The 54,133-nt window shown below is 68.1% G+C and carries 57 protein-coding genes, 1 tRNA gene and 1 pseudogene (2 of these 59 cut by a window edge); 34 read left to right on the top strand and 25 right to left on the bottom strand.

Annotated elements, in window-relative coordinates; all coding sequences use genetic code 11:
* From tolQ to ACUDCK_RS03635, 8 genes are all read left to right on the top strand, one after another.
* Positions 1-530: the 3' portion of a protein TolQ gene (tolQ, locus tag ACUDCK_RS03670; RefSeq protein WP_054503525.1), read on the top strand. 151 nt of this gene lie to the left of the window's left edge; 530 of the gene's 681 nt are visible here — the last part of the coding sequence; its start codon lies off the left edge, out of view; its stop codon occupies positions 528-530.
* The gene (locus tag ACUDCK_RS03665) at positions 530-988 is read left to right on the top strand and encodes an ExbD/TolR family protein (RefSeq protein WP_054503524.1); all 459 of its coding nucleotides are present in this window, start codon (positions 530-532) and stop codon (positions 986-988) included. The genes tolQ and ACUDCK_RS03665 overlap by 1 nt, the downstream gene beginning before the upstream one ends.
* A 39-nt stretch (positions 989-1,027) precedes the next feature.
* Positions 1,028-2,134, top strand: coding sequence for a cell envelope integrity protein TolA (tolA, locus tag ACUDCK_RS03660; protein WP_175168069.1), 1,107 nt, complete (start codon positions 1,028-1,030; stop codon positions 2,132-2,134).
* A 16-nt stretch (positions 2,135-2,150) separates the two neighbouring features.
* Positions 2,151-3,473 (top strand): Tol-Pal system beta propeller repeat protein TolB, encoded by a 1,323-nt coding sequence (tolB, locus tag ACUDCK_RS03655; protein WP_054503522.1) that lies wholly within the window; start codon positions 2,151-2,153, stop codon positions 3,471-3,473.
* Positions 3,474-3,504: 31 nt separating this feature from the next.
* Complete coding sequence (pal, locus tag ACUDCK_RS03650) at positions 3,505-4,005, top strand: peptidoglycan-associated lipoprotein Pal (RefSeq protein WP_006388738.1); 501 nt, start codon at positions 3,505-3,507, stop codon at positions 4,003-4,005.
* Positions 4,006-4,090: 85 nt separating this feature from the next.
* Complete coding sequence (gene ybgF / locus ACUDCK_RS03645) at positions 4,091-4,783, top strand: tol-pal system protein YbgF (RefSeq protein WP_049071329.1); 693 nt, start codon at positions 4,091-4,093, stop codon at positions 4,781-4,783.
* On the top strand, positions 4,783-5,826 hold the full coding sequence (locus ACUDCK_RS03640) for a FecCD family ABC transporter permease (RefSeq protein ID WP_064526147.1): 1,044 nt from the start codon (positions 4,783-4,785) through the stop codon (positions 5,824-5,826). Before ybgF ends, ACUDCK_RS03640 begins: the two co-directional genes overlap by 1 nt.
* Entirely contained in the window at positions 5,823-6,626 is an 804-nt protein-coding gene (locus ACUDCK_RS03635; RefSeq protein ID WP_063583243.1) for an ABC transporter ATP-binding protein, read from the top strand. Before ACUDCK_RS03640 ends, ACUDCK_RS03635 begins: the two co-directional genes overlap by 4 nt.
* Positions 6,627-6,680: 54 nt before the next feature.
* Here the strand turns inward: ACUDCK_RS03635 and ACUDCK_RS03630 are convergent, their stop codons facing one another.
* Entirely contained in the window at positions 6,681-7,178 is a 498-nt protein-coding gene (locus tag ACUDCK_RS03630) for a YbaK/EbsC family protein (protein WP_049071322.1), read from the bottom strand.
* 141 nt (positions 7,179-7,319) lie between these two features.
* Between ACUDCK_RS03630 and ACUDCK_RS03625 the strand changes: the two genes are divergently transcribed.
* On the top strand, positions 7,320-8,129 hold the full coding sequence (locus ACUDCK_RS03625) for an alpha/beta fold hydrolase (protein WP_054503519.1): 810 nt from the start codon (positions 7,320-7,322) through the stop codon (positions 8,127-8,129).
* An 11-nt stretch (positions 8,130-8,140) separates the two neighbouring features.
* On the opposite strand, the gene ACUDCK_RS03620 is transcribed toward ACUDCK_RS03625, so the two are convergent.
* A complete protein-coding gene (locus ACUDCK_RS03620) occupies positions 8,141-8,611 on the bottom strand; it encodes an Lrp/AsnC family transcriptional regulator (protein ID WP_006388732.1) in 471 nt (156 codons plus the stop codon).
* A gap of 246 nt (positions 8,612-8,857) precedes the next feature.
* Here ACUDCK_RS03620 and ACUDCK_RS03615 point away from each other — a divergent pair, with 246 nt between their 5' ends.
* Positions 8,858-9,814 (top strand): DMT family transporter, encoded by a 957-nt coding sequence (locus tag ACUDCK_RS03615; protein WP_244976954.1) that lies wholly within the window; start codon positions 8,858-8,860, stop codon positions 9,812-9,814.
* Between the two features lie 73 nt (positions 9,815-9,887).
* Here the strand turns inward: ACUDCK_RS03615 and fusA are convergent, their stop codons facing one another.
* The 4 genes from fusA to ACUDCK_RS03595 form a co-directional block, all read right to left on the bottom strand.
* Complete coding sequence (gene fusA / locus ACUDCK_RS03610; RefSeq protein WP_116791542.1) at positions 9,888-11,999, bottom strand: elongation factor G; 2,112 nt, start codon at positions 11,997-11,999, stop codon at positions 9,888-9,890.
* 280 nt (positions 12,000-12,279) lie between these two features.
* Positions 12,280-12,744, bottom strand: a complete 465-nt coding sequence (locus ACUDCK_RS03605) for a universal stress protein (protein WP_006388728.1) — start codon at positions 12,742-12,744, stop codon at positions 12,280-12,282.
* 87 nt (positions 12,745-12,831) lie between these two features.
* Positions 12,832-13,176: a TIGR01244 family sulfur transferase gene (locus tag ACUDCK_RS03600; protein ID WP_025137488.1), complete on the bottom strand. Its 345-nt coding sequence runs from the start codon at positions 13,174-13,176 to the stop codon at positions 12,832-12,834.
* A gap of 46 nt (positions 13,177-13,222) precedes the next feature.
* On the bottom strand, positions 13,223-14,620 hold the full coding sequence (locus tag ACUDCK_RS03595) for an aminotransferase-like domain-containing protein (protein ID WP_144657102.1): 1,398 nt from the start codon (positions 14,618-14,620) through the stop codon (positions 13,223-13,225).
* Positions 14,621-14,850: 230 nt separating this feature from the next.
* Between ACUDCK_RS03595 and ACUDCK_RS03590 the strand changes: the two genes are divergently transcribed.
* Positions 14,851-15,495, top strand: coding sequence for a LysE family translocator (locus ACUDCK_RS03590; protein WP_054503515.1), 645 nt, complete (start codon positions 14,851-14,853; stop codon positions 15,493-15,495).
* A 10-nt stretch (positions 15,496-15,505) separates the two neighbouring features.
* On the opposite strand, the gene ACUDCK_RS03585 is transcribed toward ACUDCK_RS03590, so the two are convergent.
* Both ACUDCK_RS03585 and ACUDCK_RS03580 read right to left on the bottom strand, forming a co-directional pair.
* A complete protein-coding gene (locus tag ACUDCK_RS03585) occupies positions 15,506-16,198 on the bottom strand; it encodes an LrgB family protein (protein WP_175143903.1) in 693 nt (230 codons plus the stop codon).
* Positions 16,188-16,592 carry a CidA/LrgA family protein gene (locus ACUDCK_RS03580; protein WP_175143904.1) on the bottom strand — a complete coding sequence of 135 codons (405 nt, stop codon included), beginning with the start codon at positions 16,590-16,592 and terminating at the stop codon, positions 16,188-16,190. Before ACUDCK_RS03580 ends, ACUDCK_RS03585 begins: the two co-directional genes overlap by 11 nt.
* A gap of 95 nt (positions 16,593-16,687) precedes the next feature.
* Here ACUDCK_RS03580 and ACUDCK_RS03575 point away from each other — a divergent pair, with 95 nt between their 5' ends.
* From ACUDCK_RS03575 to ACUDCK_RS03535, 9 genes are all read left to right on the top strand, one after another.
* On the top strand, positions 16,688-17,575 hold the full coding sequence (locus ACUDCK_RS03575; protein WP_054503512.1) for a LysR family transcriptional regulator: 888 nt from the start codon (positions 16,688-16,690) through the stop codon (positions 17,573-17,575).
* Between the two features lie 71 nt (positions 17,576-17,646).
* Complete coding sequence (locus tag ACUDCK_RS03570; protein ID WP_064526156.1) at positions 17,647-18,534, top strand: alpha/beta hydrolase; 888 nt, start codon at positions 17,647-17,649, stop codon at positions 18,532-18,534.
* Positions 18,535-18,805: 271 nt separating this feature from the next.
* Positions 18,806-19,717, top strand: coding sequence for a dihydrodipicolinate synthase family protein (locus ACUDCK_RS03565; protein WP_064526157.1), 912 nt, complete (start codon positions 18,806-18,808; stop codon positions 19,715-19,717).
* Between the two features lie 76 nt (positions 19,718-19,793).
* Positions 19,794-20,549: an ABC transporter ATP-binding protein gene (locus ACUDCK_RS03560; RefSeq protein ID WP_054503509.1), complete on the top strand. Its 756-nt coding sequence runs from the start codon at positions 19,794-19,796 to the stop codon at positions 20,547-20,549.
* Entirely contained in the window at positions 20,542-21,261 is a 720-nt protein-coding gene (locus tag ACUDCK_RS03555) for an ABC transporter ATP-binding protein (protein WP_175168068.1), read from the top strand. Before ACUDCK_RS03560 ends, ACUDCK_RS03555 begins: the two co-directional genes overlap by 8 nt.
* Before the next feature lie 86 nt (positions 21,262-21,347).
* A complete protein-coding gene (locus tag ACUDCK_RS03550; protein WP_175168067.1) occupies positions 21,348-22,553 on the top strand; it encodes an ABC transporter substrate-binding protein in 1,206 nt (401 codons plus the stop codon).
* A 112-nt stretch (positions 22,554-22,665) separates the two neighbouring features.
* A complete protein-coding gene (locus ACUDCK_RS03545) occupies positions 22,666-23,568 on the top strand; it encodes a branched-chain amino acid ABC transporter permease (RefSeq protein WP_006388713.1) in 903 nt (300 codons plus the stop codon).
* Between the two features lies 1 nt (position 23,569).
* The gene (locus tag ACUDCK_RS03540) at positions 23,570-24,535 is read left to right on the top strand and encodes a branched-chain amino acid ABC transporter permease (RefSeq protein WP_054506155.1); all 966 of its coding nucleotides are present in this window, start codon (positions 23,570-23,572) and stop codon (positions 24,533-24,535) included.
* Complete coding sequence (locus tag ACUDCK_RS03535; RefSeq protein WP_064526163.1) at positions 24,535-25,185, top strand: GntR family transcriptional regulator; 651 nt, start codon at positions 24,535-24,537, stop codon at positions 25,183-25,185. The genes ACUDCK_RS03540 and ACUDCK_RS03535 overlap by 1 nt, the downstream gene beginning before the upstream one ends.
* Here ACUDCK_RS03535 and ACUDCK_RS03530 read toward each other — a convergent pair.
* Positions 25,160-25,651 carry a multidrug/biocide efflux PACE transporter gene (locus ACUDCK_RS03530; protein ID WP_175168066.1) on the bottom strand — a complete coding sequence of 164 codons (492 nt, stop codon included), beginning with the start codon at positions 25,649-25,651 and terminating at the stop codon, positions 25,160-25,162. The genes ACUDCK_RS03535 and ACUDCK_RS03530 overlap by 26 nt on opposite strands.
* Before the next feature lie 105 nt (positions 25,652-25,756).
* Here ACUDCK_RS03530 and ACUDCK_RS03525 point away from each other — a divergent pair, with 105 nt between their 5' ends.
* Positions 25,757-26,620 carry a LysR family transcriptional regulator gene (locus tag ACUDCK_RS03525; protein ID WP_064526166.1) on the top strand — a complete coding sequence of 288 codons (864 nt, stop codon included), beginning with the start codon at positions 25,757-25,759 and terminating at the stop codon, positions 26,618-26,620.
* Positions 26,621-26,656: 36 nt separating this feature from the next.
* Here the strand turns inward: ACUDCK_RS03525 and ACUDCK_RS03520 are convergent, their stop codons facing one another.
* Positions 26,657-27,475: a ChbG/HpnK family deacetylase gene (locus ACUDCK_RS03520; protein ID WP_054503551.1), complete on the bottom strand. Its 819-nt coding sequence runs from the start codon at positions 27,473-27,475 to the stop codon at positions 26,657-26,659.
* A gap of 36 nt (positions 27,476-27,511) precedes the next feature.
* Between ACUDCK_RS03520 and ACUDCK_RS03515 the strand changes: the two genes are divergently transcribed.
* On the top strand, positions 27,512-27,907 hold the full coding sequence (locus ACUDCK_RS03515; protein WP_081273537.1) for a GtrA family protein: 396 nt from the start codon (positions 27,512-27,514) through the stop codon (positions 27,905-27,907).
* On the opposite strand, the gene ACUDCK_RS03510 is transcribed toward ACUDCK_RS03515, so the two are convergent.
* Positions 27,864-29,453 carry a glycosyltransferase family 39 protein gene (locus tag ACUDCK_RS03510; protein ID WP_175168065.1) on the bottom strand — a complete coding sequence of 530 codons (1,590 nt, stop codon included), beginning with the start codon at positions 29,451-29,453 and terminating at the stop codon, positions 27,864-27,866. The genes ACUDCK_RS03515 and ACUDCK_RS03510 overlap by 44 nt on opposite strands.
* Positions 29,453-30,445: a glycosyltransferase family 2 protein gene (locus ACUDCK_RS03505; protein WP_064526266.1), complete on the bottom strand. Its 993-nt coding sequence runs from the start codon at positions 30,443-30,445 to the stop codon at positions 29,453-29,455. The genes ACUDCK_RS03510 and ACUDCK_RS03505 overlap by 1 nt, the downstream gene beginning before the upstream one ends.
* Positions 30,446-30,760: 315 nt before the next feature.
* Here ACUDCK_RS03505 and ACUDCK_RS03500 point away from each other — a divergent pair, with 315 nt between their 5' ends.
* The 5 genes and pseudogenes from ACUDCK_RS03500 (at position 30,761) to ACUDCK_RS03480 (ending at position 34,803) form a co-directional block, all read left to right on the top strand.
* Complete coding sequence (locus tag ACUDCK_RS03500) at positions 30,761-31,258, top strand: GNAT family N-acetyltransferase (RefSeq protein WP_175168064.1); 498 nt, start codon at positions 30,761-30,763, stop codon at positions 31,256-31,258.
* Positions 31,259-31,324: 66 nt separating this feature from the next.
* The gene (gene gltS, locus ACUDCK_RS03495; protein WP_054503502.1) at positions 31,325-32,533 is read left to right on the top strand and encodes a sodium/glutamate symporter; all 1,209 of its coding nucleotides are present in this window, start codon (positions 31,325-31,327) and stop codon (positions 32,531-32,533) included.
* Positions 32,530-34,030: pseudogene (locus ACUDCK_RS03490) on the top strand (TAXI family TRAP transporter solute-binding subunit). The gene gltS and the pseudogene ACUDCK_RS03490 overlap by 4 nt, the downstream one beginning before the upstream one ends.
* Positions 34,031-34,072: 42 nt before the next feature.
* Positions 34,073-34,336 carry a hypothetical protein gene (locus ACUDCK_RS03485; RefSeq protein ID WP_006388697.1) on the top strand — a complete coding sequence of 88 codons (264 nt, stop codon included), beginning with the start codon at positions 34,073-34,075 and terminating at the stop codon, positions 34,334-34,336.
* Complete coding sequence (locus ACUDCK_RS03480) at positions 34,336-34,803, top strand: YaiI/YqxD family protein (RefSeq protein ID WP_175168063.1); 468 nt, start codon at positions 34,336-34,338, stop codon at positions 34,801-34,803. The genes ACUDCK_RS03485 and ACUDCK_RS03480 overlap by 1 nt, the downstream gene beginning before the upstream one ends.
* Positions 34,804-34,831: 28 nt before the next feature.
* On the opposite strand, the gene ACUDCK_RS03475 is transcribed toward ACUDCK_RS03480, so the two are convergent.
* The 7 genes from ACUDCK_RS03475 to ACUDCK_RS03445 all read right to left on the bottom strand — a co-directional run bounded on the left by ACUDCK_RS03475 (position 34,832) and on the right by ACUDCK_RS03445 (position 42,040).
* Positions 34,832-34,999 (bottom strand): hypothetical protein, encoded by a 168-nt coding sequence (locus ACUDCK_RS03475; protein WP_006388695.1) that lies wholly within the window; start codon positions 34,997-34,999, stop codon positions 34,832-34,834.
* 400 nt (positions 35,000-35,399) lie between these two features.
* Positions 35,400-35,474 (bottom strand) — tRNA-Val (locus tag ACUDCK_RS03470).
* Positions 35,475-35,535: 61 nt separating this feature from the next.
* Positions 35,536-36,258 (bottom strand): DNA polymerase III subunit epsilon, encoded by a 723-nt coding sequence (dnaQ, locus tag ACUDCK_RS03465; protein ID WP_064526175.1) that lies wholly within the window; start codon positions 36,256-36,258, stop codon positions 35,536-35,538.
* 4 nt (positions 36,259-36,262) lie between these two features.
* Entirely contained in the window at positions 36,263-39,379 is a 3,117-nt protein-coding gene (locus ACUDCK_RS03460; RefSeq protein ID WP_175168062.1) for an efflux RND transporter permease subunit, read from the bottom strand.
* 30 nt (positions 39,380-39,409) lie between these two features.
* On the bottom strand, positions 39,410-40,498 hold the full coding sequence (locus ACUDCK_RS03455; RefSeq protein WP_175168061.1) for an efflux RND transporter periplasmic adaptor subunit: 1,089 nt from the start codon (positions 40,496-40,498) through the stop codon (positions 39,410-39,412).
* Between the two features lie 251 nt (positions 40,499-40,749).
* Positions 40,750-41,211 (bottom strand): ribonuclease HI, encoded by a 462-nt coding sequence (gene rnhA, locus ACUDCK_RS03450; RefSeq protein ID WP_049071280.1) that lies wholly within the window; start codon positions 41,209-41,211, stop codon positions 40,750-40,752.
* Positions 41,212-41,260: 49 nt separating this feature from the next.
* Entirely contained in the window at positions 41,261-42,040 is a 780-nt protein-coding gene (locus ACUDCK_RS03445; RefSeq protein ID WP_064526180.1) for a class I SAM-dependent methyltransferase, read from the bottom strand.
* 21 nt (positions 42,041-42,061) lie between these two features.
* Here ACUDCK_RS03445 and gloB point away from each other — a divergent pair, with 21 nt between their 5' ends.
* The 3 genes from gloB (at position 42,062) to fabI (ending at position 45,218) form a co-directional block, all read left to right on the top strand.
* Positions 42,062-42,883 carry a hydroxyacylglutathione hydrolase gene (gloB, locus tag ACUDCK_RS03440; protein ID WP_054503494.1) on the top strand — a complete coding sequence of 274 codons (822 nt, stop codon included), beginning with the start codon at positions 42,062-42,064 and terminating at the stop codon, positions 42,881-42,883.
* Between the two features lie 7 nt (positions 42,884-42,890).
* Positions 42,891-44,309, top strand: a complete 1,419-nt coding sequence (locus ACUDCK_RS03435; protein ID WP_175168060.1) for a transglycosylase SLT domain-containing protein — start codon at positions 42,891-42,893, stop codon at positions 44,307-44,309.
* A gap of 123 nt (positions 44,310-44,432) precedes the next feature.
* A complete protein-coding gene (gene fabI / locus ACUDCK_RS03430; protein WP_006388687.1) occupies positions 44,433-45,218 on the top strand; it encodes an enoyl-ACP reductase FabI in 786 nt (261 codons plus the stop codon).
* A 77-nt stretch (positions 45,219-45,295) separates the two neighbouring features.
* Here fabI and ACUDCK_RS03425 read toward each other — a convergent pair whose 3' ends face one another.
* Positions 45,296-45,694: an OsmC family protein gene (locus ACUDCK_RS03425; RefSeq protein ID WP_049071273.1), complete on the bottom strand. Its 399-nt coding sequence runs from the start codon at positions 45,692-45,694 to the stop codon at positions 45,296-45,298.
* Positions 45,695-45,873: 179 nt separating this feature from the next.
* Between ACUDCK_RS03425 and ACUDCK_RS03420 the strand changes: the two genes are divergently transcribed.
* Complete coding sequence (locus tag ACUDCK_RS03420) at positions 45,874-46,551, top strand: tellurite resistance TerB family protein (RefSeq protein ID WP_054503492.1); 678 nt, start codon at positions 45,874-45,876, stop codon at positions 46,549-46,551.
* 84 nt (positions 46,552-46,635) lie between these two features.
* Here ACUDCK_RS03420 and ACUDCK_RS03415 read toward each other — a convergent pair whose 3' ends face one another.
* The 3 genes from ACUDCK_RS03415 to ACUDCK_RS03405 form a co-directional block, all read right to left on the bottom strand.
* Complete coding sequence (locus ACUDCK_RS03415; protein ID WP_175168059.1) at positions 46,636-47,622, bottom strand: tripartite tricarboxylate transporter substrate binding protein; 987 nt, start codon at positions 47,620-47,622, stop codon at positions 46,636-46,638.
* Between the two features lie 28 nt (positions 47,623-47,650).
* A complete protein-coding gene (nadC, locus tag ACUDCK_RS03410) occupies positions 47,651-48,529 on the bottom strand; it encodes a carboxylating nicotinate-nucleotide diphosphorylase (protein ID WP_175168058.1) in 879 nt (292 codons plus the stop codon).
* An 84-nt stretch (positions 48,530-48,613) separates the two neighbouring features.
* Positions 48,614-49,549, bottom strand: coding sequence for an NUDIX hydrolase (locus ACUDCK_RS03405; protein ID WP_054503489.1), 936 nt, complete (start codon positions 49,547-49,549; stop codon positions 48,614-48,616).
* A 199-nt stretch (positions 49,550-49,748) separates the two neighbouring features.
* Between ACUDCK_RS03405 and ACUDCK_RS03400 the strand changes: the two genes are divergently transcribed.
* A complete protein-coding gene (locus ACUDCK_RS03400) occupies positions 49,749-49,985 on the top strand; it encodes a hypothetical protein (RefSeq protein WP_175168057.1) in 237 nt (78 codons plus the stop codon).
* Between the two features lie 31 nt (positions 49,986-50,016).
* Here the strand turns inward: ACUDCK_RS03400 and ACUDCK_RS03395 are convergent, their stop codons facing one another.
* Complete coding sequence (locus tag ACUDCK_RS03395) at positions 50,017-50,352, bottom strand: STAS domain-containing protein (RefSeq protein ID WP_054503487.1); 336 nt, start codon at positions 50,350-50,352, stop codon at positions 50,017-50,019.
* A 198-nt stretch (positions 50,353-50,550) separates the two neighbouring features.
* On the opposite strand from ACUDCK_RS03395, the gene ACUDCK_RS03390 reads away from it, so the two are divergent.
* Positions 50,551-50,982: an ATP-binding protein gene (locus ACUDCK_RS03390; protein WP_054503486.1), complete on the top strand. Its 432-nt coding sequence runs from the start codon at positions 50,551-50,553 to the stop codon at positions 50,980-50,982.
* 133 nt (positions 50,983-51,115) lie between these two features.
* Entirely contained in the window at positions 51,116-52,282 is a 1,167-nt protein-coding gene (alr, locus tag ACUDCK_RS03385; protein WP_175168056.1) for an alanine racemase, read from the top strand.
* 60 nt (positions 52,283-52,342) lie between these two features.
* On the opposite strand, the gene ACUDCK_RS03380 is transcribed toward alr, so the two are convergent.
* Positions 52,343-54,133: the 3' portion of an MFS transporter gene (locus ACUDCK_RS03380; protein ID WP_175168055.1), read on the bottom strand. Its footprint extends 678 nt past the window's final position; the window shows 1,791 of its 2,469 coding nt (coding positions 679-2,469); its start codon lies off the right edge, out of view; it ends in the stop codon at positions 52,343-52,345.

Raw genomic sequence — 54,133 nt, 5'->3', positions numbered from 1 at the left:
AGACCCGCCGCTTCGAGGATGACTTCTGGTCCGGTGGCGACCTGTCGATGCTGCAGCAGGCCGTGGCCTCGCGCCGCGACGAACAAGGCGCCCTGGCCCGCATCTTCGACGCCGGCATGACCGAATTCCTCAAGGCCCGCCGCGGCAACGCCAGCACCGACGCCACCGCCCTGCTCGACGGCCCGCGCCGCGCCATGCGCGCCGCCTACCAGCGCGAAATGGACGCCCTGGAGTCGCACCTGAACTTCCTGGCCTCGGCCGGTTCGGTCTCGCCCTACATCGGCCTGCTGGGCACGGTCTGGGGCATCATGCACGCCTTCATCGGCCTGTCGAACATGCAGCAGGCCACGCTGGCGTCGGTGGCTCCCGGCATCGCCGAAGCGCTGATCGCCACCGCCATCGGCCTGTTCGCCGCCATCCCCGCGGTGGTCGCCTACAACCGTTTCACCAACGACATCGACCGCATCTCGATCCGCTTCGACAGCTTCGTCGATGAATTCCTGAACATTCTGCAACGGCAGGTGCGCTAATGCCCTCGGTAAGCTCGCGCGGCAGATCCGGCCGCCGCATGAAGGCCGACATCAATGTGGTGCCGTACATCGACGTGATGCTGGTGCTGCTGGTCATCTTCATGGTGACCGCGCCGCTGATCACGCCGGGCCTGATCCAGTTGCCCTCGGTGGGCGCGGCGTCCGATGTCCCGGTCAAGCCGCTTGAAGTCCAGATTTCGGAAGACGGCAAGATCGCGCTGCGCATGCGCGAGCCTGGCGCCACGCTGCAGGACATCGCCCGCCCCGAACTGGTGGCGCAGGTGCGCTCGCGCATCACCGCGGAAACGCCGGTGGTGATCGCGGCCGACGGCAAGGTGCCGTACGAGACGGTCGTGAAGGTCATGGACGAACTGCGTACCAATGGCATCACCCGCCTGGGCCTGCTGGTGGACCAATCCGCCGGCGGCAACCAGCCCGCTACCGCGAAGAAACGCTAACGCGACGTCCTCCGCCGGCGCCGCCGGCTTGCAACGCTCATGACGCCACCCATCATTCGACACCACAGCGGCCCCCCGGCCACGCCGCCCAACAACGACAACCGGATCGCCCTGGTCCTGGCGTTGCTGGTGCACGCGCTGCTGCTGGCCGTGTTGATCTTCAACCTGAACTGGCGCACCGAAAACCCGGGGCCGGTGGAAGTGCAGTTGTGGGCCGACGGCAATTCGCCCGTCTCGCCCCCGCCGCAGCCACAGCCCGAACCGCCCAAGCCCCAGCCCAAGCCGCAACCCCAGCCGGAACCGGAAAAGACGCCGGAGCCGCCGCCCCCCCCTCCGCCGCCCAAGCCGGAACCGCAAGCCCAGCCCAAGCCTGACGAGGTGGATCCGGAAATCGCGCTGCAGGAAGCCAAGAAAAAGAAGGAGCAGGAAGAGCGGGCACGGCAGGCCGCCGAGGCCGCCAAGGAAAAGGCGCGCTTGGAGGAAGAGCGCAAGCAGGCCGAGCTGAAGGAAAAGAAGCGCCTGGAACAGGAACGCCAGGCCGCCGAGAAGGCCGCTGCGGACAAGGCCGCTGCCGAAAAGGCCGCTGCCGAGAAGGCTGCCGCCGAAAAGAAGGCCAAGGACGACGCCGCCAAGAAGGCGGCCGAGAAAGCCGCCGCCGAAAAGGCCGCAGCGGAGAAGGCCGCTGCCGAGAAAGCCGCGGCTGACAAGGCCGCCGCCGAAAAGGCCGCCGCCGAGAAGAAGGCCAAGGAAGAAGCCGCCAAGAAGGCCGCTGCCGACAAGGCCCTGAAGGACGCGTTCCGCAACGACGCCCTGGGCGCGGCCGGCATTCCCGGCGGCACCGCCGACCGCAACCAGGCCGGTGGCGGGCGCGATAGCGGCTACGGCGCCAAGGTGCGCGCCTGCGTGCAGCCCGGCGTGGCCTACCCGCCGCCGCCGCGCAGCGGATCGGACAATCCGACGGCCCAATACCGGGTACAGTTAGGTTCTGACGGGAAGGTTAACGGGGTCACGCTGACCAGTTCCTCCGGCAACCCGGGCTTCGACCGCGCGGTCGAGACCGGCATCCGCCGTTGCAACCCCTTCCCCAAGCCTTCGACCGGCCGCTACGAGCCCATCATTGACGTTGTGTACAGAATGTATGATTGACAGGAGATTGCTGATTATGACTCCCGCCCATAGCCGACGAGCTTCCCCCCTCGTTCTCTGGCGATCGTATGGATTCGGCCTGTTGCTGCTGGCGCTTGCCTGCCTGATGGCCATCAGGCCCGCCCAGGCGCAGTTGCGTGTCGATATCTCCGGCACCGGCGCCACCCAATATCCCGTCGCCATCGCCGATTTCGCGGTGGATGATGCCCACGGCCGCGCCCTGGCCGAAGTGATCCGCGCCGACCTGACCCGCACCGGCCAGTTCCGCCTCATCAACGCGGCCGGTTCGGGCCTGAACGTCGATTCGCCCATCGCCCATGACGACTGGCGCGCCAAGGGCGCCGACTTCATCGCCTATGGCAGCATCGTGCGCGGCAGCGACGGCCGCTACGACGTCCGCTACCGCCTGGCCGACACGGTCAAGAAAGGCCAGTTGGATGGCGTCGCGTTCTCCGGCACCGAGCAGGAACTGCGCCGCGTCGCCCACCAGATCGCCGACCGCATCTATGAAAAGATCACCGGCGTGCGCGGCGTGTTCTCGACCCGCATCGCCTACGTGCTCAAGCAAGGCGCCACCTATGAACTGCAGGTGGCGGACGCCGATGGCCAGAATCCGCAGGTCGCCCTGCGTTCGCGCGAGCCGATCATCTCGCCGTCCTGGTCGCCCGATGGCTCCAAGCTGGCGTACGTGAGCTTCGAATCCGGCAAGCCGGTGGTGTACGTGCACACGCTGGCCACCAGCGCCCGCGTGCCGGTCGCCAACTTCAAGGGCAACAACAGCGCCCCCGGCTGGTCGCCCGACGGCACCCAGCTTGCCGTGGCCCTGACGCGTGACGGTCTGTCGCAAATTTACATCGTTAGCGCGGCCGGCGGCTCGAATATGAAGCGAGTTACGCGTTCTCCCGGGATTGACACCGAGCCGAGCTTTACGCCGGACGGCCGTTCCATTATCTTTACCAGTGACCGCAGCGGCGGGCCGCAGATTTACCAAACCGGCCTGGACGGTGGCGATGCTCGCCGCCTCACGTTTAATGGTGGTTACAACATCTCACCCCGAATTTCCCCCGATGGATCGACGCTGCTGTACGTTGCCAGACGCGACGGCGCGTTCCGTATCGCATCGTTGAACCTGTCCTCCGGCTCGGAGAACTTGTTGACCGATGGTCGTGACGATCAGTCGCCAAGCTTCGCGCCGAACGGCATGCAAGTCCTCTACGCCGCGATCCAAAACGGACGTAGCGTGCTTGCAGGTGTTTCGAGCGATGGTCGCGTACGGCAGACGCTTTCGGTACTGAACGGGGAAATACGTGAACCGACTTGGGGCCCATTTACCCGATAACACGTGTGACTCTCTTTGCAAAGGAACTATCATGAAGTCGCGCATTGCCAAAAGCCTAACCATCGCCGCTCTGGCCGCCACCCTGGCAGCTTGCAGCTCCGTCCCTCTCGACGATAAAGCGGGTCAGGGCGGAGGCGCTGGCCAAGGATCCTCGGCCTCCGGCCAGATCCTTGATCCCTTCAACCCCCAAAGCATCCTGGCGCAACAGCGCTCGGTATACTTTGACTTCGACAGCTACACGGTGTCCGACCAGTACCGCGGCTTGGTGGAAACCCACGCCCGCTACCTGGCCTCGCACCAGCAGCAGAAAATCAAGATCGAAGGCAACACCGACGAACGCGGCGGCGCCGAATACAACCTGGCCCTGGGCCAGCGCCGTGCCGACGCCGTGCGTCGCATGATGACCCTGCTGGGCGTCAGCGACAACCAGATCGAAACCATCAGCTTCGGCAAAGAAAAGCCGAAGGCGACTGGCTCGTCGGAAGCCGACTTTGCGGAAAACCGCCGCGCCGATATCGTTTATCAGCGCTAAGCTTTCCGTATAGTTAAGTGCCCCACCACGCGTCGGGACGGTCAACCGGCCGTCCCGACGTTTGCTTTTATCCCCGGGAATTTTCATGCGCGATAACGTTCTGTCCCTGCGTCCCTTGATGGCGGCCACTGGCCTGGTGCTGGCCGCCCTGACGGCGCCCGCCCACGCTTTCTCCGATGATGAGGCCCGCAAGGCCATCCTGGATTTGCGCCAGCAGGTGCAGCAACAGAACGAGCAGAGCCAACGGGCCAAACTGCAATTGGCCGACCAGATCCAGGCGCTGCAGCAGGAAATCGCCCAATTGCGCGACCAGCTCGAACTGGTGTCGCGCCAGCAGCCCAGCGCCAATAAGCCGGGCGGCGCGCCAGGCGGCGCCAACCCGCCGGGCGCCACGGCCGGCGACCCGCAGGAGCAGGCCGCCTACGACGGCGCCATCGACCTGTTCCGCAAGGGCCAGTACAAGGAGGCGTCCGAATCGCTGGCCGCCTTCACCGCGCTCTACCCCGCCAGCCAGCTCGCGCCCAGCGCCCAGTTCTACCTGGGCAGCAGCCGCTACGCGCTGAAGGATTTCAAGGGCGCCATCGAGCAATTGAACGCCATGGTGCAGAAGGCCCCCGACAACGCCCGCGCCCCCGACGCCCTGCTGGTGATCGCCGGCAGCCAGATCGAGATGAACAACCGCGCCGGCGCCAAGACCACGCTGCAGCGCATCGTCCGCGACTACCCGACCACGCCGGCCGCCAACACGGCCAAGAGCCGCCTGCAACTGCTGCAGTAATGGCGCAAGCCGCTTCAGCGGTCGCCGCCTACCGGCATATCCTGCGCCGCCGCGCGGGGCTCATCGCCCTGCTGCTGGCGGCGATTTGCATTGGGCTGCTGCTCGACTTCACGCTCGGCCCCTCGGGCCTGGGCTGGGGCGAACTGTGGCGCACACTGAGCGCGCCGGCGTCGGCCGATCCGACGCTGCGCGTGATCGTCTGGGATATCCGGCTACCTTACGCCCTCATGGCCGCGCTGGTCGGCATGGCGCTGGGCCTGGCGGGCGCCGAAATGCAGACCATCCTGAACAATCCCCTGGCGAGCCCATTCACGCTGGGCGTGTCGTCGGCGGCCGCCTTCGGCGCGTCGCTGGCCATCGTGCTGCACCTGGGCGTGCCCGGCATCCCCGACGGCTGGCTGATCGCCGGCAATGCCTTCCTGTTCGCCATGCTGGCGGCCCTGCTGCTGGACGGCGTGGCACGCCGGGGCGGCATCAACACCTCGGGCGTGGTGTTGTTCGGCATCGCCATGGTGTTCACCTTCAACGCGCTGGTGTCGCTGGTGCAGTTCACCGCCAGCGCCGAGGCGCTGCAGAGCCTGGTGTTCTGGACCATGGGCAGCCTGGCGCGCTCGAGCTGGACCACGGTCACCGCCCTGGGACTGGCGTTCGCGCTGGCGCTGCCGCTGGCCATGCGCCAGTCCTGGAAACTGACCGCGCTGCGGCTGGGCGAGGAACGCGCCGCCAGTTTCGGCGTGGACGTGCGCCGCGTGCGCGTGACGGCGCTGGCGCGCGTCAGCCTGCTGTCGGCGCTGGCGGTGGCGTTCGTCGGCACCATCGGGTTCATCGGCCTGATCGCGCCCCATATCGCCCGCCGGCTGGTGGGCGAGGATCACCGCTTTTTCCTGCCGGGCAGCGCGCTGGTGGGCGGCGTCATCCTGTCGCTGGCCTCGGTGGCGTCCAAGAACCTCGCGCCCGGCGTCATCGTGCCGGTCGGGATCGTAACCTCGCTGATCGGCATTCCATTCTTCGTCGCGGTGGTGCTGCGCCGGAGGCTGCCATGACGGGCGCCACGCGTGCGCCGGCGCTGGCGATCGACGGCATCAGCGCCGGCTATGGCGGCACGGACGTGCTGCACGACCTGTCCTTGCCGCGCCTGGGTGCTGGCGAGGTCACGGCCCTGCTGGGCCCCAATGGCAGCGGCAAATCGACGCTGCTCAAGGCGCTGGCGGGACTGGTGAAGGTGCGCGCCGGACGGGCGCGACTAAACGACCTGGAGCTGGCGCGGATGGATTTCGCCACCCGCGCGCGCCATCTGGTCTATCTGCCGCAAAGCCTGCCGGCCGCCGTGCACCTGCGCGTGTTCGAATCGGTGCTGGTGGCGGCCCGCGCCAGTGAGGCCGAGGGCCCGCCCACGGACCTGCACGGGATCGACCGGCTGCTGGAAAGGTTGGGCATCGGCCATCTGGCGCTGTCCTACCTGGACGCGCTGTCCGGCGGCCAGAAGCAGCTGGTGGGGCTGGCGCAGGCGCTGGTGCGGCGGCCGCGCGTGCTGCTGCTGGACGAACCGCTGTCGGCGCTGGACCTGAATTACCAGTTCCATGTGATGCGGCTGCTGAAACAGGAAACCGCCGACCACGGCCTGATCACGGTGATCGTGCTGCATGACCTGAACGTGGCGCTGCAACACGCCGACCGGGCGGTGATGATCCATGGCGGCAGGCTGGTCGCCGCGGGCGCGCCGGCCGACGTCATCACGCCGGCCTCGCTGGCCGCCGTGTATGGCGTGCGGGGCCGGGTCGAGGCCTGCTCGCGGGGACGGCTGCAGGTGCTGATCGACGATCTGGAGGCCAATCCTCACTGACCCCGCGGCGGCGTTCGTCTGCCCGCGCCATGGCGCGGGGCTTTCCAGGCTGCGCTAGGCGCGCTGCGCCACGTCGGCGACCGGCGCGCCGGTCATGGCGGCCAATTGCCGCGGCGTCAGGTTGAAGACCGCGTGCGGGTGCCCCGCCGCCGCCCACAGGCTGTCGTACTGGAACAGGTCCTGGTCGAGCAGCATCACGGGCTTGACCGCGTGACCGATCGGGCAGACGCCGCCGATGGCGTAACCGGTCATCTCGCGCACGAACTTGGCGTCCGCCTTGGCCAGCGCGCCGACCTGCTCCGCGACCTTGGACTCATCGACGCGGTTGATACCGCTGGCGATGACCAGCACCGGCGCGTCGTCGGCGGCCCGGCGGAAGATGATCGACTTGGCGATCTGTGCCACCTCGCACCCCAGCCCTGCCGCCGCCTCGGCCGAGGTCTTGCCCGTCTGCGGTAGCACCACCACCGGCTTGTCATGGCCCATCTCGGCCAGCAGGCGGGCGACGCGTTGGGCGGACTCGGGAAGATCGGCGGGGGTGGCGAGGGACATCTGGCGAACTCCGTTCAAGACAAAAAGATCGGGAATCGAGTTTATCAGCCCGGCGAATGCCCCCGCCGCGGGCGCGGGCGTGCCGCTGCCGAGGGAGTGAAACGGCTAGAATGCGCGGCTGGCCTTCCCGACCCCGACCCGATGCGTTCCGAACCCGTCCTGCCCCTGCAAAGCGCCGATATCGGCGGCTATGCCATGTCCTACACCGAATACGGCGAAGGGGCGCCCCTGGTGCTGGTGCACGGCTCGCTGTCGGACTGTCGCTACTGGAAATCGCAGATGGCGCCGCTGGGCCGTTCGTTCCGGGTGCTGGCGGTGTGCCTGCGCCGCTATTGGCCCGAAAGCTGGGATGGCGAAGGCGACGGTTTCTCGGTGGCGCAGCACGGCGCCGACGTGCTGGCGTTCATCGACAAGGTGGCGGGCGGTCCCGCCCATCTGGTGGGCCATTCGCGCGGCGGCCGCGTGGCCCTGGAAGCCGCGCTGGCCCGCCCCGACGCACTGCGCAGCCTGACGCTGGCCGACCCCGGCCTGCCGCTGCCTGGCGGCGACGACGCCCGGGGCGGTTTTCGCCAGCGGGCGCTCGAACTGATCCGCGACGGCGCCGTGGAAGAAGGCCTGGCGCTGTTCGTGGACACGGTGACCGGGCCGGACACCTGGCAACGCATGGTGCCCTGGTTCAAGGAAATGGTGCGCGACAACGCCGGCACGCTGTTCGGCCAGGCCCGCGAGACGCCGGCCTCGCTGAGTCCGCAGGAGATTGCCTCGCTGACGCTGCCGACGCTGCTCATCGGCGGCGCGTTGAGCCCCGATCCCTACCCCGCCGTGCTCGACGCGCTGGAGAGCTGGCTGCCGCAATCGCGGCGGGTGGACATTGCCGGCTCGTCGCATGGCATGAACCTGGGCAACCCGCGCGCCTTCAACGGCGCCATCGAATCGTTCCTGCGCGGCTGAGCGGCGCGCCGTCAGGGCTCGACCGACGGCGTGTGCTTGAGGCGCTTGAGCACGAAGGTCGAGCGGCTGTGCCGCACGCCGGGCAGCTTGTAGAGCCGCTTGCGCAGGAACTCTTCATAACCCTCGGTGCCGGCCACCGCGACCTTGATCAGGTAGTCGTATTCGCCCGTCACCAGGAACGCTTCCACCACTTGCGGCAGGCGGGTGATCGCCTCGCCGAAGCGCGCCAGCGTGTCATCGTCGTGGTGCTCGAGCGTGACCTCGATCATGACCGTGTCGGGCAGGCCCAGCGCCTTCTGGTTCAACAGGGCAGCATAGCCCTCGATCACGCCCGCGTCCTCCAGCGCCTTGACCCGGTTCCAGCAGGGCGTGGGCGACAGGCCGACCTGCTCGGCCAGCTTCAGGTTGGTGAGGCGGCCGTCGGTGCGCAGCGCGCGCAGGATCTTGCGGTCGGTTTCGTCGATTTTGGGTGGCGTGGACACGGGGCGGAAAATCCGTAGAAGAGACTATCCCTGCAAAAGCTGATTCTAGAGGATATATATTCCCTCAATACCGCTAAATTGGCGGGAATCAGGAAACCTATTTTCCCGACCCGGTCGTAGACTCTCCATCAAGACGGGCATTACCCCGCCCGTCGGATCCAGCGCCCGCGCCGTGGCACAACCCGGCGCCGACGCCGGTGTAGTCCACCGCAGTGTGCCGCGCGCCGATCCGCGCGGCGGGAAATCATGTCTCACGCAGCAGCAGTCCCCGCAAGAACCGGCCTGGGCCTGTCCGGCACCGCCATGCTCCTGGCCGCGCCGGCGCTCTTCGCCTCCAACATGGTGGCCGCCCGCTGGGCCCACGACGCCGCCCTTCCCCCCGTGTTCCTGGCTTTCGGCCGCTGGCTGATCGCCTTCCTGATCCTGTTGCCGCTGGCCGCGCCGGCCTTGCTGCGGCATCGCCAGGCGCTGTGGCGCGGCCTGCCCACGCTGCTGCCGCTGGCGGTGCTGGGCATGGGCGTGGCGGTGGCGCCGCAGTACATCGGCGCCCAAAGCACCAGCGCCACCAATATCGCGCTGATCTTCTCGTGCAGCCCGATCCTGGTGGCGCTGCTGGAAGCGGTCATCTGGCGCAAGCCTCTCTCGCCCCTGCGCGCCGCCGGGCTGGCGCTGGCGCTGGGCGGCGTGCTGGTGGTGCTGACGCGCGGCGACGCCTGGGCGCTGGCGCGGCTGGCGTTCGGCCAGGGCGACCTGTGGGTGCTGCTGGCCGCCACCGGCTGGGCGCTCTATACGGTGCTGCAGAAGCGCCTGGCGCAGCCGGCTGTGCCGGATGGCGCGCGGCTGGCGGCGATGATGCTGGGCGGCGCGATCGCGCTGGCGCCGTTCGCCGGCATCGAGGCCGCCACCAGCGCCATCCCGCCCTGGAGCGATCCACGGCTGGCGGCGGTCCTGCTGTTCCTGGCGGTCGTGCCGAGCCTGGGCGCGTATTACGTCTACGGCCGGCTGATCAGCCGCGCCGGCCCCGCCACCGCGGGCCTGTCGATGTTTTTGGTGCCGGTGTATGCCGCGCTGCTGGCCTGGCCACTGCTGGGCGAGGCGCCGCAACTGTTCCATGCCTATGGCTTCGTGATGATCCTGCTCGGCGTGAAGCTGGCGTCCTCGCGCATGCGGACGGCGACGGCCGGCGCCGCCGCGCCGGCCTGACGTGCCAGCCTGAAGCGCGAGAAAGAAAAAAGGGCCACCGCGCGGGTGGCCCTTGTTACGAGCGATTCCGGATTCAGCGGCCCGTGCCCTGGGCCGCGATCACTTCCTGCGCCACCTGGCGCGGCGCTTCGGCGTAGTGCTTGAACTCCATCGTGTAGGTGGCGCGGCCCTGCGTCAGCGAGCGCAGCGAGGTGGAGTAGCCGAACATCTCGGCCAGCGGCACCTCGGCCCGCACCACCTTGCCGCCGCCCCCGGCGATGTCTTCCATGCCCTGGACCATGCCACGACGGGACGACAGGTCGCCCATGACGTTGCCGGTGAAGTCCTCGGGCGTTTCCACCTCGACCTGCATCATAGGCTCCAGCAGCACCGGGTCGGCGCGCCGCATGCCTTCCTTGAAGGCCATCGAACCGGCCATCTTGAAGGCGTTCTCGTTCGAGTCCACGTCGTGGTACGAACCGAAGAACAGCGTCACCTTCACATCGACCACCGGATAGCCCGCCAGCACGCCGGCGTTGAGCGCCTCGCGGATGCCCTTGTCCACCGCCGGGATGAACTCGCGCGGCACCACGCCGCCCTTGATGGCATCGACGAACTCGTAGCCCTTGCCAGGCTCCTGCGGCTCGAGCTTGAGCACCACGTGGCCGTACTGGCCGCGGCCGCCCGACTGCTTGACGAACTTGCCTTCGACTTCGTCACAGGTCTTGCGGATGGTCTCGCGATAGGCCACCTGCGGCTTGCCCACCGTGGCCTCGACGCCGAACTCGCGCTTCATGCGGTCGACCAGGATCTCCAGGTGCAGCTCGCCCATGCCGGAAATGATGGTCTGGCCGGACTCCTCGTCGGTGCGCACGCGGAATGAGGGATCTTCCTGCGCCAGCCGGCCCAGGGCGATGCCCATCTTTTCCTGGTCGGCCTTGGTCTTGGGCTCGACCGCCTGCGAGATGACCGGCTCGGGGAACACCATGCGTTCGAGCACGATGACGTGCGCCGGATCGGTCAGCGTATCGCCCGTGGTGACGTCCTTGACGCCTACCGCGGCGGCGATGTCGCCGGCATAGACCTCGGTGATCTCGCGCCGCTCGTTGGCGTGCATCTGCAGGATGCGGCCCAGGCGTTCCTTCTTTTCCTTGACCGGGTTGTAGACCGAGTCGCCGGACTTGACCACGCCGGAGTAGACGCGGAAGAACACCAACTGGCCGACGAACGGGTCGGTCATGATCTTGAAGGCCAGCGCCGAGAACGGCTCCTTGTCGGTGGGATGGCGTTCGATTTCGTGGTCGCGCTCGTCGTGGCCCTTGATGGCGGGCACGTCGACCGGCGACGGCAGGTAGTCGATGACGGCATCCAGCATGGCCTGCACGCCCTTGTTCTTGAAGGCGCTGCCGCACAGCATCGGCACGATCTCGTTGGCGACCGTGCGCTGGCGCAGGCCCTGCTTGATCTCGGCCTCGGTCAGCGCCTCGCCGCCCAGGTATTTCTCCAGCAGCGTTTCATTGGCCTCGGCGGCCTTCTCGACCATCTTGTCGTGCCATTCCTGCGCCTGCGCCTGCAGCGCCGGTGGAATGTCACGGTACTCGAAACGCACGCCCTGGCTGGCGTCGTCCCAGATGATGGCCTTCATCTTGACAAGGTCGATGACGCCCTCGAAGCCGTCCTCGGCGCCCACCGGCAGTTGCACCGGCACGGCGTCGCCCTTGAGACGTTCGCTGATCTGGCGCTGCACGCGCAGGAAGTCCGCGCCGACGCGGTCCATCTTGTTGACGAAGGCCAGCCGCGGCACGCGGTACTTGTTGGCCTGGCGCCAGACGGTCTCGGATTGCGGCTGCACGCCGCCGACCGCGTCATAGACCATGACCGCGCCATCCAGCACGCGCATGGAGCGCTCGACCTCGATGGTGAAGTCGACGTGGCCCGGCGTGTCGATGATGTTGATGCGGTGTTCGGGATAATTGCCGCCCATGCCCTTCCAGAAGGCGGTGGTGGCGGCGGACGTGATGGTGATGCCGCGTTCCTGTTCCTGCTCCATCCAGTCCATCACGGCGGCGCCGTTGTGCACTTCGCCGATCTTGTGGGTGATACCGGTATAGAAGAGGATGCGCTCGGTGGTCGTCGTCTTGCCCGCGTCGATGTGGGCGCTGATGCCGATGTTCCGGTATAGCTCGATAGGCGTCTTGCGAGTCATGGCCTCGTTCCTTGCAGTAATCACCAGGAGTAGGCGGCAGGTCCGACCGGATACTGCCGCGGCGGGCGCCATGCCGCGTTGAGAGGTGTGCTCGGGTGTTGCGAAACCGCGCCCGCACTTATCCGTAAATATTACGCGCCGCGGGCCGGTTTACAAGCTTTAGCCATATGGGTCATAGGGAATGGCGCGGACAAGAAAAAGCCCCTCGCCAGGAGGGGCCGGGCCCGGCATCGGCGCCGGGAGGCCTGACAGCGGCCTGACACGGGCAACGAGGCCGGATCTACTTCTTTTCTTCCTTGACGCGGTACACCAGCACGGCGGTGCTGGCCAGCGACAGCACCTTGGCGGTGACGCTGCCCAGCAGCAGGCGCGACAGGCCGCTGCGGCCGTGGCTGCCGATGAAGATCAGGTCGCAACCGGCGTCGGCGGCTGCCTGGACGATGCCGTCGGCCACGTTGAAGTTGGACACGGCGCGCGCCTCGGACTTCACGCCGGCGGTGTCGGCGCGGTCGGTGATCTGCTTGAGGTACTTGTCGGCCTGTTCGGCCGAGGCCTTTTCGTAGTCTTCGTCGGTGATGGCGTAGGCCGCGGCCATGCCGTCGAAACCGATGGTGGCGGCGAACGGCTGCGTCACGTAGAGGGCGACGACGTCAGCGCCCACCGAGCGCGCGAAGGAAATGCCGGCGTTGGCGGCTTGGGCCGACAGCGGCGAGCCGTCGGTGGGAATCAGGATCTTCTTGAACATCTTGCCTGCTCCTGTTTGAGAGGAAGCTCCATGCTACCGGAAACCCGCCAGGTTCACATCAAGCGAACCCGGGGTCCTTGATGCGCGTCAACCCAGTTGCTGGGCGGCGGCGAACAGGTTGGTGCAGCGGGTGCCGGTGCGGCAGTACGCCAGCACCGGGCCCGGCAGGGTGCGCAGCAATTCGGCGAAGCGGACCACATCGGCGGCGGTCATGGCGCTGCCGACGACCGGCTGGTATTCGATTTTCAGGCCGGCGGCGGCGGCGGCCTTGGACACGTCGGCGGCGGTCGGCTGGTCGGGGCCGCCCTCGAAGTCGGGACGGTTGATGATGACGCTCTTGTAGCCGGCGGCGGCCACGTCGGCCATGTCGTCGGGGCCCAGTTGCGGGGCGACGGCGAAATTCTCGGTGAGGGGTTTGATGGGTGCGGACATGGCGATTCCTTGATGGGGGTGACTGCGTATTATTGTAGGAGCCGTTTCAGGCGAAAAGCTTTTCCAGCATATTCCACACGCCCCGGTCATCGACCATCGGCACCGAGAACCGCAACATGGTCGACGGCCCCTGGGATGGCGAGAACAGCGTGCCGGGCGCCAGCAGCATGCCCTGGTCGGCGGCGGCGCGAGCCAGCACCTCGCTGTCGCGCCCGCAATCGGCCCACACGAACATGCCTGCCTGCGGCTCGTGCCGGATCGTCAGGCCGAGCTTCTGCAGGCCCTTCAGGCAGCGCTGGCGGGCCTCGTCCACCCGCAGCCGCACGCGCTCGATATGGCGCCGGTACTGTCCTTCCATCAGCACCCGGTGCACCACCCGTTCGCCCAGCTCGGGCGAAGTCAGCCCGGCCAGCATCTTCAGGTCGGCCAGCTTCTGCAGGATGTCGGGATTGGCGGCCAGATAGCCCACGCGCAGGCTGGCCGCCAGCATCTTGGAATAGCCGCTGACCAGGATCACGCGATTGAGCCGGTCCAGCACCGCCAGCTTCATGGCGCCGCCCGGATGCAACTCGCCGTAGGTGTCGTCTTCCACCACCATGAAATCGTGACGCTCGGCGATGCGCAGGATGTCGTAGGCGGCGCCCGCCGACAAAGTGTGGCCGGTGGGGTTGTGGACCGCGCTGTTGATGATGAACAGCTTCGGCTTGTGCTGCGCCGCCAGTTGCTCCAGCAAGGCGGTGTCGGGACCGTCGGGACCGCGCGGCACGCCGATCAGCCGGGCGCCGAAGGCGGCCAGGCGGCCAAAGATGACGAACCAGGCCGGATCCTCGACCAGCACGGTGTCGCCGGGCTGCACCAACAGGCGGGCGATCAGGTCCAGGGCATGGGTGACGCCATTGGTGGTGAGCAGATTGCGTTCGGGATGAGCGGGCACGCCGTCGCTCTGCAGCGAGGCGGCGATCTGCTGGCGCAGCGGCGAAAACCCCTGCGGATGGCCGTAGGAAACGAGATGGCCGCGCACCGAGCGGCCCACCGCACGCACCGCGCCCGCCACCATTTCGGGATCGAGCCAGTCGGCCGGCAGCAAGCCGGCGCCGCCCGGCATGCCTGGCCCGCCGCCCTCGCGGAACATGCTACGCAGCAGCCAGGCGATATCGACCCGCGCCGGCGGCGTGAAATTCTGCGTGGAAGCGGGCACGGCGACCGGGGCCAGCGGCCCGCTGCGCGCGCGCACGAAAAAGCCGGCGCCGCGCCGCGATTGGACCAGACCGCGCGCCACCAGCCGGTCGTAGGCTTCCACCACCGTGAAACGGCTGACGCCGGACTGCTCGGCCATCTTGCGGATGGACGGCAGGCGCGTCCCCGGCCGCAAGCCTTGCTCGTCGATGCGCCGGGCCAGGCCGTCGGCCAATTGCGCCACCAGCGTGGCGTCGGCCTGGCGCACCGGCTGCCAGGGCATGGAAGGCGAAGTAACTGTCATGGGGATTTCACCAGGCCAGCGGTTGAAGTGACATGTATAAGTGTACCGGTACTGTACCGATAACTATGCGTAGAGTGACAGCAATGGCATCAGCCCGCAAGCCCCGCGGACCGCTCCGCCGCATCGCCATGGCAAGGCTGCGGCCAGGGCTGCCACGGGGACCGGCCGCAGCCCTGTTTCATTGGAGTCAAGAAATGACGTTGTTCCCCGCCAGCCTGGCCGACGTGCCGCTCGCTTCCCTGTCCTTGCTGGGTCCCCTGGCAATGTTCGCCCTGGTCAGTTCGATCACGCCGGGGCCGAACAACGTCATGCTGGCCGCGTCCGGCCTGAACTTCGGCTTTCGCCGCAGCATGCCGCACCTGCTGGGCGTGAACCTCGGCTTCACGCTGATGATTTTCCTGGTGGGCGTGGGGCTGGGATCAGTGTTCCAACAGGTGCCGCAGCTTTACACGGTGCTCAAATACGTGGGCGCAGCCTACCTGCTGTACCTGGCCTGGAAGATCGCCAACTCGGGCGGCATGGAGGATGGCGCCGTCAGCGGCAAGCCGATGACCTTCCTGCAGGCCGCCGCCTTCCAGTGGGTCAACCCCAAGGCCTGGGTGATGGCCGTCGGCGTGATCGCCACCTATACGCCGCAGGCCGGCTTCTTCGCCAACCTGGTCATCGCCACGGTGGTGTGCGGCATCGTCAACCTGCCGAGCATCGGCATCTGGGTCACCTTCGGCACCGCACTGCGGCGCGTGCTGCACAAGCCGTGGGCGATCCGCGCCTTCAACGTCAGCATGGCGCTGCTGCTGGTGGCCTCGCTGTATCCGGTGGCGCTGGAAGCCTTCCACTGACGCGGCCGGATCAGGCCCGCAGCGCCACCACCACGGCGGGCGTGACCAGCACGTTGAACAGCCCTGCCATCACCATCACCAGGCCGGCCACCGCGCCCTCTTCCGCCGCCAGTTCACGCGCCTTGGCCGTGCCGGCGCCGTGGGCGCCCATGCCGAACAGGGCGCCCCGAGCCAGGGCTGAACGCAGGGGCAGCCAGCGGCGCATGAGCTGGCCGATGGCCGCGCCGAAGACGCCGGTGACGATGACGAACACCGCGGTCAGGTCGGGTGCGCCGCCGACGTGCGACGACACCGCCACCGCGAACGGCGTGGCCACCGAGCGCGGCAACAGGCTCAGCCGCAGATCCGGCGGCAGGTCCAGCAGGCTGCCCAGCAACCAGGCGCTGAGTCCGGCGATGGCGCTGCCGACCACCACCCCCGCCGCCAGCACCGGCCAGTAGCGGCGGATAAGCGCGCGCTGCTCGTACAGCGGCAGCGCGAAGGCAACGATCACCGGCCCCAGCATCAGCATCAGCCAGTGCGAGCCCGACATGTAGTCGCGATAGCCGGTATGCAGGAGCAAAGCCAGCATCAGCAACAGGGCCGGCGCCACCACCAGCGTCGACGTCCACCAGTACGCATAGCGGCGATAGAACAGGCGCGCGCAGGCATAGGCCAACACGGTGGCCAGCGGCCAGAACAGCAGATTGAATTCAGCCCGCATGGCGGTTCATCCATCGGTAGCCGAGGTCGATCGTCAGCGCTGTGCCCGCCATGACCAGCGCTGTGCCCAGCAGGATCACGGCCAACAGCTTGGCGCCCAGCACGCCCAGGAATTCGCGGTGGTCCAGCAACGACATCACCGCGGGCACGAAGAACAGCAGCATCTCGCCCAGCAACCAGCTCGCGCCCCGGTGCACGTTGCGAACGCGCAGCAGGCCCGAAGCCAGCAACGCCAGCACCAGCGCCATGCCGATGACGCCGCCCGGCACCGGCAGGCCGGCGGCATTGGCCAGCATCTGGCCCAACAGGGAAAACAGGGTGATGAGGACGATCTGCAGCAAGCGGCTGCGGCGCAGCAGGCTGCGCAGGAGAACGGGATAGCGTGGGCGAGACATGGGTGAAATTCCTTGGGATGGAAACGTTTTACGCCTGGCCAGGGCATAGATAAAATGAATTTGATGAATTCAACCCATTCCAATCAGGCATAGTTATGGATCTGCGCCCCTTGCGCGCCTTGGTGGAGGTGGTCCGCCAGGGCGGTTTTTCCCAGGCGGCCAAGGTCGTGTTCGCCACCCAGCCCACGGTCAGCAAGGCCGTGCGGCAACTGGAGGATGAAATCGGCATGCCCTTGCTCGACCGCCAGGCGCAGCCGCCGCGGCTGACCGAGGCAGGCGAGATCGTCTACCGGCGCGCGGTCAAGATGTTGGCCGAACGCGACGATCTCTACGCCGAGCTGGACGAGCTGCGCGGCCTGAAACGCGGCGTGTTGCGGCTGGGCCTGCCGCCACTGGGCAGCAACGCGCTGTTCGCGCCGATGTTCGCGCGCTTTCGCAGCCGCTATCCGCAGATCGAGATCAGCCTGCTGGAACATGGCGGCCATCGGCTCGAGGAAATGGTGATGGCCGGCGAAATCGAGCTGGCCGCGTCGCTGCGCCCGGAATCCGGCGAACTCGATTGGCAGCCGGTGGCGCGCGAGCCGTTGATCGCGCTGTTGCCCGCCGACCATGCTGGTGCGCGCGCCGCCGCTATCGACCTGGAACAACTGCGCGACTCGCCCTTCATCCTGTTCGAGACCGGCTTCGCGCTGAACCGCGTCATCCTCGATGCCTGCCAGCGGGCCGGCTTCACCCCGGCGATTGCCGCCCGCAGCGGCCAGACCGACTTCATCGCGGCGCTGGTCATGGCCGGCCTGGGGGTCGCCTTCCTGCCGCGCCTGAAGGCCAACGAGGAGCGGCATGCGGGCGTGGCGCGGGTGCCGGTGCGCGATCCCGGCACGGACTGGGAAATGGGCCTGGTGTGGCGACGCGGCGGCTATCTTTCGCACGCCGCCCAGGCCTGGCTGGCACTGGCGCGCGAGATGCATCCGGATACCGCTTGACGCGAGCCGTCAACAACCGCCGTTGTATGCTGGCGGCGGAACCGTGCCCGTCGGCGCGGGTCATATCCTCCATGCCCGCCCTGCCCCGCCTCACCCTGCGCCGCCTGATCGGCGCCGCCGTGCTCGCCGCCGCCAGCGTGGTCGGCTGCTCGCAGCTCGACTCCTGGCAGCGCCAGACCATCTTCTCGCCGCAATCCGAGCCGCAGACCTGGTGGCGCGAGCCGGCCAAGGGCACGCAGGTCTACGACCTGGCGCTGGCCAACGGCGACAAGGTTCGGGCCTGGTACTGGCAAAGCCCGCAGGCCGACGCGCCCACCGTGCTGTATCTGCATGGCGCGCGCTGGAACCTGAACGGCAGCGCCTTCCGCATCGACGGCTGGACCCGCAAGGGCTATTCGATCCTGGCCATCGACTACCGCGGTTTCGGCGCGTCGACGCCGCGCCTGCCGTCCGAGGCCAGCGCGCTGGAAGATGCCATGGCCGGCTTGAAGGAATTGGCCCGCCTGCAACCGGACCCGGCGCGCCGCTTCGTCTATGGCCACAGCCTGGGCGGCGCCATTGCGATCAACCTGGCGGCGCGCCCGGAGCAACCGGACTTCGCCGGGCTGATCGTCGAATCCAGTTTCACCAGCATCAGCGCGATGCTGTCCACCATGAAGTGGGGCCGCGTGCCCGGCGCCAGCCTGCTGGTCACGCAACCGTTCGACTCGGTGCAGACGCTGGCGCAGCTCCACACGCCGATGCTGTTCATGCATGGCACCGCCGATCGCGTAGTGCCGCACACCATGAGCGACGAGCTTTACGCCGCCGCCCGGGGAGTGGCGCCCGAACTGAAGCGGCTGGTCAAGATCGAGGGCGCGACGCATTCGGGCGCGTTCCGCAGCGGCGAGCAATACGACGACGCCGTGAAGACCTTCATGCGCGACGCCAGCCGCGCCTATCAACGCAAGGCCGGCTGACCCTCGCGCCGCGCCACCACGGGCCGAGCCATCCGTCGCGCCCGCGGGATCGGGCGTGCACGCCCGATCCCGCGGGCGCGCGCGGCATTCCGCTGGCTCCCTTCCCGCCCATTCCCCTGCGCCTTCGGGCGCCCACACCGTCCTCCCCGGGGAAACCCGCTCTCGGGAAACTCCCATATCAAAATATCTTCTAAATATATTTAACGGATATTAGACTTTCTCCCACCCGCCGCCCTTCCTTCGCGGCGCCGGCCATCCGAGGAGAATCCAGTTGAGTAACGTGCGTTGGCAGGGCGTCTTTCCTGCCGTAACCAGTAAGTTCCATGCCGACGAAACCCTCGACTTCGAAGCGATGCGCAAGCACTTCGGCTTCCTGATCGACAACGGCGTGCATGGCCTCGTCACCTGCGGTTCGCTCGGCGAAGCCAGCACCCTGACGCTGGAGGAAAAGCTGGCGGTGACGCGTTGCGCCGTGGAAGTCAGCGGCGGCCGCATCCCCGTGCTGGCCAACGTGTCGGAAACCAGCACCCGCGAGGCGCTGCGCTTCATCAAGGCGGCGGTGGACCTGGGCGTGGACGGCTTCATGCTGATGCCGTCGCTCATCTACGTGGCCGATGCGCGCGAGGCGATGCAGAGCATCCGCACCATGGCCGAGGCCGCCGCCAAGCCCTGCATGATCTACAACAACCCGGTCGCCTACCGCGTCGACCTCAAGCCCGAGCACATGGCCGAGCTGGCCGATTGCCAATGGCTGGTGGCGATCAAGGAAAGCAGCGACGACATCCGCCGCGTGACCGACCTGCGCAACAAGCTGGGCGACCGCTATCAACTGTTCATCGGCGTCGACGACCTGTCGTTCGAAGCCCTGGCGCTGGGCGCCGACGGCCTGCTGGCCGGCCTGGTGACCGCCTTCCCGCGCGAGACAGTGGCGCTGTACGACCTGATGAAGGCCGGCAAGTGGCAGGAAGCGCTGGCGCTGTACCAGTGGTTCACGCCGCTGCTGCACCTGGATGTTTCGACCAAGCTGGTGCAGAACATCAAGCTGGCCGAGACCCTGGCCGGCGTCGGCAACGAGCACGTGCGTCGTCCGCGCCTGCCGCTGGTGGGCGCCGAGCGCGAGCGCTGCGCCGGCATCATCGAAGCGGCGCTGGCCAAGCGGCCGCGGCAATACCAGTCGAAGTAAACGACCCAGCCCGAAGCAGGACCGGCGCGCCCGCAGGGCTGGGGCGCGCCATCCTCCCGCCAGCCTCTCGGACACCATGCACAGCGACATCATCCTTCAGACCCGGGGCCTCACCAAGGAATTCCGCGGCTTCGTGGCGGTCAACGACGTCAACCTGAGCGTCAGGCGCGGCGCGATCCATGCGCTGATCGGTCCCAACGGGGCCGGCAAGACCACGGTCTTCAATCTGCTCACCAAGTTCCACATCCCGACCCGCGGCCAGATCGTCTACGACGGCGTCGACATCACCGGCGAACGGCCGGCGCAGACGGCGCGGCGCGGCATCGTGCGCTCGTTCCAGATCTCGGCGGTGTTTGCGCAGTTGTCGGTGCGCGAGAACGTGCGCGTGGCCTTGCAGCGCAAGCTGGGCGTGGACTACTGCTTCTGGCGTTCGGAGCGCTCGCTGGAGCGGCTGCATGCGCGGGTCGAGGAGCTGCTCGACCAGGTCGGCCTGCGCGGGCAACTGGACGTGGCCGCCGGTGACCTGCCCTACGGCCGCAAGCGCACGCTGGAGATCGCCACCACGCTGGCGCTGGAGCCGGAACTGCTGTTGCTGGATGAGCCGACGCAAGGCATGGGCCACGAGGACGTGGACCGCGTCAAGCACCTGATCAAGCAGGTCTCGGCCGGCCGCAGCATCCTGATGGTGGAACACAACATGAAGGTGGTGGCCGACATCTGCGACACCATCACCGTCCTGCAACGCGGCGAGATCCTGGCCGAGGGTCCGTACGCCGAGGTGTCCGCGAACCCCGCGGTGCGCGAAGCGTACATGGGAGCGGAAGATGAATGACAAGACCCCGGCGCGGTCCATGCTGGAGATCCGCGATCTGCACGCCTGGTATGGCGAATCGCACATCCTGCACGGCATCGACCTGGACGTGAAGGCGGGCGAGTGCATCACGCTGCTGGGCCGCAATGGCGCGGGCCGCAGCTCGACCCTGAAGTCGGTGCTGGGCCTGGTGGGCCGGCGCAGCGGCTCCATCAAGGTGCAGGGCCAGGAAACCATCGGCCTGCCGCCGCACAAGATCGCGCGCCGGGGCATCGGCTATTGCCCCGAAGAGCGCGGCATCTACGCCTCGCTGACCGCCGAGGAGAACCTCATGCTGCTGCCCTCGGTGGGGCCGGACGGCATGTCGGTGGAAGAGATCTACGCGATGTTCCCCAACCTGAAGGAACGCGCCCACAGCCCCGGAACGCGGCTGTCGGGCGGCGAGCAGCAGATGCTGGCGATGGCGCGCATCCTGCGCACCGGCGCCCGCCTGCTGCTGCTCGATGAAATCACCGAAGGCCTGGCGCCCGTCATCGTGCAGGCGCTGGGCCGGGTGATCCGGCAATTGCAGGAGCGCGGCTACACCACCGTGCTGGTCGAGCAGAACTTCCGCTTCGCCCGGCACCTGGCGGACCGCCATTACGTCATCGAACATGGCCAGGTGGCCGCCGTGATCGAGCGGGCCGAGGTCGAGCGGTCGCAGGACCGGCTCAACACCCTGCTCGGCATCTGAAGGCCGTCGCGCGCAGTTCCCCGTCATTGCAGTTCCCGTGTTGCTTCCGACCGCAGTCCCCCCATTCCCCTACGGAGCGTAGTCAGATGAAATTGAATCGAATTGCAGCGGCGCTGTGCGCCATCGGCTTGGCGGGCGCCGCCCACGCCGAGACCGGCATCAGCGACGGCATCGTCAAGGTCGGCGTGCTGACCGACCTGTCCGGCGTCTATTCCGACCTGGCCGGCAACGGCTCGGTGATCGCGGCGCGCATGGCGGCCGAGGAGATGGGCAACAAGGTGCTGGGCAAGCCGGTCGAGGTGGTGGCCGCCGACCATCAGAACAAGCCCGACGTCGCCGCCAACCTGGCGCGCGAATGGTTCGACCAGGGCAAGGTCGACATGATCACCGACTTCCCCACCGCGTCGACCGCGCTGGCCGTGATGGAGATCGCGCGCCAGAAGAACCGCGTGACCATGCCGTCCGCGGGCCTGTCGACGGCGATCCTGGGCGAGAAGTGCTCGCCGCTGAACGCGCAATGGACCACCAACACCTACGCGCTGGCGGCCGGCACGGCGCGCGCGCTGGTCAAGGAAGGCAAGAAGAGCTGGTACTTCATCACCGCCGACTACACCTTCGGCCATTCGCTGGAGAAGGACGCCACCGAAGTCATCCAGGAGAACGGCGGCAGCGTCGTCGGCGTGTCGCGCCACCCCTTCCCCGGCAACGATTTCTCGTCGTTCCTGCTGAAGGCGCAGGCCTCCAAGGCCGACGTGATCGCCCTGGCCAACGCCGGCAACGACACCGTCAACGCGGTCAAGCAGGCCAACGAATTCGGCATCACCAAGAAGCAGATCGTGGCGCCGCTGCTCACCTACATTTCGGACGTGCACAGCATGGGCCTGGCCAAGGCACAGGGCATGTACCTGACCGAGGCGTTCTACTGGGACTACGACGACGCCTCGCGCGCCTGGGCCAGGAAGTTCTTCGAGAAGGCCAAGAAGATGCCGACGGCCTCGCAGGCGGGCGTCTACTCGGCCACGCTGTCCTACCTGAAGGCGATCGAGGCGGCCGGCACCGACGAGGCGCCGGCGGTCATGGCCAAGCTGCGCGAGATGACCATCAACGACGCCGTGATCCGCAACGGCAAGCTGCGCGCGGATGGCGCGCTGGTGCACGACATGCTGCTGTTGCAGGTGAAGGCGCCGGCCGAGTCCAAGGCGCCTTGGGACTACTACCACGTGAAGTCGGTGCTCAAGGGCGACGAGGTCTTTCCCAAGCCGCAGGCCGCCTGCGCGCTGAACAAGTCCTGACGCCCGCTGGCGCCGGGCGGCTTGCGCCCGGCGCCGGTTCGATCCGCCCGCGGCGCGCGGCAACGCGCGCCTCCCGCAAACCGACGCGTCCCGTGTCCGATCGCCGCCCACTATGTTCGACATCTCGCTTCCCGCCCTGCTCGCCCAACTGCTGGTGGGGCTGATCAACGGCTGCTTCTACGCCATCCTCAGCATGGGGCTGGCCATCATCTTCGGCCTGCTCAACATCGTCAATTTCACCCACGGCGCCCAGTTCATGATGGCGGCGTTCCTGGCGTGGATCGGCTTCACCCAGTTGCCGCAACTGCTGGGCCCGGGCGCGCAGATCAACTTCTGGGCGGCCCTGGTGCTGGCGCCGCTGATTGTCGGCGCGGTCGGGGTGGTTATCGAGAAGACGCTGCTCAAGCGGCTCTACCACCTGGACCACCTGTACGGCCTGCTGCTGACCTTCGGCATCGCGCTGATGATGGAAGGCGGGTTCCGCTACTTCTACGGCATCTCCGGCGTGGGCTACGAGCCGCCCGAGATCCTGCAGGGCGGCTTCGACCTGGGCTTCATGTTCCTGCCGGCGTACCGCGCCTTCGTGGTGGTGGCGTCGCTGCTGCTGTGCCTGCTGACCTGGTACCTGTTCGAGCGCACCCGGCTGGGCGCGCTGCTGCGCGCCGGCACCGAGAACGCCCGGCTGCTGCAGGCCTTCGGCGTCAACGTGCCGGTGATGATCACGCTGACCTACGGCTTCGGCGTGGCGCTGGCCGGCGTGGCGGGCGTGCTGGCCGCGCCCGTCATGCAGATCAACCCGCTGATGGGCTCCAACCTGCTCAATATCGTGTTCGCGGTGGTGGTGATCGGCGGCCTCGGCTCGATCATGGGCGCCATCGTCACCGGCCTGGCGCTGGGCCTGCTGGAGGGCCTGGCCAAGGTGTTCTACCCCGAAGCGTCCACCGTGGTCGTGTTCATCGTGATGGCGGTGGTGCTGCTGACGCGCCCCGCGGGCCTGTTCGGCAAGGAGAAATAAGGTGTCGCGCTTCCCTCTTTCCATCCGCATCCTCGCGCTGCTGCTGGTGCCGGCGCTGCTGGTCCCGTGGTTCCCGCAAGTGGTCTATCCGGTGTTCGTGATGAAGGTGCTGTGCTTCGCGCTGTTCGCGCTGGCCTTCAACCTGCTGACCGGCTTCACCGGCCTGGTGTCGTTCGGCCATGCCGCCTTCTTCGGCTGGGCCGGCTATGCCGCCGGCGAAATGATGATCCTGTACGGCGCGGCCGGCCTGCCGCCCGAGCTGGCAATGCTGTGCGGCGTGGCCATGGCCGCCGCCATCGGCTATGCCATCGGCTGGCTGGCGATCCGCCGCACCGGCATCTACTTCGCCATGATCACGCTGGCGCTGTCGCAGGTGGCCTACTTCATGGCGGTGCAGGTCCGCTGGACGCGCGGCGAGGACGGCATGCAGGGCATTCCGCGCGGCAAGTTCCTGGGCCTGGTGGACCTGAGCGCCGACACCAACATGTATTACTTCACGCTGGGCGTGTTCGTGCTGGGGTTCCTGTTCGTCTACCGGGTCATCCATTCGCCCTTCGGACAGGTGCTCAAGACCATCCGCGACAACGCGCCGCGGGCCATTTCGCTGGGGTACGATACGGATCGGTGCAAGCTGCTGGCGTTCGTGCTGTCGGCTTCGGTGGCCGGCCTGGCCGGTTCGCTCAAGGCGCTGGTGCTGCAACTGGTGGCGCTCAACGACGTGTCGCTGGCCACCTCCACCGAAGTCCTGCTGATGACGCTGCTGGGCGGGATCGGCACCGTGTGGGGCCCCGTGGTGGGCGCCACGCTGGTCGTCAGCCTGCAGAACTACCTGGCCACCCTGGGCGATGTCGTCACCATCGTCATCGGGTTGATTTTCGTGTTGTGCGTGTCGTTCTTCCGGCGCGGGTTCGTCGGCGAATGGCTGGCCTACACGCAGTGGCGCAAAACGAAGGAAAACAACCGTTGATGGCAGGAGCAGAACCCAAAAGGCGCGCGGCAGACGTCGCCTACGACCAGATCGAAAGCATGATCGCCACCCTGCAATTGCAGCCGGGCAGCGCGGTCGTTGAAGCGGATCTGATCGAAAAGACCGGCCTGGGCCGCACCCCGCTGCGCGAAGCGTTGCTGCGCATGGTGGCGGCCGGCCTGATCCGCCAGGAACCGCGGCGCGGCCTGCGGGTCTCGATGATCCAGCTTGCCGACCACATGGACCTGATCCAGACCCGCCGGGCGCTGGAGCAGTTGATCGCCGCCAGCGCGGCGCGCCGCGCCACGCCGGCGCAACGCGCCCAGATTGTCGAATGCGCGACGCAGATGGTGCGCGCGGCCGAGGGCGGCAACCTTGACGACTACATGCAGGCCGACCAGTTGCTCGACCACGTCTGCCACAGCGCCTGCCGCAACGTCTCGGCCGTGAATGCGGTGGAACCGCTGATCATCCAGTGCCGGCGCTTCTGGTACGCCTACCAGCACGAAGGCGACATCGCCGAGGGCGCGCGCCGCCACATGGCCATGGCCGCCGGCATCGCCACGGGCGACGAAGCGGCGGCCATCCAGGGCGCGGATTCGCTGATGGACTACCTGGAGATGTTTACGCGCAAGGTGATTGACGCGTAGCGCTCGCGACCGGGGCGGCGGCGTCCTTGGCGCCGCGCGCCAGCCAGGCCATGACGCGCGGGCGGGCGCGGTCGTAGCCCAGGTTGTAGAAGAAGGCGTACGGCAGGTAGAACAGCACCAGCGCGATGTCCAGCACGAAGGCCTGCCACAGGCTGATGTTCAGCCACCAGGCGGCCAGCGGGATCACGATCAGGATCAGCCCGAGCTCGAAGCCGAACGCGTGGATCACGCGCACGCGCAGGTTGCGGGTGATGCCCAGGCGATTTTCGAGGCGGTCGAAGCCGGCGTTGTAGATCATGTTCCAGACCAGCGCGATCCAGGCGATCACGGCGGTCAGCACGCCCATTTCGAACAGCGACTTGCCCATGGCCCAGGCGGCCACCGGCGCGCACAGGCCGATGGCGAGAATCTCGAACAGGAAAGCGTGGATGAAGCGCTCTTTGATGGTTTTCTTGGCTTGCGTCATGACCCACCTCTGAGGTCGTTTGTTTCAGTGACCGGGGGATTTTCGACGATATTTCCGGTACGATAAAGATAGAATCCATCGGAAATTCCGATACAACACCCATCCATGCGCCATTCCCTGGAATCCCTGGCCACCTTCGCCCAGGTGGCCGCCGAGGGCACCTTTTCAGCGGCGGCCCGCAAGCTGGGCAAGAGCCAATCCACCGTCAGCGAGACCATCGCCAACCTCGAGGTCGACCTGAACGTGACCCTGTTCGACCGCAGCCAGCGGCAGCCGGCGCTGACCGAGGCCGGCCAGGTGCTGCTGGGCCAGGCCTTGCAGGTGCTGGCGGCCAACGACCGCCTGAACCGTAGCGCCAGCCAACTGTCCGCCGGACTGGAGCCGCGCCTGACCGTGGTGCTGTCGGATACGTTTCAGTCCGAAACCTTTGAGAACATGCTCAGCCAGATCGACCAGCGCTATCCGGCGCTGCGCTTCGAGTGCCTGATCGCGGAATACGAGGACGTGGTGGCGCTGGTGCAGCAGGGCCGCGCCCACCTGGGGCTGATGGCGGCGCAGGAAAGCTATCCGCCCGACATGGCCCACGCGACGCTGCGCGAAGCGTCGGAGATCGTGCTGTGCGTCGGCCGCGGCCATCCGCTGGCGACGCTGTCGGGGGTCACCCGGGACCACCTGAAGACCGAGCGCGAGCTGCGCCTGAGCACCTATGAGCTGGACGACAAGGACCCCGCGCCGTCGCAGTCGACCTGGTCGGCGCCGGGCTACCTGATGCTGCTGGAAATGGCCACGCTGGGATTTGGCTGGACCGAGTTGCCGCGCTGGATGCTGCAGCGCTTCGGCCGCGGGCAACTGGTGGAACTGGCGGTGCCGGGCTGGCCGCGCCAGATCCGGGTGGACGCGGTGTGGTCGACCCGCCGACCGCTGGGACCGGCCGGCGCCTGGCTGCTGCAGAGCCTGACGCGGGCCTGATGTCGGCAAGCGTGGACGCCCTGGCGCACGACGCGCCTAGCGCGCGGTGTGCGGCAGGCGCGAAATGCGCACGCCGTTGGCGGCCAGCCAGTCGCCCAGCTTGGGGCAGGCCAGCACATCGTATTCGGCGCGGCGCTGGCGCGCCATGGCGCTGCCGCCCTGGCTGTCCTTGGCCGGATGGCACATCAGCAGATCGCAGTCGCGGGCATTGAACAGCCAGTTCTGCAGCAGGTCGGCATAGCGCCGCTTGCCCCCCTCGAAACCGTAGACACCCAGCAGCCGGCGGTTGGTGCGCAGGCCTTCACGGTTGGCGCGGCGGCCCAGTTCGGCCGCGCCCAGCGCGCCGATGATGCGCGCCTTGAGCGATTCCTTCAGCGGAATGCCGCAAAGCATGCCGGGCGCCGTCTGGCGCAACCACGGCATGCGGGCGCCGTAGCGCTGCTTGAGCATGACCAGCAGGCGTTCGCGGATCACGGGCAACTGGTGCACGTGCTGATGGCCGTCGACGTAGTCGGGAGCGCGGCCGAAGGCTGCCTCAAAGGCGTCGAACTGACGCGCCAGGTGCTGGTCGACCCAGGCCGCATCCAGGCGCCGCAGATAGGCACGCAGGATCAACTTCGACAGCGGCGGCAGGTCGGCATCGAAACCATTGCCCAAGGGCTCGGTGAAGTTCACGTGCAAGCCGAGATCGGCGTCCTGCGCCGCCAGCCGCGCCGCATTGGCGCGGAAGGTCGGTCCCAGCGACAGGCAACTGACCGCGCTCAGCCGGCCCATGCCGGCGAGCGCGATCATGCCTTCATCAATATCGGCATTCATGCCAAAATCGTCACCGCAAATCACTATGCGTTTGGTCAAGTCCTCACCCCGCTTTTTTTCATCGACACGCCCCACATGCGCGCCCTGCTTCAGCAAGTCATTCTGTTCGTCTTCGTCGGATGCGCAGCGGCCGCCACCCACTGGGGCGTCGCGGTCGCCTGCGTCGAAGGCCTGGGCGCGGCCCCGCTCCTGGCCAACCTGATCGGCTGGCTGGTGGCGTTCGTGGTGTCCTTCAGCGGACACTATCGGCTCACGTTCAGACATTCGAAGACACCCTGGACCATAGCAGTACGTCGTTTCTTCTTCATTTCAGCCGCAGGCTTCATCATCAATGAATCCGCTTACGCCTGGTTGCTGCGGGTAACGGCCATCCGCTACGACATCCTGCTGGCGCTCATCCTGATCGGCCTGGCGGTGGCCACCTTCATCACGAGCCGGCTTTGGGCGTTCCGCCACAAGCCCGCTGCTTGAACGCGGCGTCCGAGACCACCTGCCAGATCACGTATTTCACGCTGTTCGCCGCCGGTTCGAGGCCGGCCAGGGCGCGGTAGCTGCCCGCGTCCGACTTGGTGCCCCAGACCCAGTAGCGGGCGCCATCGGGCGCCGCGCACAGGCGGGCGTGGAATTCGTCGGCGCTGATCAGCACCTGCTTGCCCACCTGGGGCTCGAACTTGGCGGCGTCATAGAGTTCCTTGCGCCAGTTGTCGCGCACCGGCACTTCCGGATTGAGCCAGTCGTCCACCACCCAGGTCGGGTTGGGCGCCTTGGCGTACAGCGCCAGGTCGAACGGATAGGTGTGCAACGACACGAAGGTATCGGCAGGCTGAGCCAGCGAACGGATCTGCGCGGCCAGCGGGCCGGCGCTGCCACGGGCGGAGTGGGCCGCGATGCCGATGGCCAGCACACAGATGCCGGCGCCGACGGCCACGCAGATGCGCACCAGGCGCGGCGTCAGGACGTCGCTCTTCTGGCGCGCCGCGGCGACGATCACTTCCGCCAGCAGGAAGGCCAGCGGCGGCAACGCCGGCAGCACGTAGCCGACCAGCTTGGAGTTGGGCAGCGAGAAGAAGCCTACCACCACCACGAACCAGATCAGCGCCAGGCGCCGCAGGTCGCGCTGGGGGCCCTCCGCCCAGAACGCCTTGCGCAGGATGCCGCCGCCCCACAGGGACCACGGCAGGCTCAGGCCGACCACCACGGGCAGGTAGAACCAGAACGGCTGGGCGTTGTTGAAACCGGAGGCAGCGAAGCGCTGGAAATGCTGGTAGACGAAGAAGTAGTCGTAGAACCCGGGATAGCGGATCTGCATTAGCGCGAACCACGGCACCGCGACCACCGCAAACACCAGCAACGCGGGCGGCCAGACCAGCGCCCCCAGGCCACGCCAGCGGCGACTCCAGACCAGCCATACGAACAGGATTGCGCCCGGCAGCACCAGGCCGATCAGGCCTTTGGCCAGGACTGCCAGGCCGGCCAGCGCGGCGGCGGCCAGCGACATCCAGCGATAGGCCTCGCCGCGCTCGACACGCAGCACGGTGTCGGCCGCGGCCAGCACGCACAGGGTGATCATGCCGGCGACCAGCATGTCCAGGTTGGCGAATTGCGAACCGCCGTAGAAGAACGGCACGGTGGCCAGCACCAGCGCGGTCAGCGTCGCGCTGGCGGCGTCGCGGTAACGGCGCACGAAGGCGTACAGCCCGGCAATGGCGGCCCAAGAGGCCAGCAGCGACGGCAGGCGCGCGGCCCAGGGGTGCACGCCGAACACCGTGAAGGACAACTCGGTCAGCCAGTAGTACAGCGGCGGCTTGTGAAAATAAGGCATGCCGTCGAGCAGCGGCACCATGTGCGAACCGCTGCGCAGCATGTCCCAGGCGACGCCGGCGTAGCGGCCCTCGTCGGGCAGCGTCAGGGGCCGCACCCAGGCCAGGAAGGCCAGCCAGAAACCGATGGCGAGCAGGAACCTGCCCGACGGCGGGATCCAATCGGAACGCGCCGGCTGTTGCATCGCGGCGGCCATCAGTGCGCGACCTTGTCGGCGCGGGCGGCCTGCCCCTGGCGGCGGCGCACGACGAACAGCGGGCGCCCCTTGACCTCGTCGAAGATGCGGGCGACGTATTCGCCCACCACGCCCAGCGAGATCAGATTGACGCCGGCGAAGAACAGCACGGCCGTCACGATGGTGGTCCAGCCGGACACCGGGTTGCCGGACACGAGGAAATCGATCACCAGGTACGCCGCGTAGGCCATCGCCAGCACGGCGAACAGCACGCCGACGAGGCTGACCAGGCGCAGCGGCCAGGTGGTGAAGGCGGTCAGGCCGTCCAGCGCCAGCCGCGCCAGGCGCATGCTGCCGAAGCGGCTGTCGCCGTGCATGCGTTCGTCGGGGGTGTAAGGCAGCGCCTCGCCCTTGAAACCGACCCAGGCGTACAGCCCCTTCATGAAGCGGGTGCGCTCGGGCAGCGCGTTCAGCGCGTCCACCACGTTGCGGCTCATCAGGCGGAAGTCGCCGGCGTGGGCCGGCACGTCCACGCCGCGGGCGCCGCTCAGCAGCTTGTAGAACCAGCGGGCGCCGGTGCGCTTGACCCAGGACTCGTCGCTGCGGGTTTCGCGCACGGCGTAGACCATCTCGGCGCCGGCGGCCCAGCGGGCCAGCATCTGCTCGATCAGGGCGGGCGGATGCTGCATGTCCGCATCCAGGCAGATCACGACGTCGCCGGTGGCGCTTTCGAGCCCGGCGCTGAGCGCGGCTTCCTTGCCGAAATTGCGCGACAGTTGCACGTAGCGGAAGCCATCGTACTGGGACCATTCGGCCATCAGCGCCTCGGTGCCATCGGTGCTGCCGTCGTCGGCGACGATGATCTCCCAGCCGGAGCACAACGCCGACAGCCGGCTGCGCAGCAGCGGCAGCAGCACGCGCAGGTTCTCGCATTCATTCAGGCACGGAATGACGCAGGTGACGCAGGCGTCGTACGGCACATTGGCGGCCGCCGTCCCCCAGACCGCTTCCATGGGAAACGCTTTGGTCAGGACTTGCTGCCCCTGGGGCTCGGACCGGAATTGGATATGCATGATGCTCTGAAATTGGAATGCGGGACGTTATGCCGGGCAGTATGCGCAAGCCATCGTCGAATTTTCATCAAATGCCCTGGCTATAAGACTGGTCGCATTCCGGCGATTCTAGGCAGCGTGGCCGGCAGAGATATAAAGTCGCGTAAATCTCTGTCCCCGATTTGTTAAGAGACGTGAAGCGACGCCTTCCGGGCGTCGGTAAAATGCGGGAAGTTCTTGTTTTCACAGGGTGTTATGCAATATCGAGTCCGCCCCATGCTGGCCGGCGACGTGGACGCCATCCTCGAAGTCCAGGCCGGCGCCTATCCGGGGTTCCTCCTGGAAAGCGCTGATTTCTTCCTGAACCGGCTGGCGCTGGCCCCGGCGCACTGCTGGGTGGCGCAAGCCGCCACGCCGCGGGACGGGCTGCTGGGCTATCTGGTTTCGTATCCGTGGGACGCCGGTCTGCCGCCGACCCTGGACGCGCCGCTGACCACGCTGCCGGAGCCCGCCGACCACTGGTTCCTGCACGACTGCGCCGTGGCGCCCTCGGCGCAGGGCCTGGGCGTGGGCCAGGCCCTGCTGCGCACCGCGGCCGGGCACGCCACGCAGGCGGGCCTGCGACGCGCCAGCCTGGTGTCGCTGGGCTCGGCCGTGGGTTATTGGCTGCGTCATGGCTATGCGCCGGTCGCCGGCGGCGGCCGCGATCTGGCCGTCAAGCTCGAGGGCTATGGCCCGCAGGCCAGTTACATGGCGCGCGCCTTTCCGCTCTGACCTCCCCCGGGGGGCCACGCGCGCCCGCCTCTCTCGTCCGTTGCCCCGCGAGGCACGAAGGTTTCCATGATTTCACTCTCGCCCGTCCAATCCCTGCTGGCCTGCTGCCTGGTGCTGGCCATCGGCCGCGTCCTGACCACCCGCATCGGCGTGCTGGCGCGCTACAGCATCCCGGACCCGATCGTCGGCGGTCTGCTGTTCGCGATCGGCGCCTATGCGCTGTCGACCTGGGGCGGCCACGCCGTGTCCCTGGAAACCAGCATCAAACCGACCCTGTTGCTGCTGTTCTTCGGCTGCATCGGCCTGACGGCGAACCTGAAGCTGCTGGCCAAGGGCGGCCCGCGGCTGATCGCCTTCCTGCTGGCGTTGATCCCCTTCCTGGTGCTGCAGAACGCGGTCGGGCTGGGCATGGCCTGGCTGCTGGACATGCATCCGCTGATGGGGCTGCTGGGCGGCACCATCACACTGGTCGGCGGCCACGGCACAGGCGCGGCCTACGCCACCCGTTTTGCCGACGTCAACAATATCCAGGACGTCATGGCGCTGGCCATGACGGCGGCGACCATCGGCCTGGTGCTGGGCGGCGTGGTCGGCGGCCCCGTGGCGGAATGGCTGATGCGCCGCCACAAGCTGGCCGGCAGCCTGGATCGCCGCGCGACGGCGGGCCACGAGGCGCCCGACCTGACCGGGACGCAACCGCCATCGACGGCGGCCTCGTTCATCACCTCGATGACCGCCGCCTTCGTCTGCCTGGTGGCGGGCGGCTACCTGGCCACGCTGGTGGAGGGCGCGCCGGTCAGCCTGCCCAATTTCCTCTGGTGCCTGGCGACCGGCGTGCTGATCCGCAACGGCGGCGAGCGGCTGGGCCTGAAGCTGGATGACCGCGCCACCGAGATCATCGGCACCATCACGCTGTCGCTGTTCCTGGCCATGACGATGATGACGCTGGACCTGGGCAGCGTGGCGCGGCTGGCCGGGCCGCTTGCGCTGATCCTGGCGGTGCAGACGCTGTTCTGCGCGCTGTATTCGGCCTGGGTGGTGTTCCGCCTGCTCAGGAGCGACTACGAGGCCGCCATCATGTCGGCCGCGTTCTGCGGCTTTTCGCTGGGCGCCACCGCCACCGCCATCGCCAACATGCAGGCGCTGACGCGGCGCCACGGCCCCGCGCCGCAGGCCTTCATCGTGGTGCCGGTGACGGGCGCGTTCCTGGTGGACATCCTCAACGTGATCGTCCTGACCTCGTTGATTTCCCTGCCGTTCGTGGGAGGGATGTGATCATGCTCAAGCGCTTCTTCCTGCTGGCCCTGTGCCTGCTCCTGGCCGCCTGCGGCCGCGCCCCCGACGTCGATACGCTGCGCGCCGATGTCGAACGCGGCCTGGCCGCCACCTATGGCGCGGACCTGTTCCGCATCGATGAAATCAAGCGCATGGGGTCCGCCGCCGACAGCAATGCGCCGGCCGGCGAGACCCGCCGCGTGGTCTATTACGACCTGCGGCTGGAAGTGACGCGCGACATCGCGCTGGGCGCCTGGGACCAGCCTGGGGCCGCCGCGCTGGTGACGCTGCTGGGCGCGGGCCCGCGCAGTATCAGCGGCGTGAAATCCAGCGGCAACCAGGCCGGCGACCGGATCGTTGCGCATGCCAGCGCCATCTACCGCAAAGCGGGCGAGGCCTGGGAGCTGGTGACGCCCGCCGGCTTCAAGGCCGCCGAAGCGCCCTCGCTCGATACCGGCGCGCCGCCGCCCGTGACGCAGCGGCTGCTCGAAACGCTGGACCAGATCACTCATTCGGTCGCCTACAGCGCCTCCAGCACGGCGCAGCACGTGGTGCAGCAGGAACTGGAGCGCTCCGTCGCCCGCATCAACGGCCGGCTGGCGCGCATGCAGCAAGGCTATCCGCTGGCCGGCGGCCCAGACCGCGGCGAGTACGTCACCTTCGCGCGGGCGCTGGGCGCGGTGGGCCAGGCGCGCCAGATCCGCGTCACGCCGCTGATCACCGGCGGCGGCGCCGAAAACATCGCCCTGCTGCGCAGCGGCGACGCCGTGGTCGGGCTGGCCCAGGCCGACACCGCCAAACTGGCGTACGAGGGCCGCGGCCCGTTCGCCTCGCAAGGTCGGTTCGCCGGCCTGCGCGCGCTGGGCAGCCTCTATCCCGAAATGGTGCATATCGTCGTGCGCGACGACGCCCGCCTGCGCGGCGTGCGCGACCTGAAAGGCAGGAAGATCGCGCTCGGCGCGGAGGGTTCGGCGGTGCGGGCCACGCTGGAGGCGGTGCTGGCGGCGCAGCCTGCAGGCCGGACGCGACTACGAAGCGATTCCCACGCCTTTCACCGCCTCGCTGCCGGCGCTCAATGCCGGCGCGATCGATGCCGCGGCGCAGGTGATCGGCATTCCCGCCACGCCCCTGCGCGACGCGTTGACCCAGGCGCACCTGAAACTGCTGCCGCTCGATCCGGCCGCGGTCAAGGCGCTGGCCGCGCAGGACAACGGGCTGCTGCCGCTGGAGATCCCGGCGGGCACCTATCCGAACCAGCCCGACCCGGTCGCCACCATCGGCACCGCGGCGCTGCTGCTGACCACCTCGGCGCTGACCCGCGACGAAGCCCTGCAGGTGGTACGGGCGGTCTACCAGACCGGGCAGGACCTGCTGGCGGCCGGCTCGGCCCAGGGCGCCCAGGTAAACATCGCCAACGCCCGGCGCGGCCTGACCGTGCCGCTGCACGACGGCGCGGAAGAAGGCCTGGCCGCGCTGGAGAATGCCAAACCCCGCTGACGGCGCTTGCGCTTATGATGGCGCTCCCAATCAGGAATATCCATGAACAAATTCGATCTGCAAAAGAACCAGGCGCTGAAACTGGCCGGCCAACTCAAGCAAGCCGGCACGCCCGACCGTTTCGGCGCCGCCTCGCAGGTGCCCGACCGCCGTGAACAGCGCAAGCTCGACCAGGCCGCCGGCCTGGTGCCGTTTCCGCTGAAGCTGTCGCAGGCCCAGGCGGACCAGTTGCGCGCGGCGGCCGCCGAACGCGGCCTGAGCACCAACGACATCATCGCCGAGGCCTTGCAGAAGGCCCTGGGCTGATGCATATCTGGGTCGATGCCGACGCCTGCCCCGGGGTCATCAAGGACATCCTGTTCCGCGCCGCGCAGCGCTGGCAGGTGCCCCTGACCCTGGTGGCGAACCAGGCGCTGCATACGCCGCCCTCCCCGCTGATACGCGCGGTGCAGGTGCCGCGCGGCTTCGACGTGGCCGATGCCTACATCGCCGAACGCGCGGCAGCCGGCGACCTGGTGATCACGGGCGACATCCCGCTGGCGGCGCAGGTACTTGAAAAAGGCGCCATGGCGCTGAACCCGCGCGGCGAACGCTATTCGCCGGAGACCATCCGCGAACGGCTGGCCCTGCGGGACATGATGGAGGAATTGCGCGCGAGCGGCGTGGACACGGGCGGACCGTCTTCGTTCAGTCAGGCGGACCGCAAGGCCTTCGCCAACCAGCTCGACACGCTGCTGGCGCGCGCGGCGCGGCTGGCCGCGCCCAAGGCCTGAACCGCGCAGGACCACGCGCCCGGCGGCGTCAATAGAACGTGATGTACGCCTTGTAGATGATGGTGCCGATGGCCGTGATGAGGCCGATGCCCATCAACCCCATGCCGATGTTGCGGTCGCGCAATCCAAACCCGAGCAGCATGAGCGCCACGCCCGTGACGATGATGATCAACATGGTGTTGGTGCTGGGGTGCATGAAGGTCTCCCGGTAAACGACGCGTTTCGCGTCTCAGCCTGCGTTTGCCTTTGCTCTTGCTTTTGCATCCACATCCGGTTGCCGCGGCCTGACCACGCGCTTTGGGCTCGCGCTTTAGGCTCGCGCTTTAGGCTCGCGCTTTAGGCCGAGCTTTGGGCCGAGCTTTAGGCCGAAATTTGCGACTTCAGATTTCATCATAGACAACCCGGGGCACGATGGCGCGCAAATCGGGCGGTCGCGCTTGCGGCATATCAAGGCGGCGCGCAAAACAAAAAAGCCAACCGGCTAAGGTTGGCTTCATTGTCGTTCGGGTTTGCGTCTTTGCTTGAGCAAAGCGCTTGCACCGGTCTCGAGTCGCGTCTGCCGGCTTTCAAGCCTGGCGATGCGCTTCGAGGGTCTTTGGTGGGTAGTACTGGGTTCGAACCAGTGACCCCTGCCGTGTGAAGGCAGTGCTCTACCACTGAGCTAACCACCCCGAAAGAGGCGAAATATTAGCACGCTTTTTTGAAAGTGTGCAAGTCGCCGGGAAAAAACTTTCAGGCGGCCGCCACCGGCGCCTCGAGCTTGCGCCAGACGCACTCGCCGCCAACCGACTTGTCCAGCGCCGCCAGGTAGGTTTCGTGCTCGGCCAGTTCGGCCTCGCTGGCCTTGACCACCGGCAGGCCGGAGGCGTCGAACCTGGCCAGCACCACGCCACCGCCCGCGCCCGTGTCGTTGTCGTCGACGTCGATCAGCAGCGCGTCCTGGCCGCGGGTCATGGCCAGCCAGACTTCCGCCAGCAACTGCGAGTCGAGCAAGGCGCCGTGCAGCGTCCGGTGCGCATTGGAGATGCCGAAGCGGTCGCACAGCGCGTCCAGCGAGTTGCGCTTGCCCGGGAACAGGGAGCGCGCGTGCAGCAGCGAGTCGGTGACCGTTTCGCAGTACTCGGTGATCGGGCCGCGGCCGGTCTTGGCCAGCTCGGCGTTGAAGAACTTCACGTCGAACGCGGCGTTGTGCGCGATCAGCTCGGCGCCCTGGATGAACTTGACGAACTCGTCGGCGACGTCGCCGAAGCGCGGCTTGTCGGACAGGAATTCGGTGGTCAGGCCGTGGACCGCCAGCGCCTCGGGGTCGCTGTCGCGGTCCGGGTTCAGGTAGATGTGCAGGTTGTTGCCGGTGGCCATCCGGTTGACCAGTTCGACGCAGCCGATTTCGACGATGCGGTGTCCCTGGGCGGGATCCAGCCCGGTGGTTTCAGTGTCAAAGATGATCTGGCGCATAAAGCTATTCCGACGCTTGGGCCGCAGGCGCCGACGGCGCCTGGCCATCCGCCGGGCCGGCCGGGGGATGCGTTGCGCTGCCGGCCGGGCCGGGTTTCCTGCGTGCGGTGGCGATCAGGGTGTAGGCCACCGGCACGACGAACAAGGTCAATAGTGTACCCAGCATCAGGCCGCCCACCAGGACCCAGCCGATCTGCTGGCGCGATTCGGCGCCCGCGCCCGAGGACAGCGCCAGCGGCACGGTGCCCAGCACCATGGCGCCGGTGGTCATCAGGATCGGCCGCAGGCGCAGCACGCTGGCCTCGGTCACGGCCTCGAACAGCGCCTTGCCCTCGTCGCGCAACTGGTTGGTGAATTCGACGATCAGGATGCCGTGCTTGGTGATCAGGCCCACCAGCGTGATCAGGCCGATCTGGCTGTAGATCGACAGCGTGCCGCCGGTCAGCCACAGCGCCAGCAGCGCGCCGGTCATGGACAGCGGCACCGACAGCATGATGATGAACGGGTTGCGCCAGCTCTCGAACTGCGCCGCCAGCACCAGGTAGATGAAGGCCAGCGCCATGGCGAACACCAGGTAGATGCTGCCCGACGAATCGCGGAACTCGCGCGACTGGCCGTCCAGGTCGGTCACGACCGTGTTGGGCAGCACTTCGCGCGCCACCTGGTGCATGTGGGCCAGCACCTCGCCCAGCGCGTAGCCGGGGGCCACGGCGGCGTCGATCTTGACCGCGCGCAGGCGGTTGAAGTGGTTCAGCGACTGCGGCGACACGCCTTCGTGCACGGCCACCAGGTTGTCCAGTTGCACCATGCTGCCGTCGCGCGCCCGCACGTGGATGCCGGAAATATCCGTGGGCGTGGCGCGGTCGCGCGGCGTGACCTGCACGATCACGTCGTATTGCTCGCCCTGGTCCTTGTAGCGGGTCACCTGGCGCCCGCCCAGCATCGATTCGAGGGTGCGGCCCACGGTGTCGACATTGGCGCCGACGTCGGCCATCTTGTCGCGGTCCACCCGCACCCGCAACTCGGGCGTGTTCAGGCGCAGATCGGTGTCCAGGTTGAGCAGGCCGGGATACTTGCGCAGCTCCGCCAGGAACACTTCGGTCAGGCGCGACAGCTCCGCGTACGAGGCCTGGCTCATGATGATGAACTCGACCGGCTTGGAACGCGCCGACTGGCCCAGCGACGGCGGATTGGTCGGGAACGCGCGCACGCCGGGCAGCGACGAGAACAGCGGCTGCAGCTCCTGGGTGATGGCCTGCTGGCGGCGACCGCGCTCTTCCCAGGGTTTGAGGCGCAGGATGGCGGTGCCGTCGGTCACCGTGGGAAAGCCCACCGTGACCTGGCTGCCGCTGGCCTCGGGAATGGCCGCGTAGAACTGCTCGATGCCGAGCATGCTGTCGAGGGTGTAGTTCAGCGTCGCGCCTTCCGGCGCGCTGACGATGCCGAACACCACGCCGCGGTCCTCGACCGGGGCCAGCTCGCTCTTGACCACCTTGAACAGCACGCCGCTGCCAGCCGCGACCGCCAGGCCGATCGCCACCACCACCCAGCGATGGCGCAGCGACAGCGCCAGCGCCCGCCGGTAGCCGTTGCTCATGGCGTTGAGCCAGCCTTCGATCAGGTTGTACCAGCGGCTGTGGCTGCTCTGGTGGCGCAGCAGCACCGAGCACATCATGGGCGTCAGCGTCAGCGCCACGAAGCCGGACACCAGCACCGCGCCGGCCAGCGCCAGCGCAAACTCGATGAACAGCCGCCCGGTGCGGCCGGTGGCGAAAGCCAGCGGCGCGTACACCGTCACCAGCGTCATGGTCATGGCCACCACGGCGAAGCCGATCTCGCGCGAGCCACGCAGCGCCGCTTCCTTGCGCGGCATGCCGTCCTCGATGTGGCGGTAGATGTTCTCCAGCACCACGATGGCGTCGTCCACCACCAGGCCGATGGCCAGCACCATGGCCAGCAGCGTCAGCGTGTTGATCGAGAAGCCGAACAGGTACATCAGCGCGCAGGCGCCCACCAGCGACACCGGGATGGTGACGATGGGAATGATGCTGGCGCGCAGGTTGCGCAGGAAGAAGAAGATCACCAGCACCACCAGGACGATGGCTTCGCCAATGGTGTGGAACACCGAGTCGATAGAGCGCTCGATGAACACCGACGAGTCGTAGGCGATGGTCAGCTTCATGCCCGCGGGCAGGTTCTCGTTCAGGCGCGCCACTTCCTCGCGCGCGGCCTTGGACAGCTCCAGCGGGTTGGCGGTGGACTGGCGCGTCACGCCGATGTTGATGGCCGGCTTGCCATTGAAGCGCGACAGGATGCGGTCGTTGGCCGCGCCGATCTCGACCTTGGAGACGTCGCGCAGCCGCACCGGATAGCCCTTCACGTTGGCGACGATGACGTTCTCGAACTGCGCCGGCGTCTGCAGGTCGGTGGACGACACCACCGAGAACTCGCGCGCCCGCGACTCGATGCGGCCGGCCGGGATCTCCACGTTCTGGCTGCGCAGCGCCGATTCCACGTCCTGCACCGTCAGGCCGTAGGCGGCCAGCTTGTCGCGGTCCACGTAGATGCGCATGGACGGCAGGCGCTCGCCGAACACGCGCACCTCGGCCGCGCCGGGCAGCACCGACAGGCGGGTCTTGATATAGCGGTTGATGTAGTCGGAAGTCTGGATCGCCGAATACGCGCCGGACTCGACCGCGATGTAGATGATGGGCTGCGAATCGGCCTCGACCTTGCCGATGATGGGCTCGTCGATTTCGTCGGGCAGGAAGCGGCGCGCGCGCGAGACCTTGTCGCGCACCTCGGCCGCCGCCGCGTCCGGATTGCGCGACAGGTTGAACTTGATGTTGATCAGGCTGCGCTCGGAGCGGCTGCGCGAGGTCATCACGTCCACGCCCTCGATGCCCGCCAGCTGGTCCTCCAGCGGCTTGGTCACCTGCGACTCGATCACCTCGGGCGAGGCGCCCTTGTAGGTGGTGTCGACCGACACGATGGGCTCGTCGATCTTCGGATATTCGCGCACCGTCAGGCGCGAATACGAGATCAGACCGATCAGCACGATGACCAGCGACAGCACCGACGCGAACACCGGCCGGTTGATACAGGTTTCCGAGATACGCATGAAGGGCCGCCGTTCGCTGGAATGATGGCGTCAGGCGCCGTTGTTCACGACCTGCACGGCGCCGCCATCGGTGACGCGCTGCAGCCCCGACACCACCAGCTGGTCGCCGGCCGCCACGCCCGTCAGGATCTCGACCTTGCCTTCGCGGCGCTCGCCGATGGTGACTTCGCGGCGCTCGGCCACGCCGTCCTTGACACGGTACACGTACTGCGTCTCGCCCGACGGCGACAACGCCGCCTCGGGCGCGACCAGCGCCTTGTCCTGGTTGAACAGCAGTTGCACGCGCGCGAACATGCCCGGGCGCAGCAGCGAATCGGCGTTGGCCACGGTGGCGCGCAGCAGGATGGAGCGCCCGCCCGCGTCGACCAGCGGACTGACGGCATACACCAGGCCGGGGCGTTCCTGGCCGGGCAAGGCGTCCAGCCGCAGCGTGAGCTGCTGGCCCACGCCGACCTTGCTCAGATACATCTCGGGCACGCGGAAATCCACCTTGAGCGGGTCGATCGCTTCCAGCGGCGCCAGGTCCTGGCCCTGGTTCACGTAGTCGCCGACCGACACGCTGCGCAGGCCGGCGAAACCGGCGAACGGCGCGCTGATGGTCATCTTGTCCAGCCGCGCCTGCGCCAGCGCCACCGCGGCCTCCTGCACCTTGAGCGTGCTGGCCGACTCGTCGCGCGCCTGCTGGCTGACGAAGCCCTTGGCCTGCAGCGCCACGGCGCGGCGATAGTGGCTCTGCGCCAGCGCCAGGTTGGCGCGCGCCTGCGCCAGTTCGGCGCGCGGCACGGAATCGTCCAGGCGGATCAGCGCCTGGCCGCGCTTGACCGGCTGGCCTTCCTTGAACTCGATCGACTGGATGCGGCCGGCCACTTCGGGCCGCAGCATCACGGCCTCATCCGAGCGCAGACTGCCCACCGCCGACAGGCCGCGGGCGAACGGAATTTCCGTGACGGCGGAGACTTCGACCCGCACTGGAGCCGCCTTGGAGACGGGTTTGGCGGGCGCGGCGGCGCTGGCCGCCGGCGTAGCGGCCGGCGCGAGCCAGCGCGGCACGAATACGCCCAGAGCGGCCCCCGCGGCCACTCCTGCCGCGATGGCGGCCAGCAATGCAGCTTTTTTCATGCGAATGTGGCGGTATCGCGGCGCGTGCCAGGCATCCCCCGCTGGGACGGCGCCGCAAGAACAGGATCAAGGGTTGGCACTTTAGCACCGGATTTACAACCTGGAACAATCCTGAAGCGCGCTGAAAGCACTAAACCGGCCGACCCAGGGTATTTCCCGATGCGGGCGGCCACGCCCGCGCATCCGCATCGGTGAAAACACGCAGTCATTGACGGACACCAGGCGGCACGCCGCGCCGCCCGGCGGGTCGTTCAAGCGCGCCGGACCGACTCGACGCCCTGGTTGGCCAATTGGTCGGCGCGCTCGTTGCCGGGGTCGCCGGCGTGGCCGCGGACCCAGCGCCACGACACGGTGTGACGCCGCACCTGCTCGTCCAGGGACTGCCACAGCTCGGCATTCTTGACCGGCTTCTTGTCGGCCGTCATCCAGCCGCGCCGCTTCCAGTTGGCCAGCCATTCGGTCATGCCTTTCATGACGTACTGGGAGTCGGTGTGGATGGTGACCGTGCACGGACGCTTGAGCGCGCGCAGGCCCTCGATCACGGCCAGCAGTTCCATGCGGTTGTTGGTGGTCTGGGCCTCGCCGCCGTGCATGGTCTTTTCGTGCGCGCCGGCGCGCATCAACACGCCCCAGCCGCCCGGACCGGGATTGCCCTTGCAGGCGCCGTCGGTCCACATTTCCACTTTCTGGTCGTTCGCGTTGTTGTCCTGCATGGCGCTGCTTGTATGTCCTTGTTCTTTCGATATGAATCCGGCCCGCCGCTCAGGAGCGGTCGAAGCCGTCGCCGGCCTGGCGGTTGACCACCACCGACGCGGCGCGGGCGCGTTTGGGCTTGGTTTTCCAGGCGGGGCCGATGATACGCATGCCGGCCACGCGCTTGACGGCCGACACCAGGTAGACCGCGCCCCCCAGGCTCCACCAGCGCGCGCCGGCCGATTCCAGGAAGCCCCAGCGCTGCAGCCATTTCTCGCTGCGGCAGGCCGGCGCGTAGCAGCCGAAATGGCTTTGCTCGACCTCCAGCGACAGCAGCTTGAACCAATCCTTCAGGCGCGGCAGCGAGACCTGCGACGACGGCGGCTGCGGCAGCCAGGGCTCCATGCCGGGCATGCGGGTGCGCGCGCCCCACATGCTCCAGGGATTGAAACCGGAGATCACCACCCGCCCTTCCGGCACCAGCACCCGCTCGACCTCGCGCAGCACGTTGTGCGGCTCGCTGGTGCATTCGAAGGCGTGCGGCAGGATCAGCAGGTCGACGCTCTGCGATTCGAACGGCAGCGCTTCGGGCTGGGCCAGCACCACGCGCGACTGCCAAGCGGCGATATTCTCGGGCGCGGGGGTTTCCGTGCCGACATAGCCCTTGAAGGGCATGCGGTTCGCGCGCAGCAGATTCAGGTCGGCCAGGCCGACCTGCCAGGCGTAATATCCGAAGACGTCCGCCACGGCCGCGTCGAACTGCGCGCGCTCCCAGGCCAGGGCGTATTGCCCTGGCGGGGTCTGGAACCATTCGGCCAGTTCTACAATCGGCGGAGTTTCTTCTGCCACGTCTTCATTCCTTCGAATCCCATGCAAGCCTTGACCGCCCCCGCAGGCGGCCGCGAACGCAACGCCGCGGTCTTGCCCCTGCCCGCCTTCACCGACAACTATATCTGGGCCATCGTCCGCGACGGGCAGGCCGCCGTGGTCGACCCCGGCGAAGCCGGCCCGGTGCTGCAATGGCTGGCCCGCGAAGGCCTGAAGCTGCGCGCCATTCTACTCACGCACCACCACGGCGACCATGTGGGCGGCGTGCTTGAATTGTCCCGCATTGGCGATATCACCGTATATGGCCCGGCGCGCGAAAAGCTGCCGCGCTGCGATGTTCCCCTGGCCGAGGGCGACCGTGTGGTGCTGCCGGAGCTGGACCTGGACCTGACGGTGCTGGACGTGCCGGGGCATACCGCGGGCCACATCGCGTACACCGGCCGGGCGGCGGGAAAACAGCCTGTGCTGTTCTGTGGAGACACCCTGTTTGCCGGGGGCTGTGGCCGGCTTTTCGAGGGCACCCCCGCGCAAATGTCTGATTCCTTGGAAAAATTTTCTGTTTTACCGCCAGATACACAGGTTTTTTGCGCACACGAGTACACTCTAGCGAACTTGCGCTGGGCCATGGCGGTCGAACCCGCCAACCGCACCCTGCAACAGTGGTATCAGCGGGCCCGGCAATTACGCGCAGAAGGTCTCCCCACGCTTCCGTCGACCATCGGCCAGGAACGCGCGACCAATCCGTTTTTGCGCACGCAGCAAGCTGACGTCGTCCGCGCCGCAGGCAACTGGGCCGGCCACGACCACCCGACGCCGGTAGAGGTTTTTGCCTCCCTTCGTGAATGGAAGAACGATTTCAAGTGACCGCCCGATGAATTTCTCCCGACTCCTTCTGCCGCTTCTGCTGGCAGTCCTCGCCGGTTGCGCAGGAACCAAATCCCACGACAGCAAGAACCTCACCACCAACTCCCAAGGGCGCTACATCGCCCGCGACACGTCCCGCACGGTCGACCTGACCAATCCGCCGGTCGACGCCTGGGACCGCATCCGCCGCGGCTTCGCCATCCCCAACCTGAACACCGACCTCTCGCAGCAGTGGACCGACTATTACGCGTCCCACCCCGAGGCGGTGCAGCGTATGGCCGAGCGCGCCGGCAAATACCTGTATTTCATCGTCGACGAGATCAACCGCCGCGGCCTGCCGACCGAGCTGGCGCTGCTGCCGTTCGTCGAAAGCGCCTACAACCCCACCGCGCTGTCGCGCGCCCAGGCCTCGGGCCTGTGGCAGTTCGTGCCGGCCACCGGCCAGCACTTCAACCTGAAGCAGGACTGGTGGCGCGATGAGCGCCGCGACCCCATCGCCTCGACCAACGCGGCGCTGGACTACCTGGAAAAGCTGTTCGAGATGCAGGGCGACTGGTACCTGGCTCTGGCCTCGTACAACTGGGGCGAAGGCTCGGTGCAGCGCGCCATGGCCAAGAACGAGGCCGCCGGCCAGCCCACGGACTACCTGTCCCTGAACATGCCGGACGAGACCCGCAACTACGTGCCCAAGCTGCAGGCCATCAAGAACATCATCGCCGACCCGCAGCGCTACGCGGTGGCGCTGCCGCCGGTCGGCAACACGCCGTACTTCGTGACGGTGCAGAAGAATAGCGACATCGACCTGGAGATCGCCGCCAAGCTGGCCGAGATGCCGCTGGACGAATTCAAGGCGCTGAACCCGTCGTTCAACCGGCCCGTGATCCGCGGCGACCACGCCCCGACCCTGCTGCTGCCGGCTGACCGCGTCGAGATCTTCAACGCCAACCTGACCAACTACAAGGGCGACCTGAGCGCCTGGAAGGTCTACCACTCGCGCCGCGGCGAATCGTACGCCTCGATCGCCAAGCGTTTCGGCGTGACCGAAGCCAAGCTGCGCGAGACCAACGACATCGGCTCGCGCCAGAAGGTGGCCTCGGGCCAGTCATTGCTGGTGCCGGGCGCCCCCGGCGCCGGCGGCGTGCAACTGGCCTCGTTGGCCGCGCCGGTCGGCGCGCTCGATTCGGCCCCGGTCAACACCAGCAAGGCGCCGGCGCCGCGCGGCAAGGCCGCGGCCCCCGCCGCGCGCGGCGCGGCCGCCCGTCCCAACGTGCGCACGCACAAGGTGCGCCAGGGCGATACGCTGTTCTCGCTGGCCAAGCAGTACGGCACCTCGGTGGACGCGCTGCGCGCCCTGAACAACCTCAAGGGCAATGCCCTCAAGATCGGCGCCCAGTTGCGCGTGCCGGGCACCAACGCCCGCGGCTGACTCCCCCGCCGATCCGTCTTTCGCAGCGGCGCCCACCCGGGCGCCGCGCCGTTTTGTCCGCGAGGCCGCCAAACTCCTTAAAATAGGCGGTCTCCAGCAGGAAAAAAATCAAAGGAACCTCACATGGGCTTTCTCGCCGGCAAACGCATCCTGGTCACCGGGGTGCTTTCCAACCGCTCCATCGCCTACGGCATCGCGCGCGCCTGTCACCAGCAGGGCGCCGAACTGGCCTTCACCTACGTCGGTGACCGCTTCAAGGACCGCGTGGCCGAATTCGCCGCCGAATTCGGCAGCGACATCGTGCTGCCCTGCGACGTCGCCGAAGACAGCCAGATCGAAGCCACCTTCACCGAGCTGGCCAAGCGCTGGGACGGTCTGGACGGCCTGGTGCACTCGATCGGTTTCGCCCCGCGCGAAGCCATCGCCGGCAATTTCCTGGACGGCCTGTCGCGCGAAGGCTTCCGCATCGCCCACGACATCTCGGCCTACAGTTTCGCCGCCATGGCCAAGGCCGCGCTGCCGCTGATGGAAGGCCGCAACGGCTCGGTGCTGACGCTGACCTACCTGGGCGCCGAACGCGTGGTGCCCAACTACAACACCATGGGCCTGGCCAAGGCCTCGCTCGAAGCCAGCGTGCGCTACCTGGCCACGGCGCTGGGTCCGCGCGGCATCCGCGCCAACGGCATCTCGGCCGGCCCCATCAAGACGCTGGCCGCCAGCGGCATCAAGGACTTCTCGGCCATCCTGAAGTTCGTCGAGGCCCAGGCGCCGCTGCGCCGCAACGTCACCATCGATGACGTCGGCAACGTCGCCGCATTCATGCTGTCGGACCTGGCCGCCGGCGTCACGGGTGAAATCACCCACGTGGACGCCGGTTTCTCGACGATCGTTCCGGGCATGGAAGAGTAAGACCTGCCTGGCCGGGCGCCGCGCCCGGCCAAGCGGGCCGGCGGCGGCAGCGCCGCTGGCCCAGGACCGCCGGCCCCTCAGGCCGGCCGCACGATCAGCGTCGAGACCTGCACGTCCACCGCCGTCATCAGCTTGTGGATCGGGCATTTCTCGGCCACGGCCAGAAGCTCGTCGATCTGCGCGTCCGACAGTTCGCCATGCAGCGTCAGCTTGGCGGTCAGGCGATAGACGCCCTTGCGCTCCTCGCTGGCGTCGCGCACTACGTCCACCCCCACCGATTCCAGCGGCAGCCCCTTGCGCTGCGCGTAGACCATCAGTGTCATGGCCTTGCAGCCGCCCAGCGCCGTATCGAAGTAGTCGTGTGGATCCGGGCCCGCGCCCTGTGGCTGCGGCATGTCCAGCGGCAGGTCGTGGCCTTCGGCCGTGGCGGTGAATTGCAGGGTCTTGGGCGCGTTCTGGCGCACGTGGATAGTCATGGGCGGAATTCCTCGCGTTGCGGGCGGCGCGCATGGCCGCCCCAACCCCGGTTGTAGCATCCGTCGCCCGGGCCACGCCCCGACGCAACATCCATTTCTGACTGTAAGCTGAACTTCTGGACGAGACGGCGGTCGGATAGCCTGTCCGCAAGATCGATTGCATTCACCAGGAAACCCGCATGAGCGCCAGACAACTTCTCGACCAACTGCTGCAATCCGGCCAGGGCCTGCTGGCCGACGCCGGCGCCAAGGTGCAGAACGCCACCGGCGGCAAGGGCGGTTCGTTCCTGACCGGCCTGGGCGGCGGCGCCCTCGGCGCGGGCGCGCTCGGCCTGCTACTGGGCAGCAAAAAGGCCCGCAAGATCGGCGGCAAGGTCGCCATGTATGGCGGGATGGCGGCGCTTGGCGCCCTGGCATACCGCGCCTATGGCGACTGGCAACGCAACCAGGCCGGCGCGCCGGCCGCCCCGCCGCAGACGCTGGACCGGTTGCCGGCCCCCGAGGCCGAACAGCACAGCACCGCAGTGCTCACGGCCATGATCGGCGCGGCCAAGGCCGACGGCCACATCGGCCCGGAGGAACGCGCCCTGCTCGAAACCGAGCTGGCCAAGTTGTCCAGCGACGCGCAGGACCGCCGCTGGCTGGAAACCGAGTTGTCGCGCCCGCTCGATCCCGCCCAGATCGCGCAATCGGCCAGGACGCCGGAGATGGCGGCCGAGATGTACCTGGCCAGCCTGCTGGTGGTGGACGAGGAAAGCTACATGGAGCGCGCCTACCTGGACGAGCTGGCGCGCCAGCTCAAGCTGCAACCGGGGCTGAAGGAACAACTGGAGCAACACGCCCGCGCGGCGGCCTGAGCGCCGCGCGCCGTCTTGCCGGTCAGGTCGGGACGCTGACCATCAAGGCGCGGAAACGGGCGGCCCGGCCGTCCGCCCTGCCCGTCAATCGGCGCGCAGCCCGATCGCCTCGGTAAGCGCCGTATAGCGGTCAATGTCCGCATTGATCATGTCCTGGAACGCGCGCGGCGAACTGGTGGTCGGTGTGAAGCCCTGCTCGCGCAGCGCGGCCTGCACGTCCGGACGCAGCATGATGCGGGCCAGCGTCGTATTCAACTTCGCCACCACCGCCGGCGGCGTGGCCGCCGGCGCCAGCAGGCCATGCCATTGATCAAGCGCGTAGCCCGCCACGCCCTGCTCCGCCACCGTGGGGACCTCGGGCAAGAGCGGCGAGCGCTGCGGCGAGGTGACGGCCAAGGCCCGCAGACGGCCCGCCGCGATCAACGGCGCGGCGCTGGACGCGGTGACGACCCCCATGCCGACCTGTCCCGAGGCTACGTCGGTCAACGCCGGTCCGCAACCCTTGTAGGGAACATGCTGCAGCGGCGCGCCGGTGGCCCGCGCCAGCATCTCACCGGCCAGGTGCTGCGGCGTGCCATTGCCGCACGAGGCGAACGGCAGCGGCCGCTCCGGCCGCGCGGTGTTGCGCGCGTCGTCCAGGGTGCGCAGCGGCGAGGCCGCCGGCACCACGAACACGGACGGCACGAAGGCCACGTTGATCACCGCCGCGAAGTCGCGCTTGGGCGCGAAGCCCAGGTTGCGGTAGACGCCGGGGTTGATCGCGAACGAGCTGTTGACCATCAGCAGCGTGTAGCCGTCGGGCGCCGACTCGGCCACGGCGCGGGCGCCGATGTTGCCGCTGGCGCCGGGCCGGTTCTCGACCACCACTGGCTGGCCGAATTGTTCCTGCAGGCTGGCGCCCAGGCGCCGCGCCAGCAGGTCGGTGCCGCCGCCGGGCGGGAAGGTCACCACGATGGTGATGGGGTGCGTGGGATAGGTCGCGTCCCCGGGCGTGTCGCCCGACGGCGGATTGCCGCAGGCGCCGAGCGCCAGGGCCGACAACAGCAACGAGGATCGAAGCGCGCGTTTCATGAGGCTTGCCTGTCGTATCGCGCCGGCCTCAGGCGTCCAGCCCGATGTCCAGCACTTTGGCGCTGTGGGTCAGCCAACCCACGGCGATCTGGTCGACGCCGGTGGCCGCCACCGCGGCCGCGGTCTCGGGCGTGATGCGGCCTGAGGCCTCGGTGATGGCGCGGCCGCGCGCCATGGCGACGGCCTGGCGTAATTGGTCCAGGCTCATGTTGTCCAGCAGCACCACGTCCACCCCCAGCGCCAGGGCCGTTTCCAACTGCGCCAGCGTGTCCACTTCCAGCTCGATCTTGACCATGTGGCCGATGCCGGCGCGGGCGCGCGCCACCGCGGCCTCGATGCCGCCGGCCAGGGCGATGTGGTTGTCCTTGATGAGCACGGCGTCGTCGAGCCCGTAGCGATGGTTGCTGCCGCCGCCCACGCGCACCGCGTATTTCTGCACCGCGCGCAGGCCCGGCATGGTCTTGCGGGTGCAAGTGACGCGGGCGCCGTGGCCGGCGATGGCCCGCGCGATCGACGCCGTCGCCGTCGCCACGCCGCTCAGGTGACACAGGAAGTTCAGCGCCACCCGCTCGGCGGTCAACATGGCACGGGCATTGCCGCGAATCCGCGCGATTTCGGTGCCCGGCGCCAGGTCGGCGCCGTCGCGGTGGGCAACCTCGAACTCGATGGCGGGATCGAGCGCGCGAAAAGCGAGCCGCGCCAGGTCCAGCCCGGCCAGCACGCCTTCCTGGCGCGCCACCAGGCGCGTCTCGGCCACGGCGTCGGCCGGCACGATGGCGTCGGTGGTCAGGTCTCCGGCCCGCCCCAGGTCTTCAAGCAACGCCGCGCGCACCAGCGGCTCGAGCATGACATCCGGCAGGGAGGGAATGGCCAAACGGGCAACGGGCGCTTCAGCAATAATGCTCATTTTGAGTATTTTGTGGTTAAAAAAAGGCGCGCAAATAATGCGCATGCACTTATGCTAAAGATGAGTATATGGCCTTGTCAAGCGTCACAGCGCGCGTGACAGCGGCAGCTTGCTGCCCGCGATGGCGCGTTCGAGCAGCACGTCGCGGCGGAAGCGGAACAGTTTGGCGGGGCGTCCCGCCGTGCCGGTGGCCATTTCGCCGGTCTCTTCCACCAGCGCCTGCTGCTCGATCAGGCGGCGGAAATTCTGCTTGTGCAGGCCGCGTCCGGCCAGGGCCTCGACCGCCAACTGCAACTGCAGCAGCGTGAACTGCGCCGGCATCAGTTCGAACACCACCGGCCGGTACTTGATCTTGGCGCGCAGCCGCGCGATGCCGGTGGCCAGGATGCGGCGATGGTCATGCCGCATGGGCTCGCCCGGCAGCGGCGCGGCGGCCGCCTCCGAACGGCGGCGCGCCGCTTCCGGCACCAGGCCGGCCTCGAACAGCAATTCGTAGCGCTGCAGCACCATGTCCTCGTTCCAGGCGGCGCCGTCCAGGCCGAAGGTGATGGCGGCGCGCTGGCGGCGGCGCTGGCGCAAGGCGCCATCGCCGGTGTCGTCGCACCAGGCCTGCAGGCGCGGCACGATCAGCTCGTCCACCAGCGCCGGCGTACCGGCGCGGCGGTCTTCCCAGGGGAAATAGCGGTACCAGTCCTGCCAGCCGACCTGCGCCACGCCGGTCTCGCCAGCCTCGCGCGTCAGGCCCAGGTAGCTGACCGACATGACGCGCGCGCCCGATTCGTCGGAACGGTCGCCATCGGCGAAAGTGTAGAGCTGTTCGACGTAACCGAGCGGATGGTGCGTCTGGGTCTCGACCCAGGCCCGCAAGCCCGCCTGCAGCGAGCGGTGCGACAACTCGAAGGGCCCCGCCGGCAGGGCCCGCGCATCGTCGGTGGTCAGCACGCGCGGCTCGCCGTTGGTGACGGCGACCAGGACGGCAACGAGTTCGGCGTGGACGGAGCGTTCGACGGATTCGGTCAAGGTGGCGGATGAAAATGAGGAAAACCGGGCGTGGTGACGCGACGCCGCGAGGCGCTCGGCATTATAAGGTCGGGGCCCTGCAACAGCCCCTTGCAAACGTGACAGCGCAACCCGCCGCAAGGGCCGCGCGCGGCCCTAACATGAAGAGGAATCCCCGGCGCGTCGCCATCCTGGGACGCCCACAACCGGAGCCGTCATCATGCTGAAAACCGTCATCGATTCCTCCGCCGCCAGCAGCAAACCGGACACCGCCCCGGAGCCAAAGCCGTCCGTCGATCCCCGCAAGGGCACCGGCATCCTGCCCATGCCTGACCAGAGCGAGGTCGTCGCGGGCATGCCGCGCCACGGCCGCGCCATCGAGGCGCCCGGCGACCCCGGCATCATCACGCCCGAAGATGACGTGCTGGACACGTCATACGAAAACCACAAGCAATGACCGGCACGCGCCGCGCCGGCGCGCGCCGCGATCAGGCGACCTTGGCCACCGCGTCCTGGCGCGTGTCGACCACCGTCAGGATGGCCAGGAAGCCGCTGATGTCGAACACCTCGCGCACATGCGGCTGCATCGCGCACAGCGCCAGCGCGCCCGAAGCCTGCTTCAGGCGCTTGGCCAGCACCAGCACCACGCGCAGGCCGGCGCTGGAGATGTAGTTCAGGTTGGACATGTCGAGCACGAAACGGCGTTCGCCTTTTTCGACGTGCGACAACAGGTCGGCTTCGATGCCCGCGGCGTTGCCGCTGTTGATCTGGCCTTCGGGCGAGACAACCAACACTTCCCCGACCTTCTCGATTGCGAGATTCATAGTGGTTCCCGGTAAATGACCGACGCCCCGGATCCCGGCGCTTGCGGGCGGCGGCGCGATGCCGAGATGATACGCGAGGCGCCGGCGCAGCCAAACGCAAACGTGGAACGACACGCGCCAGTGGCTCACCCGTTCCGCCAGCGGGCCGCAATCGGGCATACTTCCACCTGCACGTGTACCACTGAACGCAAGGCGACCATGCCCCCTCAGCCCGATACGCTTGACCTCGTTCCCGACGCCCGCGCCGTCGCCTGCGCCATTGAATGGCTCGAGGCCATTGCCGAGCGCGACGCGTGGTCGCCCAAGCTGAGTTTCGGTCTGTCCTTGAGTCTGGACGAAGCGCTGACGAACATCGTTTCCTACGCCTTCGACGATCCCTTGCTCGCCCCCGATCCCGCCCACGTCAGCCTGGCCTGTCGCCAGGACGACGAATGGATCTCGCTGGAGATAATCGACAATGGCCGTCCGTACGATCCCACCAAGACCCCGCCGCCCCCACTGGCCGCGACGCTCGATGACGCCGACATCGGCGGCCACGGCGTGCGGCTGATGCAGCACTATCTGCACGACCTGCGCTACGCCCGCAATGGCAATGAGAACCGCCTGACGCTCGTGATGCGCGCCGCGTGACCCTGCCTGGCGCGTTCGATCAAGACGCGCTATCGACAACCAGCAGTGCATAGACAGAAAGTACCGAACGAAACCCGGTCGTCTGTCACTCATGCATAGCCCCGTGCGCCGGTCGCGCGCGGACCTCGCCCAGATGCCGCCCGTGAACGCTCCCTATCGTCCAGAAGGATTGCTTGCCCGGCCCTTGTACGCCCGCGTCGACGCGGGCGCGGTGGCCCACAATCTCGCGCGCCTGCGCGCCACCCTGCCCCGCGTCCCCGCGTCGGGCGCCGCCGCGCCGCGCCTGTGGGCCACCGTCAAGGCCGACGCCTACGGCCACGGCCTGGCGCGCGTGCTGCCCGCGCTGCGCGCCGCCGACGGGCTCGCTGTGCTGCACCTGGACGAAGCGCGCGCCTGCCGCCAACTGGGCTGGGACGGCCCGGTGCTGGTCTACGGCGGCCTCTATTCGCAGGCCGACACGCTGCTGCTCGACACGCCGGGCCTGCATCTGGTCATCACGCATGCCGCGCAACTGGACTGGTTGGCGCAATCGCCCGCGGCCGAGCGGCCGTCGGTCTGGCTGCGCTTTGCCGGCGACATCCATCACACCGGCTTCAGCGCCGACGACTACCGCGCCGCGTTCGAGCAGGCGCGCAACCTGGCCGCGCGTGGCCTGGTCGAGGAGGTCGGCCACCTGAACCACTATGCCCGCGCCGATGAGGCCGATGGCGTGGACAGCGCCGACGCGCGCTTTCGCGAGGTCATCCGCGACTTGCCGGGACCGGTGTCCACCAGCAATTCCGCCGCGATGCTTGGCCATGCGGCGCGCGCCGCGGCCACGCAATGGGTACGGCCAGGCCTGGCGTTGTACGGCGCCAGCCCGTTCGCCCACCGCAGCGCCGCCCAACTGGACCTGAGGCCAGCGATGTCATTGCATTCGCAGGTGGTAGGCATCCAGCGCGTGCCGGCCGGCGCCGGCGTCGGCTACAGCGGCGCATTCCTCGCGCCCACGGCGATGGCCGTGGGCATCGTCACCTGCGGCTACGCCGATGGCTACCCGCGCCACGCGCCCACCGGCACGCCGGTGGTGGTGGCCGGCATCCGCACGCGGCTGCTGGGCCGCGTTTCCATGGACATGATGGCGGTGGATCTGGGCCCCGTGCCGCACGCCGCGATCGGCTCGCCCGTGACGCTGTGGGGCGCGGACGGCCTGCCGGTGGAAGAAGTCGCGATGGCGGCGGGCACCATCGCCGCCCAGTTATTGACGGGCTTGAGCGCGCGCGTGCCGGTGGCGCTGGCCAGCGCCGGCGCGGCGCGCTGAATGGCGCGGCACGAGCGCCACGGTGACGACCTGACGCGAACCGCGGGCCAGCCGCCGCGCTCAGGCGGTCTCTTCACGCGGCCGGGCCGGCGCGAACAACAGGAACAGCAAAGTCGCGATCAGGTAGATCACGCCGGTCGCGGCCAGCCCCGCCCCCATGCCGGCGGCGCCGAACATGGCGCCGACCACCAGCGGCCCGGCCATCTGGCCGAGCTTGTCGGCGGCGCGCATGACGCTGGTGGCGCCCGCCGCGCCGTAGCGCTGCACGTCTGGCAGCGCCAGCATGTAGGGCGATTGCGACGCGCCGGCGAAGCAACTGGCCAACGCCAGCAGCAGCACCGCCGCGGCCGCGGCCAGCAGGCCGCTGTTGAAGTACAGCCCGAGCATGCCGAGGCTGCCGACCAGGCCGCCCAGCACGATCCAGCTCTTCTTGATGCGGCTGCGGTCCACCACCCGGCCCATCAGCGGCCCGACGTAGATGACGCACAGGCCGTAGATCATCAACACCCGGCCGATGCTGGACGCGGCCACGCCCTCGGCCTCCAGGTACAGCGGCAGCGCGAACGACAGCAGGCCGACCTGCGCGATCGAGAACGGAATCACGCTTCCGACCAGCAGCAGGCCGAAGTCGCGGGTGAACAGCAGCTTCAAGGTATCCGAAAGATGCGCGCGGGCGCGCCCCGCGGCCTGCGCGGCCAGTTGGCGGCCGCGGTCCATGTAGGGGCGCATCAGGATCAGCACGCCGGCCAGCGGCATCACCAGCATCACGGCGCCGACCGCGAACACCGCGCGGAAACCGACCTGTTCCATCAGCATCGCGCCCACCGCCGCGCCGGACAGGTGGCCGGCGAACAGGCCGGCGATCACGCCCGTCATGTTGCGGCCGCGATATTGCGCCGGACTGCGCGTGACGATGAAGCCCTGCAGCCCCATCCAGGTCAGGCCATAGCCCAGGCCCACCAGGCCGCGCGCGGCGCTGAACATCAACAGATTGGTGGAGGCCGCGCACGCCAGCATGCCGGCGGCCGACACGCCCAGGCCGGCCAGCACCGGCACCTGCCAGCCCTTGCGGTCGGTGAGGCGGCCGGCCAGCAGCGAGGTCAGCAGGCCGCAGCCCATTTCCACGGAGATTGGCAGCGCCAGCAGCAGATTGGCCGGCAGGTCGAGCCCGCCCGCGGACAGGCTGCGCGCATACAGGGGCAGGAAACCAAGCGGCAGGGCCCACGCGAACAGGAAGCCGAACATCACCGGTCGGGCGATGCGGCCCACCTCGGAGGCGTCGTCCGGGCCGACGCGGCTGCCATCGGGCAGCGTGGCGCGCGCGGCGAAAGCGCGGTTCATCAGCAGCGCCAGCAGCAACAGCATTTCGATCGCGGCCACCAGCGCCACCGCCACCACGGTGACGGCATCGAGCGCGCGGCTGCGCACGCCCGCCGCGATGACGTCGCTCGACAAGCGCAGCACCAGGTCGCCCTGCGCCTTCGGATCCGCCAGCGCCGCGCCCAGCGGCAACACCAGCGTCAGGTCATCGGCCTGCGGTCGGGCCGCCGGCAGCGCCGACACGTCGAGCGCGCCGTGCGCGTCGGCGCCATACAGCACGCGGCCGTCGCGATCGGCCAGTTCGATCTGCGCCACCGCCGGGAAGGTGCCGGCCAGGCGTGTGAACGGCGCTTCCACGCCGCGCAGCCGGTTCACCTCGAGGCCGTAGCCGAGCACGCGGTTCAGGTCGCGCTGCAGGCCCTCGGCCAGCAGCCCGACGTTGTTGCGCGTGACTTCCAGCCAACCGCTGCGGAACGTGGAAATGGTGTAGGCGGCATACACGCCCTGCGCCAGCACCAGCGCCAGCAGCGG

The organism is Achromobacter sp. CF-sbj1-Ac2-l (assembly GCF_052698165.1).
Note: the sequence above shows the minus strand (reverse complement) of the source record. Positions and strands in the feature narration are given on the sequence as shown.

What these genes read in the sequence shown, in the direction of transcription:
- ACUDCK_RS03555 (WP_175168068.1), top strand. Translation starts at nt 20,542, where the DNA reads ATGAATGACAAGACCCCGGCGCGGTCCATGCTGGAGATCCGCGATCTG.
- ACUDCK_RS03580 (WP_175143904.1), bottom strand. Translation starts at nt 16,592, where the DNA reads ATGTCTCGCCCACGCTATCCCGTTCTCCTGCGCAGCCTGCTGCGCCGC.
- dnaQ (WP_064526175.1), bottom strand. Translation starts at nt 36,258, where the DNA reads ATGCGCCAGATCATCTTTGACACTGAAACCACCGGGCTGGATCCCGCC.
- ACUDCK_RS03505 (WP_064526266.1), bottom strand. Translation starts at nt 30,445, where the DNA reads ATGGAAGCGGTCTGGGGGACGGCGGCCGCCAATGTGCCGTACGACGCC.
- alr (WP_175168056.1), top strand. Translation starts at nt 51,116, where the DNA reads ATGCCGCCCGTGAACGCTCCCTATCGTCCAGAAGGATTGCTTGCCCGG.
- ACUDCK_RS03500 (WP_175168064.1), top strand. Translation starts at nt 30,761, where the DNA reads ATGCTGGCCGGCGACGTGGACGCCATCCTCGAAGTCCAGGCCGGCGCC.
- ACUDCK_RS03665 (WP_054503524.1), top strand. Translation starts at nt 530, where the DNA reads ATGCCCTCGGTAAGCTCGCGCGGCAGATCCGGCCGCCGCATGAAGGCC.
- tolA (WP_175168069.1), top strand. Translation starts at nt 1,028, where the DNA reads ATGACGCCACCCATCATTCGACACCACAGCGGCCCCCCGGCCACGCCG.
- ACUDCK_RS03485 (WP_006388697.1), top strand. Translation starts at nt 34,073, where the DNA reads ATGAACAAATTCGATCTGCAAAAGAACCAGGCGCTGAAACTGGCCGGC.
- fabI (WP_006388687.1), top strand. Translation starts at nt 44,433, where the DNA reads ATGGGCTTTCTCGCCGGCAAACGCATCCTGGTCACCGGGGTGCTTTCC.
- pal (WP_006388738.1), top strand. Translation starts at nt 3,505, where the DNA reads ATGAAGTCGCGCATTGCCAAAAGCCTAACCATCGCCGCTCTGGCCGCC.
- tolB (WP_054503522.1), top strand. Translation starts at nt 2,151, where the DNA reads ATGACTCCCGCCCATAGCCGACGAGCTTCCCCCCTCGTTCTCTGGCGA.
- ACUDCK_RS03530 (WP_175168066.1), bottom strand. Translation starts at nt 25,651, where the DNA reads ATGACGCAAGCCAAGAAAACCATCAAAGAGCGCTTCATCCACGCTTTC.
- ACUDCK_RS03615 (WP_244976954.1), top strand. Translation starts at nt 8,858, where the DNA reads ATGTCTCACGCAGCAGCAGTCCCCGCAAGAACCGGCCTGGGCCTGTCC.
- ACUDCK_RS03475 (WP_006388695.1), bottom strand. Translation starts at nt 34,999, where the DNA reads ATGCACCCCAGCACCAACACCATGTTGATCATCATCGTCACGGGCGTG.
- ybgF (WP_049071329.1), top strand. Translation starts at nt 4,091, where the DNA reads ATGCGCGATAACGTTCTGTCCCTGCGTCCCTTGATGGCGGCCACTGGC.
- ACUDCK_RS03395 (WP_054503487.1), bottom strand. Translation starts at nt 50,352, where the DNA reads ATGAATCTCGCAATCGAGAAGGTCGGGGAAGTGTTGGTTGTCTCGCCC.
- ACUDCK_RS03455 (WP_175168061.1), bottom strand. Translation starts at nt 40,498, where the DNA reads ATGAAAAAAGCTGCATTGCTGGCCGCCATCGCGGCAGGAGTGGCCGCG.
- ACUDCK_RS03625 (WP_054503519.1), top strand. Translation starts at nt 7,320, where the DNA reads ATGCGTTCCGAACCCGTCCTGCCCCTGCAAAGCGCCGATATCGGCGGC.
- ACUDCK_RS03420 (WP_054503492.1), top strand. Translation starts at nt 45,874, where the DNA reads ATGAGCGCCAGACAACTTCTCGACCAACTGCTGCAATCCGGCCAGGGC.
- ACUDCK_RS03545 (WP_006388713.1), top strand. Translation starts at nt 22,666, where the DNA reads ATGTTCGACATCTCGCTTCCCGCCCTGCTCGCCCAACTGCTGGTGGGG.
- ACUDCK_RS03640 (WP_064526147.1), top strand. Translation starts at nt 4,783, where the DNA reads ATGGCGCAAGCCGCTTCAGCGGTCGCCGCCTACCGGCATATCCTGCGC.
- ACUDCK_RS03585 (WP_175143903.1), bottom strand. Translation starts at nt 16,198, where the DNA reads ATGCGGGCTGAATTCAATCTGCTGTTCTGGCCGCTGGCCACCGTGTTG.
- ACUDCK_RS03630 (WP_049071322.1), bottom strand. Translation starts at nt 7,178, where the DNA reads ATGTCCCTCGCCACCCCCGCCGATCTTCCCGAGTCCGCCCAACGCGTC.
- ACUDCK_RS03510 (WP_175168065.1), bottom strand. Translation starts at nt 29,453, where the DNA reads ATGGCCGCCGCGATGCAACAGCCGGCGCGTTCCGATTGGATCCCGCCG.
- gloB (WP_054503494.1), top strand. Translation starts at nt 42,062, where the DNA reads ATGCAAGCCTTGACCGCCCCCGCAGGCGGCCGCGAACGCAACGCCGCG.
- ACUDCK_RS03590 (WP_054503515.1), top strand. Translation starts at nt 14,851, where the DNA reads ATGACGTTGTTCCCCGCCAGCCTGGCCGACGTGCCGCTCGCTTCCCTG.
- ACUDCK_RS03605 (WP_006388728.1), bottom strand. Translation starts at nt 12,744, where the DNA reads ATGTTCAAGAAGATCCTGATTCCCACCGACGGCTCGCCGCTGTCGGCC.
- gltS (WP_054503502.1), top strand. Translation starts at nt 31,325, where the DNA reads ATGATTTCACTCTCGCCCGTCCAATCCCTGCTGGCCTGCTGCCTGGTG.
- ACUDCK_RS03435 (WP_175168060.1), top strand. Translation starts at nt 42,891, where the DNA reads ATGAATTTCTCCCGACTCCTTCTGCCGCTTCTGCTGGCAGTCCTCGCC.
- ACUDCK_RS03560 (WP_054503509.1), top strand. Translation starts at nt 19,794, where the DNA reads ATGCACAGCGACATCATCCTTCAGACCCGGGGCCTCACCAAGGAATTC.
- ACUDCK_RS03400 (WP_175168057.1), top strand. Translation starts at nt 49,749, where the DNA reads ATGCTGAAAACCGTCATCGATTCCTCCGCCGCCAGCAGCAAACCGGAC.
- ACUDCK_RS03415 (WP_175168059.1), bottom strand. Translation starts at nt 47,622, where the DNA reads ATGAAACGCGCGCTTCGATCCTCGTTGCTGTTGTCGGCCCTGGCGCTC.
- rnhA (WP_049071280.1), bottom strand. Translation starts at nt 41,211, where the DNA reads ATGCAGGACAACAACGCGAACGACCAGAAAGTGGAAATGTGGACCGAC.
- ACUDCK_RS03525 (WP_064526166.1), top strand. Translation starts at nt 25,757, where the DNA reads ATGCGCCATTCCCTGGAATCCCTGGCCACCTTCGCCCAGGTGGCCGCC.
- nadC (WP_175168058.1), bottom strand. Translation starts at nt 48,529, where the DNA reads ATGAGCATTATTGCTGAAGCGCCCGTTGCCCGTTTGGCCATTCCCTCC.
- ACUDCK_RS03570 (WP_064526156.1), top strand. Translation starts at nt 17,647, where the DNA reads ATGCCCGCCCTGCCCCGCCTCACCCTGCGCCGCCTGATCGGCGCCGCC.
- fusA (WP_116791542.1), bottom strand. Translation starts at nt 11,999, where the DNA reads ATGACTCGCAAGACGCCTATCGAGCTATACCGGAACATCGGCATCAGC.
- ACUDCK_RS03480 (WP_175168063.1), top strand. Translation starts at nt 34,336, where the DNA reads ATGCATATCTGGGTCGATGCCGACGCCTGCCCCGGGGTCATCAAGGAC.
- ACUDCK_RS03535 (WP_064526163.1), top strand. Translation starts at nt 24,535, where the DNA reads ATGGCAGGAGCAGAACCCAAAAGGCGCGCGGCAGACGTCGCCTACGAC.
- ACUDCK_RS03515 (WP_081273537.1), top strand. Translation starts at nt 27,512, where the DNA reads ATGCGCGCCCTGCTTCAGCAAGTCATTCTGTTCGTCTTCGTCGGATGC.
- ACUDCK_RS03550 (WP_175168067.1), top strand. Translation starts at nt 21,348, where the DNA reads ATGAAATTGAATCGAATTGCAGCGGCGCTGTGCGCCATCGGCTTGGCG.
- ACUDCK_RS03425 (WP_049071273.1), bottom strand. Translation starts at nt 45,694, where the DNA reads ATGACTATCCACGTGCGCCAGAACGCGCCCAAGACCCTGCAATTCACC.
- ACUDCK_RS03390 (WP_054503486.1), top strand. Translation starts at nt 50,551, where the DNA reads ATGCCCCCTCAGCCCGATACGCTTGACCTCGTTCCCGACGCCCGCGCC.
- ACUDCK_RS03635 (WP_063583243.1), top strand. Translation starts at nt 5,823, where the DNA reads ATGACGGGCGCCACGCGTGCGCCGGCGCTGGCGATCGACGGCATCAGC.
- ACUDCK_RS03460 (WP_175168062.1), bottom strand. Translation starts at nt 39,379, where the DNA reads ATGCGTATCTCGGAAACCTGTATCAACCGGCCGGTGTTCGCGTCGGTG.
- ACUDCK_RS03575 (WP_054503512.1), top strand. Translation starts at nt 16,688, where the DNA reads ATGGATCTGCGCCCCTTGCGCGCCTTGGTGGAGGTGGTCCGCCAGGGC.
- ACUDCK_RS03600 (WP_025137488.1), bottom strand. Translation starts at nt 13,176, where the DNA reads ATGTCCGCACCCATCAAACCCCTCACCGAGAATTTCGCCGTCGCCCCG.